The sequence below is a fragment of the Streptomyces sp. NPDC044984 genome, assembly GCF_040646935.1.
Taxonomy (GTDB): domain Bacteria; phylum Actinomycetota; class Actinomycetes; order Streptomycetales; family Streptomycetaceae; genus Streptomyces.
Window position 1 is genome coordinate 1 of record NZ_JBEZBE010000022.1, and the last position, 57,671, is coordinate 57,671.

Annotated in this window: 42 protein-coding genes and 1 pseudogene (1 of these 43 running past the window's edge); 15 read left to right on the forward strand and 28 right to left on the reverse strand. The window is 71.1% G+C overall.

What is annotated here, in order from left to right; all coding sequences use genetic code 11:
• Positions 1 to 417 (reverse strand): helix-turn-helix domain-containing protein (locus AB0A94_RS23540; protein ID WP_361747243.1); only part of this gene is annotated, 417 nt, incomplete at its 3' end.
• 129 nt (positions 418 to 546) lie between these two features.
• Here AB0A94_RS23540 and AB0A94_RS23545 point away from each other — a divergent pair.
• Positions 547 to 1,452, forward strand: a complete 906-nt coding sequence (locus AB0A94_RS23545; RefSeq protein WP_361747245.1) for an oxidoreductase — start codon at positions 547 to 549, stop codon at positions 1,450 to 1,452.
• Positions 1,453 to 1,625: 173 nt separating this feature from the next.
• Here the strand turns inward: AB0A94_RS23545 and AB0A94_RS23550 are convergent, their stop codons facing one another.
• Complete coding sequence (locus AB0A94_RS23550) at positions 1,626 to 2,519, reverse strand: MBL fold metallo-hydrolase (protein ID WP_361747414.1); 894 nt, start codon at positions 2,517 to 2,519, stop codon at positions 1,626 to 1,628.
• Between the two features lie 280 nt (positions 2,520 to 2,799).
• Here AB0A94_RS23550 and AB0A94_RS23555 point away from each other — a divergent pair, with 280 nt between their 5' ends.
• Positions 2,800 to 3,666, forward strand: a complete 867-nt coding sequence (locus AB0A94_RS23555; protein ID WP_361747247.1) for a helix-turn-helix transcriptional regulator — start codon at positions 2,800 to 2,802, stop codon at positions 3,664 to 3,666.
• 5 nt (positions 3,667 to 3,671) lie between these two features.
• Here AB0A94_RS23555 and AB0A94_RS23560 read toward each other — a convergent pair.
• Both AB0A94_RS23560 and AB0A94_RS23565 read right to left on the reverse strand, forming a co-directional pair.
• Positions 3,672 to 3,989 (reverse strand): annotated as a pseudogene (locus tag AB0A94_RS23560) (hypothetical protein); the annotation flags it as partial.
• 44 nt (positions 3,990 to 4,033) lie between these two features.
• Positions 4,034 to 5,242, reverse strand: a complete 1,209-nt coding sequence (locus AB0A94_RS23565; RefSeq protein ID WP_361747249.1) for a pyridoxal phosphate-dependent aminotransferase — start codon at positions 5,240 to 5,242, stop codon at positions 4,034 to 4,036.
• 83 nt (positions 5,243 to 5,325) lie between these two features.
• Between AB0A94_RS23565 and AB0A94_RS23570 the strand changes: the two genes are divergently transcribed.
• Complete coding sequence (locus AB0A94_RS23570) at positions 5,326 to 5,952, forward strand: helix-turn-helix domain-containing protein (RefSeq protein WP_361747251.1); 627 nt, start codon at positions 5,326 to 5,328, stop codon at positions 5,950 to 5,952.
• 46 nt (positions 5,953 to 5,998) lie between these two features.
• Here AB0A94_RS23570 and AB0A94_RS23575 read toward each other — a convergent pair whose 3' ends face one another.
• From AB0A94_RS23575 to AB0A94_RS23585, 3 genes are read right to left on the reverse strand one after another with little or no spacing between them, the layout of a single operon-like run.
• On the reverse strand, positions 5,999 to 6,799 hold the full coding sequence (locus tag AB0A94_RS23575) for a hypothetical protein (protein ID WP_361747252.1): 801 nt from the start codon (positions 6,797 to 6,799) through the stop codon (positions 5,999 to 6,001).
• Entirely contained in the window at positions 6,799 to 8,073 is a 1,275-nt protein-coding gene (locus tag AB0A94_RS23580; protein WP_361747254.1) for a VWA domain-containing protein, read from the reverse strand. The genes AB0A94_RS23575 and AB0A94_RS23580 overlap by 1 nt, the downstream gene beginning before the upstream one ends.
• A 45-nt stretch (positions 8,074 to 8,118) precedes the next feature.
• Positions 8,119 to 9,627, reverse strand: a complete 1,509-nt coding sequence (locus tag AB0A94_RS23585; protein ID WP_361747256.1) for an IucA/IucC family protein — start codon at positions 9,625 to 9,627, stop codon at positions 8,119 to 8,121.
• Between the two features lie 101 nt (positions 9,628 to 9,728).
• Here AB0A94_RS23585 and AB0A94_RS23590 point away from each other — a divergent pair, with 101 nt between their 5' ends.
• The gene (locus AB0A94_RS23590) at positions 9,729 to 11,222 is read left to right on the forward strand and encodes an IucA/IucC family protein (protein ID WP_361747258.1); all 1,494 of its coding nucleotides are present in this window, start codon (positions 9,729 to 9,731) and stop codon (positions 11,220 to 11,222) included.
• A gap of 1 nt (position 11,223) precedes the next feature.
• Here AB0A94_RS23590 and AB0A94_RS23595 read toward each other — a convergent pair whose 3' ends face one another.
• The gene (locus AB0A94_RS23595) at positions 11,224 to 13,335 is read right to left on the reverse strand and encodes an MMPL family transporter (protein ID WP_361747260.1); all 2,112 of its coding nucleotides are present in this window, start codon (positions 13,333 to 13,335) and stop codon (positions 11,224 to 11,226) included.
• A gap of 74 nt (positions 13,336 to 13,409) precedes the next feature.
• On the opposite strand from AB0A94_RS23595, the gene AB0A94_RS23600 reads away from it, so the two are divergent.
• Positions 13,410 to 13,925, forward strand: coding sequence for a MarR family transcriptional regulator (locus AB0A94_RS23600; protein WP_361747262.1), 516 nt, complete (start codon positions 13,410 to 13,412; stop codon positions 13,923 to 13,925).
• Between the two features lie 313 nt (positions 13,926 to 14,238).
• Here the strand turns inward: AB0A94_RS23600 and AB0A94_RS23605 are convergent, their stop codons facing one another.
• From AB0A94_RS23605 to AB0A94_RS23680, 16 genes are all read right to left on the reverse strand, one after another.
• On the reverse strand, positions 14,239 to 14,454 hold the full coding sequence (locus AB0A94_RS23605; protein ID WP_352384147.1) for an MbtH family protein: 216 nt from the start codon (positions 14,452 to 14,454) through the stop codon (positions 14,239 to 14,241).
• Positions 14,455 to 14,514: 60 nt separating this feature from the next.
• Entirely contained in the window at positions 14,515 to 15,234 is a 720-nt protein-coding gene (locus tag AB0A94_RS23610; RefSeq protein ID WP_361747264.1) for a DsbA family protein, read from the reverse strand.
• Positions 15,235 to 15,261: 27 nt separating this feature from the next.
• Positions 15,262 to 16,008: a 3-oxoacyl-[acyl-carrier-protein] reductase gene (gene fabG, locus AB0A94_RS23615; protein ID WP_361747266.1), complete on the reverse strand. Its 747-nt coding sequence runs from the start codon at positions 16,006 to 16,008 to the stop codon at positions 15,262 to 15,264.
• A 57-nt stretch (positions 16,009 to 16,065) separates the two neighbouring features.
• The gene (locus AB0A94_RS23620; RefSeq protein ID WP_361747267.1) at positions 16,066 to 16,560 is read right to left on the reverse strand and encodes a beta-hydroxyacyl-ACP dehydratase; all 495 of its coding nucleotides are present in this window, start codon (positions 16,558 to 16,560) and stop codon (positions 16,066 to 16,068) included.
• Complete coding sequence (locus tag AB0A94_RS23625) at positions 16,557 to 16,877, reverse strand: hypothetical protein (protein ID WP_361747269.1); 321 nt, start codon at positions 16,875 to 16,877, stop codon at positions 16,557 to 16,559. Before AB0A94_RS23625 ends, AB0A94_RS23620 begins: the two co-directional genes overlap by 4 nt.
• An 86-nt stretch (positions 16,878 to 16,963) precedes the next feature.
• On the reverse strand, positions 16,964 to 17,242 hold the full coding sequence (locus AB0A94_RS23630) for an acyl carrier protein (protein WP_361747271.1): 279 nt from the start codon (positions 17,240 to 17,242) through the stop codon (positions 16,964 to 16,966).
• 34 nt (positions 17,243 to 17,276) lie between these two features.
• Positions 17,277 to 18,386 carry a beta-ketoacyl synthase N-terminal-like domain-containing protein gene (locus AB0A94_RS23635; protein ID WP_361747273.1) on the reverse strand — a complete coding sequence of 370 codons (1,110 nt, stop codon included), beginning with the start codon at positions 18,384 to 18,386 and terminating at the stop codon, positions 17,277 to 17,279.
• Between the two features lie 17 nt (positions 18,387 to 18,403).
• On the reverse strand, positions 18,404 to 18,820 hold the full coding sequence (locus tag AB0A94_RS23640; RefSeq protein WP_361747275.1) for a hypothetical protein: 417 nt from the start codon (positions 18,818 to 18,820) through the stop codon (positions 18,404 to 18,406).
• 1 nt (position 18,821) lies between these two features.
• Positions 18,822 to 19,229: a hypothetical protein gene (locus AB0A94_RS23645; RefSeq protein WP_361747276.1), complete on the reverse strand. Its 408-nt coding sequence runs from the start codon at positions 19,227 to 19,229 to the stop codon at positions 18,822 to 18,824.
• Positions 19,229 to 19,582 carry a DsrE family protein gene (locus tag AB0A94_RS23650; protein ID WP_361747278.1) on the reverse strand — a complete coding sequence of 118 codons (354 nt, stop codon included), beginning with the start codon at positions 19,580 to 19,582 and terminating at the stop codon, positions 19,229 to 19,231. Before AB0A94_RS23650 ends, AB0A94_RS23645 begins: the two co-directional genes overlap by 1 nt.
• Before the next feature lie 4 nt (positions 19,583 to 19,586).
• Positions 19,587 to 20,606, reverse strand: coding sequence for a hypothetical protein (locus AB0A94_RS23655; protein ID WP_361747281.1), 1,020 nt, complete (start codon positions 20,604 to 20,606; stop codon positions 19,587 to 19,589).
• Positions 20,603 to 21,514, reverse strand: coding sequence for an alpha/beta hydrolase (locus AB0A94_RS23660; protein WP_361747283.1), 912 nt, complete (start codon positions 21,512 to 21,514; stop codon positions 20,603 to 20,605). Before AB0A94_RS23660 ends, AB0A94_RS23655 begins: the two co-directional genes overlap by 4 nt.
• Positions 21,514 to 22,455, reverse strand: coding sequence for a beta-ketoacyl synthase N-terminal-like domain-containing protein (locus AB0A94_RS23665; RefSeq protein ID WP_361747284.1), 942 nt, complete (start codon positions 22,453 to 22,455; stop codon positions 21,514 to 21,516). Before AB0A94_RS23665 ends, AB0A94_RS23660 begins: the two co-directional genes overlap by 1 nt.
• The gene (locus AB0A94_RS23670; RefSeq protein WP_361747286.1) at positions 22,452 to 23,591 is read right to left on the reverse strand and encodes a beta-ketoacyl synthase N-terminal-like domain-containing protein; all 1,140 of its coding nucleotides are present in this window, start codon (positions 23,589 to 23,591) and stop codon (positions 22,452 to 22,454) included. The genes AB0A94_RS23665 and AB0A94_RS23670 overlap by 4 nt, the downstream gene beginning before the upstream one ends.
• Positions 23,588 to 24,829, reverse strand: a complete 1,242-nt coding sequence (locus tag AB0A94_RS23675; RefSeq protein WP_361747288.1) for a beta-ketoacyl-[acyl-carrier-protein] synthase family protein — start codon at positions 24,827 to 24,829, stop codon at positions 23,588 to 23,590. Before AB0A94_RS23675 ends, AB0A94_RS23670 begins: the two co-directional genes overlap by 4 nt.
• Positions 24,830 to 24,884: 55 nt before the next feature.
• Positions 24,885 to 25,136 carry a phosphopantetheine-binding protein gene (locus tag AB0A94_RS23680; RefSeq protein WP_352384176.1) on the reverse strand — a complete coding sequence of 84 codons (252 nt, stop codon included), beginning with the start codon at positions 25,134 to 25,136 and terminating at the stop codon, positions 24,885 to 24,887.
• Positions 25,137 to 25,765: 629 nt separating this feature from the next.
• Here AB0A94_RS23680 and AB0A94_RS23685 point away from each other — a divergent pair.
• The 6 genes from AB0A94_RS23685 to AB0A94_RS23710 all read left to right on the forward strand — a co-directional run bounded on the left by AB0A94_RS23685 (position 25,766) and on the right by AB0A94_RS23710 (position 33,591).
• Complete coding sequence (locus AB0A94_RS23685; protein WP_361747291.1) at positions 25,766 to 26,197, forward strand: helix-turn-helix domain-containing protein; 432 nt, start codon at positions 25,766 to 25,768, stop codon at positions 26,195 to 26,197.
• 95 nt (positions 26,198 to 26,292) lie between these two features.
• Entirely contained in the window at positions 26,293 to 27,069 is a 777-nt protein-coding gene (locus AB0A94_RS23690; protein WP_361747292.1) for an alpha/beta fold hydrolase, read from the forward strand.
• A gap of 170 nt (positions 27,070 to 27,239) precedes the next feature.
• Positions 27,240 to 28,013: an ABC transporter ATP-binding protein gene (locus AB0A94_RS23695; RefSeq protein ID WP_361747295.1), complete on the forward strand. Its 774-nt coding sequence runs from the start codon at positions 27,240 to 27,242 to the stop codon at positions 28,011 to 28,013.
• A complete protein-coding gene (locus AB0A94_RS23700; RefSeq protein ID WP_361747297.1) occupies positions 28,010 to 30,556 on the forward strand; it encodes an ABC transporter permease in 2,547 nt (848 codons plus the stop codon). Before AB0A94_RS23695 ends, AB0A94_RS23700 begins: the two co-directional genes overlap by 4 nt.
• Before the next feature lie 358 nt (positions 30,557 to 30,914).
• Entirely contained in the window at positions 30,915 to 32,981 is a 2,067-nt protein-coding gene (locus tag AB0A94_RS23705) for an AarF/UbiB family protein (RefSeq protein ID WP_361747299.1), read from the forward strand.
• Between the two features lie 355 nt (positions 32,982 to 33,336).
• Complete coding sequence (locus AB0A94_RS23710) at positions 33,337 to 33,591, forward strand: LysR family transcriptional regulator (RefSeq protein WP_352384188.1); 255 nt, start codon at positions 33,337 to 33,339, stop codon at positions 33,589 to 33,591.
• 22 nt (positions 33,592 to 33,613) lie between these two features.
• Here the strand turns inward: AB0A94_RS23710 and AB0A94_RS23715 are convergent, their stop codons facing one another.
• From AB0A94_RS23715 to AB0A94_RS23730, 4 genes are all read right to left on the reverse strand, one after another.
• Positions 33,614 to 34,783 (reverse strand): prephenate dehydrogenase, encoded by a 1,170-nt coding sequence (locus AB0A94_RS23715; protein ID WP_361747301.1) that lies wholly within the window; start codon positions 34,781 to 34,783, stop codon positions 33,614 to 33,616.
• A gap of 6 nt (positions 34,784 to 34,789) precedes the next feature.
• Positions 34,790 to 37,270 (reverse strand): aminotransferase class I/II-fold pyridoxal phosphate-dependent enzyme, encoded by a 2,481-nt coding sequence (locus AB0A94_RS23720; protein WP_361747303.1) that lies wholly within the window; start codon positions 37,268 to 37,270, stop codon positions 34,790 to 34,792.
• Positions 37,267 to 38,298, reverse strand: a complete 1,032-nt coding sequence (hppD, locus tag AB0A94_RS23725) for a 4-hydroxyphenylpyruvate dioxygenase (protein WP_361747305.1) — start codon at positions 38,296 to 38,298, stop codon at positions 37,267 to 37,269. Before hppD ends, AB0A94_RS23720 begins: the two co-directional genes overlap by 4 nt.
• Positions 38,299 to 38,512: 214 nt before the next feature.
• A complete protein-coding gene (locus AB0A94_RS23730; RefSeq protein ID WP_361747307.1) occupies positions 38,513 to 39,229 on the reverse strand; it encodes an alpha/beta fold hydrolase in 717 nt (238 codons plus the stop codon).
• Between the two features lie 559 nt (positions 39,230 to 39,788).
• On the opposite strand from AB0A94_RS23730, the gene AB0A94_RS23735 reads away from it, so the two are divergent.
• From AB0A94_RS23735 to AB0A94_RS23750, 4 genes are all read left to right on the forward strand, one after another.
• The gene (locus AB0A94_RS23735) at positions 39,789 to 40,325 is read left to right on the forward strand and encodes a YbaK/EbsC family protein (protein ID WP_361747309.1); all 537 of its coding nucleotides are present in this window, start codon (positions 39,789 to 39,791) and stop codon (positions 40,323 to 40,325) included.
• Positions 40,326 to 40,980: 655 nt separating this feature from the next.
• Positions 40,981 to 41,973 (forward strand): ATP-binding cassette domain-containing protein, encoded by a 993-nt coding sequence (locus AB0A94_RS23740; protein ID WP_352384200.1) that lies wholly within the window; start codon positions 40,981 to 40,983, stop codon positions 41,971 to 41,973.
• Positions 41,970 to 42,788 (forward strand): ABC transporter permease, encoded by an 819-nt coding sequence (locus tag AB0A94_RS23745; protein ID WP_361747311.1) that lies wholly within the window; start codon positions 41,970 to 41,972, stop codon positions 42,786 to 42,788. Before AB0A94_RS23740 ends, AB0A94_RS23745 begins: the two co-directional genes overlap by 4 nt.
• Before the next feature lie 63 nt (positions 42,789 to 42,851).
• On the forward strand, positions 42,852 to 57,671 hold the 5' portion of the coding sequence (locus tag AB0A94_RS23750) for an amino acid adenylation domain-containing protein (RefSeq protein WP_361747314.1). 2,172 nt of this gene lie beyond the right edge of the window; only the first 14,820 of its 16,992 coding nucleotides appear in the window; its start codon is at positions 42,852 to 42,854; its stop codon lies beyond the right edge, outside the window.

Genomic DNA, 57,671 nt, shown 5'->3' on the forward strand with positions numbered 1-57,671 from the left:
CATCGGGTTCCAGGCGAGCAGGTCCAGGTGGCGGCCGAGCACGACCGCCGGGGTGTCCATGACCCGCAGCAGCCGCCGGGTGCTGTCCGGGACCCTCTCCGGACCGCGGTCCGGCCGGGCGGGCACCGGCCGGCGGGCGGCACGGGCCAGGCCGAACAGGTGCCTGCGTTCCGCTTCGTCGAGGCCGAGCGCGCCGGCCAGCGCGTCCAGGACGTCGTCGGACGGGCGTACCTCCCGGCCCTGCTCCATCCGCTGGTAGTAGTCGGTGCTCAGCCCGGCCAGCAGGGCCAGCTCCTCGCGCCGCAGCCCGGTGACCTTGCGCCGGCCGCCCGGCTCCAGACCGACGTCCCGCGGGCGCAGCCGGTCGCGCCGGGCGCGCAGGAAGTCACCGAGCTCACGGGCGTACGGATGGGTCATGCCGCAAGTGTGCCTTCCCGGTGAGCACCCAAGGTAGGTCCCGCAGACCTAGGGAAATGAGAACGACCGAATCGGCCCGTACCGCTCCTAGCGTCGTAGGTCCACCCACCGACACCCCAGGAGCAGCAGATGGCCGGATGGACCGCCGACCGCATCCCCGACCAGACCGGCAGGATCGCCGTCGTGACCGGCGCGAACTCGGGCCTCGGCCTGATCACGGCCACCGAGCTGGCCCGCCGGGGCGCCCACGTCGTGCTCGCGGTCCGCGACACCGCCGCCGGTGCGGAGGCCGCCCGCCGGATCGGCGGTGACACGGAGGTGCGCGAGCTGGACCTGGCCTCGCTCGACTCCGTCCGCGCGTTCGCCGCGAAGCTGGCCGCCGACCATCCGGCGGTCGACCTGCTGGTCAACAACGCCGGCCTGGTGCTGCTCGGCCCGCGCCGCACCACCGCCGACGGCTTCGAGCTGCACATCGGCACCAACATGCTGGGGCACTTCGCGCTGACCGGCCTGCTGCTCGACCGGCTGGAGGCGGCGAGGGAACCCCGGGTGGTCGGTCTCAGCTCGATCACCCACAAGAGCGCGCACCTCGACTTCGACGACCTGATGTCGGAGCGTGACTACCGGGCCGCTCCCGCCTACGGCCGGTCCAAGCTCGCCACCACGGTCTTCGGCGTCGAACTGGACCGGCGCCTGCGCGCCGCGGGATCACCGGTCATCAGCACACTGGCCCACCCCGGTCTCACCCGCACCAACCTGACTCCGCGCGCCTGGGAGCACCGTGGCCGGCTCGGACGGGTGATCGCGCGGGCCGGCCTGCTGGTCACGCAGCCGGTGGAGCAGGGCGCGCTGCCGCAACTGCGCGCCGCGACCGATCCCGGTGTGCGGGGCGGTCAGTTCTTCGGGCCGTCCGGGCTGGGGGAGACACGTGGCCGGGTCACCGAGGCCCGGCTCAGCCGGGAGGCGGCCGATCCGGCCGTGGGCAGGCGGCTCTGGGCGGCGGCCGAGGAACTGACGGGCGTCCGCTACCTGTGAGCCGTCGCCGGCCGGAAAGGACCGCGAGCCAGTGACCCGCTCCCGCATCCGGCCGGTGTCCCGTGGACGATTCCACCGCGTACGGATCCGACCGCCCGTAGGGCGTGCACCGGCCGAACAGTCCCCCGGATTCCGGGAGCCGGACCGGACACGGGATCCCTTCGAGCCGGGGGTCAGGTGCGGGAGAAGGGCGCCCAGCCGGAGATCTCGAAGCCGGCGCCCCTGCGCCTGATCTCGAAGGCCCCGTGGCCGGGCAGATGGGCGGGCAGCACGAGGGCGTTGTGGTCGGCCGCGTAGGCGTACATCCGTGCTCGGCTGGCGCGGGCGGCGTCCTCGTCCTCCTCGAAGCAGCTGTTGAGGTGGGGCTCGTGGACCTGGATGGCGCCGTGCATCAGGTCGCCGGCGAAGACCGCGCGGTCGCCTCCGGACTCGAGGTGGACGACCGATGAGCCCGGAGTGTGCCCGGGGGCCGGTTCGAGCCGGAGGTTGCCGTCGATGACGTAGGAGTCGTCCCAGGTCCTGACGAGCCCGGCGTCGATCACCGGGTCGACGCTGTCCTCGTAGACGTTCTGGTTCCCCCGGCCGAACACGGTGTTGTGCAGGTTCTCCGGATGCCAGTACTCGACGTCGGGCCGCGGCATGAGGTAGGTCGCGTTGGGGAAGGTGGGGACCCAGTCGCGTCCGTGGAGCCGGGTGTTCCAGCCGACGTGGTCGTCGTGCAGATGGGTGTTGACGACGAGGTCGACGTCCTCCGGCTCGATGCCGGCCGCGGCGAGGTTCTCCAGGTAGTTCGTGTTCAGGTACGACCAGATCGGCTGCAGCGGACGGTACTTGCCGTTGCCCGCGCCGGTGTCGATCAGGATGACCCTGCCTTCGCTGCGCAGCGCCCAGGACTGGGTGGCGACGCGCGTCAGGTCGGTGCGGGCGTCCCAGTGATCCGGGTCCAGCAGTGCGGCGTGGCGCTGCCATTCCTCCGGCTTGCTGCCGGGGAAGAACACGTCGGTCGTCATCGGTGAGGTGTCCGAGAACTCGATGACGCGGGTGATCTCGACGTCCCCCAGTCTCATCGTGGTGACCTGGGGTGCCGTGGAGGCGGCCGCCTCCGTGGGCGAGGGCGGCGCGGGTGGGGTGGCGGGCATGTGTCTCCCTCGTTCGGGCGTGACGCGCGGGGCCGGTTCGCGATGCGTCCGGCGGCGTCGTGGACGGCGGGTGGGACGGATGCGGAGGGCTTGCGCCGTGATCCGTGCGATCGACTCTGAGGGCCCCGGGACCGGGTGACCAGACCCGCTCCTGCCTACCCCTGACAGGTGCAGGCGACGGACACGGCCGCCGCGCATACTTGCCGCCATGGACCGCAGATCACCGCTCGGTGAGTTCCTGATGGCGCGGCGGGCACGACTGGGCCCGGACGACGTCGGCCTGCCCCGGTACGGGGACCGCCGCCGGGTGCCCGGGCTGCGCCGGGAGGAACTCGCGATGCTCGCGGGGGTCAGCGCCGGCTACTACACCCGGCTCGAACAGGGCCAGTCGCTCAACGCCTCGGCCGAGGTCCTCGACGCGATCGCGACCGCCCTGCGGCTGACCCCGGCCGAGCGGGAACACCTGCACGTCCTGTCGACGACGGCGAGTCACCGGAGCGGACCGGTGACGCCTCCCGAGGAGCACGCCTCCGCCGATCTGCGGACGCTGCTGGCCGCCATGGGCGACGTGCCCGCGCTCGTCGTGGGCCGCCGCAACGACGTGCTGGCCTGGAACACGGCCGGGCACGCCCTGCTCGCCGGTCACCTGGACCCCGCCTCGCCCGACGACCCGGAGACCCGGCCCAACCTGTCCCGGCTGGTCTTCCTGGACGCGCACACCCGCGCCCTCTACCGCGACTGGCCCGCCAAGGCCCGCGCGGTGGTCGGCAACCTGCGCATCCTGACGGCCCGCAATCCCGACGACGCGTGCCTCGCCACGCTGGTCGGCGAACTGGCGATCCACAGCTCCGAGTTCGCCTCGCTGTGGGCCGAACACACCGTCGATCCCTGCGGCCGCGACGTCTACGACCTGGCCCATCCGGTCGTCGGGGACCTGACCGTCACGCAGCAGACGTTCCACGTCCCGCAGGAACCGCACCAGTCCCTCGTCACCTTCACCGCGGAGCCCGCGTCCACCTCCTCCACGGCGCTGACGGTGCTGCAACAGGCTCGTGGCATCGGCAGGGGCGCCTGACCCGTGAACTCGGGCCGCTGATAGGGCGTCCACCAGCTGAGCAGCCCCCAGACGCCGAGCCCGAGGGCACCCGCCGCGATCAGGGCCGCGAGCCACGGGCGGCGCAGTGTGCGCAGGACGAGCAGCCAGGCGGCGAGCGGGACGAGCGCGCCGCCGGCGGCGATGAGGGGGAGATCGACGTAGAGGACGCTCAGGTCCCGGTGCATGCCCTCGAAGCCGCCGTGAATGCTGACCCGCGCCTTCGGCGCCCAGGCGAGCACCGCGACCACGGCGCCCAGAGCCGCCAGGAGGATGCCCGCACAGCCCTGTCGTTCTTCCTTCATGCCTCGATCCGACGCGGTCGTTCCTCCGGTGGTTCCCGGACGCCCTACTGCCGGTATCCGCTCAGGAACCGCCCGATCCGTCCGATCGCCGTCTCCAGGACGTCCGCGTGGGGGAGGGTGAGGACGCGGAAGTGGTCGGGGGAGGGCCAGTTGAAGCCGGTGCCCTGGACGACCTGGATCTTCTCCCGCAGGAGCAGGTCCAGGACGAACTTCTCGTCGTCGTGGATCTTGTGCACGGACGGATCGATGCGCGGGAACGCGTACAGCGCGCCCTTCGGCTTCACGCAGCTCACGCCGGGGATCTCGTTCAGCTTCTCCCAGGCCACGTCCCGCTGTTCGCGCAGCCGTCCGCCCGGCGCGGTGAGCTCGCGGATGGACTGCCGGCCGCCGAGCGCGGCCTGGATGGCGTACTGGGCGGGCGCGTTGGCGCACAGCCGCATGGAGGCCAGCATGGTCAGGCCCTCGAGGTAGTTCCTCGCGTGCTGCTTCGGGCCGGTGACCACCAGCCAGCCGGAGCGGAAGCCGGCCACGCGGTAGGTCTTGGACAGGCCGCAGAAGGTGAGGACGACCAGGTCGGGGGCGAGCGCGGCGGCCGAGTGGTGCACGGCGTCGTCGTAGAGGATCTGGTCGTAGATCTCGTCGGCGAGCACCATCAGGCCGTGGCGGCGGGCCAGGTCGAGGATGCCCTCGACGATCTCCTTCGGGTACACCGCCCCGGTCGGGTTGTTGGGGTTGATGATGACCACGGCCTTGGTGCGGTCCGTGATCTTCGCCGCCATGTCGTCCAGGTCCGGGTACCACTCGGCCTGTTCGTCGCACAGGTAGTGGACCGCCTTGCCGCCCGCGAGGGTCGTCACCGCGGTCCAGAGGGGGAAGTCCGGCGCCGGGATGAGGATCTCGTCGCCGTCCTCCAGCAGGGCCTGTACGGCCATCGACACCAGCTCGGAGACGCCGTTGCCGAGGAAGACGTCGTCCACGTCGACCTCCAGGCCCAGGGTCTGGTAGCGCTGGGCGACCGCGCGGCGGGCGGAGAGGACGCCGCGGGAGTCGGTGTAGCCGTGCGCCCGCGGCAGCATCCGGATCATGTCCTGGAGGATCTCCTCCGGCGCCTCGAAACCGAACAGGGCCGGGTTGCCGGTGTTCAGGCGCAGCACGCTGTGCCCCGCCTCCTCCAGCGCGTTGGCGTGCTCGATCACCGGACCGCGGATCTCGTAACAGACCTCACTGAGCTTGCTCGACTGCCGGAACTCCATGCGCCGCTTCCCCTCACGTGGTGTTGCTTGGTTTTACCAAGTAGGAGCTTGGAAAGTCCAACAACATGTCTAGACTGCGTCGCATGTCACCACGCCGAAGCTACGACCAGTACTGTTCCGCAGCCCGCGCGCTCGACGTCGTCGGCGACCGCTGGACCCTGCTGATCGTCCGGGAACTCCTCGCAGGACCGCGCCGCTACACCGACCTGCACGCGGACCTGCCCGGCGTCAGCACGGACGTACTGGCCTCCCGGCTCAAGGACATGGAGCGCGACGGCCTCACCACCCGGCGGCGACTGCCCCCGCCCGGCGCGGCGTACGTGTACGAACTCACCGGGCGGGGGAGCGCGTTGCTGCCCGTGCTCCAGTCCCTCGGCGCCTGGGGGGAGGCCGAACTGGGCGAGCGGCGGCCCACGGACGCGGTACGGGCCCACTGGTTCGCGCTGCCCCTGCTGCGCGCCCTGGAGGGCGCGGGCCTCGTCGAAGTCCGCCTGGAGGAAGGCAGGTTCCACCTGCACGTCGGCGCCGAGGACGGTCCCGTGTACGGCGACGGCCCCGCCCCCGGGGAGCCCGACGCCCTGCTCTCCCTGGACACCGCCACCTGCACGGCGATCAGCCGCGGCGAACTGACCCTGGCCGACGCGGTCCGTGCCGGGCGGGTCGGGGTCTCCGGCGAGAGCCCGCTCGCCAAGGCCCTGCGGGAGACGTGACACGAAAGGCGGAAGGCCCGCACGGGGCGGGCCTTCCGGGAGGACGTCACGCGGTCGGTGGCACCCCGGGCGGACGCCCGGACCCCCGCGTCAGCCGGTAGCCGGCGACACCCGCCAGGGCGGCCAGGACGCCGCCCGCCGCGGTCCACACCCAGCGGTCGGACCACCAGCCGGAGGTCCAGCCGTCCTCGGGCTCCAGATCGGCCAGCACCGCCGGGTCGTCGTTCTCCTCGTCCGACCCGTCGCGCGCCGCGACGCCCGGCACCAGCGGCTCGGCCAGCGCGCCGTCCACCGCCGCCGCGCCGCCCATGTCCTTGGACACGACGCGCAGTTCGGCGTCCACCGCCTGGCCCAGGTCGGCCGTCGCCACCCGCAGCGCCGTGAGCCGGACGTAGTACGTGCCCGGCAGCGGGTCGTTCGCCCACGGCTCCGACCAGGCGCGGACCGTGCGCAGCACGCACTCCAGCTCCACCGAGGGCGTGTCCGCCCCGGCGGTGCGGGTCTGCGCGCCGTACTGGCAGGCCTGCCGGCGGCGCAGACCGTCGTACACGTCGATCTGCCAGGTCTCGGCCGCGTGGCTCTCCGGCAGCTCCACCGTCGCGCGGACGGTGGGGCGCTGCCCGGCGTCCGCCGGGAACGACCAGTACAGGTAGTCGCCCGTGGAGGCGCGCGCGGTGGCCGTCTGCCCCTGCGCGACCTCCGCCGCCGTGCGGAACGAGGTGCCCGCGCGGGTGGGCGCCCCGTCGTCGCCGGACGCGCTCGGGGAGGGGGAGGAGTCGGCCGCGGCGGGGGCGGCGGCCAGCCCGAGCGTCAGCAGGGCGGCACCCAGTACACGTACGGCGCGCATCAGTTGGTCCTCCAGACGGCGACCCGCCAGCGTGACAGCCAGCCCCAGACGAGACCGGCGAGGAAGCCGGTGAGGATCAGCGCGCCGAGCAGCCACCAGCCCCGGCCCAGACCGAAGGAGGCCACGTCGTCCGCCCCGTCCGGGCCGTCCACGACGTCGACCGTCAGCTCCAGCGGAAGACCGGGCGTGGTCTTCACCCCGGAGTCCGCCGAGAAGGAGTGGGTCACCGCCAGGCACACGACCTCGGCCGCGGGCTTGCCGCTGTCGTCGTCGTCCCGCTCGGGCTTCGGGTAGCGCAGCCCGGTGGACAGCACGTCCGTACGGCCGTTGCCGGTCGCCTCGCCGCGCACGATCTCCCGGTCGTGCACGGTGACGGCCCGCAGCAGCACGCCGTGGTCCGGGCGCACGGCCCGGTCCGCCGCCACGCTCACCGAGGCGCGCAGCTCCTGCCCCGCCAGCAGCTCCACGCGGTACCAGCGCTGCTGCCCGAACTCCTCACGGTCGGTGTAGAGGCCGGACTCCAGCACCGGCGCCTCGGCGCACGAACCGGCGCCCTCGGTGGCCACCGGCGTCACCACCGGCTCGGCCGCGCGGTCCACCAGCTCGTTCACCCGGTCGGTGAGCTCGTCCTGGTGCTCGACCGAGGTGTACGTCCCGCCGGTCGCCTCGGCGATGCAGCTGAGCTGCCGGCTCATCTTGACGTTCGGCACCAGGCCCAGGGTGTCGATGGTCAGGCCGATGCCCTTGGCCGCGATCTCCCGGGCCACCTCGCACGGGTCGAGCGGGGCGCAGGTGTCCTCGCCGTCGCTGATCAGCACGATCCGCTTGGAGCCGTTGCCGCCCTCGAGGTCGTCGGCCGCCTTCAGCAGGGCGGGGCCGATCGGGGTCCAGCCCGTCGGGACGAGGGTGGCCACCGCCGTCTTGGCCTCCGTGCGGTCCAGCGGGCCGACCGGGTAGAGCCGCGCGGTGTCCTTGCAGCCCTCCTTGCGGTCGTCACCGGGGTAGTTCGCGCCCAGGGTGCGGATGCCGAGCTCGACCTCCTCCGGCGTCGCGTCCAGCACCTCGTTGAACGCCTGCTTCGCCGCCGCCATCCGGGACTGCCCGTCGATGTCCTTGGCCCGCATCGAGCCGCTCACATCGAGGACCAGGTTGACCTTGGGGGCGTCCTGGCCCGTGGGTTCACCGGCGGCCGCCCCGGCCGGGAAGGCGAGCCCGGCCGTCAGTGCGGCGAGCAGGGCACAGGCGCCTGCCACCGGCCGTTTTCTTCTGATCATCGGCGGATCCTATTGATCAGAGGTGTCGTGCTCCAAAACGGGGCGTCACCTGGACCCGTACCGCAGCGGATTGGGCAGTTCCGCCCATTGGTCCCCCGCCGTCCGCGGCGACAGCCGCATCAGCGTCAGCGCCTTCGCCGGCAGCGGCCCGTCGAGCAGCGCGGCCAGGTCCGGGGTGCGCGGCAGATGCGGTACGGCACTCTCCAGGGCCGCCCGCAGGGCCGGCCCCGACCCCGCCGTGCCCGCCAGCGCGCCGCCCACCAGCGAGCCGAACAGCTTGCGCCGCAGGGTGCGTTCGTCGTCCGTGACCATGCGCGCGGGCAACCGCCCGGGGAGCGGGATGCCGTGCCGGGCCAGGCGCGCGGGGCCGATCCGCAGATCGGCCAGGTCGCGGTAGACCAGCCGCACCGGATCCCCGTCCGGTGACAGCACCACCAGCAGGTTCTGGCCGTGCGCCTCCAGGGCGACCCCCAGTTCCAGCAGCCGCAGCCCGACCGTGAGCGCGAGCCGCGCGAACCGGCCCGACCAGGCGGGGGAACCGGGCAGTCCGGTGGTCGCCAGCGCCGCCACCGGGACGACGCGCTCCCCGGGCGCCGCGTACTCCTCGGGGGACTCGCGCAGCACCGCCGCCAGATCGGGCGACCCGGCCGCCACCGCGCCCAGCGTGCGGGTGATGCGCAGCAGCCCGTCCGTGTGCGCCGCCACCGCCTCCCCGAAGTCCGACAGCACCGCCGACGCGGCCACCGAACCGAGCGAGATGTCCCGCACCGAGGACGTCAGCCGGGCGCTCAGCGCCGTCTTGACGTGCGGACCCTCCGGCAGCGCGAGGGTGCGCAGCGCCATCAGCGGATGCGCCGGGAGCCGCTCCCCGCCCGTCCGCTTCAGCACGTGCGCGGCCTGCCACGGGTGCACCGGGACCACCAGCCGTCCCGGCTCCCGCAGCCACCGCGGCCAGCTCCCCGACACCACGCACCCGGCCTCCGGCACGGGCACCAGACCCAGCTCCACGACCGGCCCGTGCTCGGGCCCGTAGGCGAGCTGCTCGGCCACCGAGAAACCGGGCCGGGAACGGCAGTTGGGGTGGAACGGATGCCCGTCCACCACCCGCTGCTCCCACTCCCAGTCCCGCGCGGGCCACTCCTGCGGATGATCCTCCCGGCCCGCCCGGGACAGCGCCAACGACGCCACGCTCTGCCCGAGTTCGGCGGCGAACACCGCCGAGTGCGGTACGGCCAGCTCCGTCATCAGCCGCGCCGGATCGCCGTACGCCACCTCGTCCAGCCGTACGGCGGTGACGTACGCGCCGGTCGCGTACGGGTCCGCGTGCGGGCCGCGCAGCCGCCGGCCGTCCGCCAGCCGCAGGGTGAGCCCCTCGCGGCCCGCTTCCCGGCGGGTGATCCACGGCAGCGGCTCGTGCGCGAGGCCGCGCCACAGCCGGGTCAGCACAGCCGCGCGGGCGCCGGGCAGTTCGCCGGCGTACCGGGGCACGAGGCCGGGCCGTACGACGGCCAGCTCGTCGGCGACCTCGGTCTCGGCGGTGGGGGGACGGTGCACGGGCGGGCTCCTCGGTGACGCGCGGGACGGAACGCGGGGTGGACGATGACAGACATACTGATCGTCTCCGTCCGGACAGACCGTAAGGAACCAGGGAACGCGTGGACCTCATCACCCCGCCCGCGGACGACGACGCGGCCCGCCGCGCCGACGCGTACGCGGCGGTGCCGCTGCTGAACTGCCTGCTGCGCGAAGTGGCGCGGCCCGTACCGGGGCCGGAGGAGCACCCGGTGTACCGCCTGCCCGGCACGGACCGCCTGCTGCGGGTGCGCGGCACCCGGCGCCCCCGCGAACCCGAGGTCCACGCGGCGGGCGCCTGGCACCGCCTCGGCCACCCGGAGCTGGTGAAACTCGTCGCCGAGGAGCTGCGCCGGCACACCGGGCTGCCCAACCACGAACTGCCCGCCGAGATGCTCGACAGCCGGGAGGCGGTGGCCGCGCTGCTCACCGCCCGCGCCCGGGCCACGCCGCCCGACGACCCGTACCTGCGCTCCGAGCAGGCCCTCGTCACCGGCCACACCCACCACCCCGCCCCCAAGGCGCGGGGCGGCGGCCCCGCGGCGGCCTGGCTGCCGTACGCGCCCGAGGCGCACGCCCGCTTCCCGCTGACGCTGCTGGGGCTGCGCGAGGACACGGTGGTGGAGGAGGGCGACACCGCGGCCCTCGACGGCCTGGGCACCGCACCGCCCGGCTACCGCCTGCTGCCCGCGCACCCCTGGCAGCTGGACCTCGCGGCCCGGGACCTCGCCCCCGCCTTCGCCGACGGCCGCCTGATCCGGCTGGGCACGACCTCCTTCCCGGTGTGGCCCACGGCGGCGATCCGCACCGTGTACGCGCCCGGGCGCGACCTGTTCCTGAAGTTCAGCCTGGACGTGCGCATCACCAACGACATCCGCCGGCTGTGGCGCCACGACCTGCTGAAGCTCCGGGCGGCCGACACGGCCGTGCGCGACGCCTTCGCCGGGCTGGACGCGGTCTGGCAGAGCGACCGCGGGTACCGCACCGCGGACTTCGCGTACGAGCAGCTGGCCGTGGTCGTGCGCGACGGCCTGCGCGGCCACGTCCCGCCCGGCGCGACCCCGTACCTGGCCGCCGCCCTGGTGGAGGGCTTCGACGGCAACCCGCTGGCCGCCACCGCGCGGCCGGCGGCCTGGTGGGAGGCCTACCTGTCGCGGGTGGTCCCCCCGGCCCTGGCGGCCTTCCACGGACACGGCGTCGTCCTGGAGGCCCACCTGCAGAACACGCTCGTCGCCGTGGACCCCGACGGCATGCCGGTACGGGTCCTGTACCGGGACGCGGAGGGCGTGAAACTGCTGTCCGCGGTCTCCCGGGAGGCGGGCTGGGAACGCCTGGTCTACTGCCTGGTCGTCAACCACCTCATGGAGATCGCCGCCGCCCTCGCCGACCACCACCCCGGCCTCGACCCCTGGCCCGCCCTCCGCCGCGAACTGGCCCGGCACGACCTCCCCGAGATCCCGGCCCTCCTCACCGCCCCCACCCTCCCGGCCAAGACCAACCTCCTCCTGCGCTGGACCGGGGCGGACGGCGCGGACGCCCGCTACCGCCCGCTGCCCAGTCCACTGGCCGGCGGGTGAGTCAGCTCCGCTCCGCCTCCTTCGGCGCGCGTCCCGCGCCGTCGCGGGCCAGGGCCCCGGGCCACCACGTCCGGGGCCCGATGTCGATCACCAGCGCGGGGACCAGGAGCGAGCGGACCACGAGCGTGTCGAGCAGCACGCCGAACGCCACGATGAAGGCGATCTGCACCAGGAAGGCCAGCGGGATGACCATCAGCGCGGCGAACGTCGCGGCGAGCACCACACCGGCCGAGGTGATCACTCCGCCGGTCGTGGTCAGCCCGCGCAGCACGCCCCGCCGGGTGCCGTGCACGAGCGCCTCCTCCCGCACCCGGGACATCAGGAAGATGTTGTAGTCGACGCCGAGGGCCACCAGGAACACGAACCCGTACAGGGGGACGGAGGCGTCCGTGCCGCTGAACCCGAGGAGGTGCTCGAAGACGAGCGTCGAGACGCCGAGGGTCGCCAGGAAGTTGAGCGCCACGGTCGCGACCAGCAGCACGGGCACGAGCAGGGAGCGCAGCAGCAGGACGAGGATCAGCAGGATGACGGCCAGCACGACCGGGACGATCAGGGTGCGGTCGTGGGCGGCGGTCCGTTGGGTGTCGTACTGCTGGGCCGTGTAGCCGCCGACCAGCGCGTCGGCCCCGGAGACCGCGTGCACGTTCTCGCGCAGCCGCTCGACGGTCTCCTTCGCGGCGTCGCTGTCCGCCGCGTCCTCGAGGGTGGCGTCGATGCGGACGCGCCCGTCGACGACCAGCGGCTCACCGGCCCCCGGCCGTCCCGAGGCGGAGACGGCGCCGGCCGAGGCCACGCCCTCCGTCTTCTTCGCCGCGGCCGTCACCTCGGCGCCGCGGCCGGCGTCGGCGATGATGACGGCCGGGTTCCCGGACCCGCCGGGGAAGTGCTCGCCGAGCGTTTCCTGGGCGGAGACCGAGGGCGCGTCGTTCACGAAGATCTCGTCGAGCGGCACCCCCTTGGCGGACAGGGAGGGGGCGAAGGCCGCGAAGACGGCGAGGACCAGCGCGGTCAGCAGCCACACCCGGCGCGGCCGGCGGTCCACGGCCGTGGCGACCCGGCGCCACACGCCGTGCCCCTCCACGGACGCGTCCGACGCCTTCGGCCGGGCGGGCCAGTACGCGGTCCGGCCCAGCAGGGCCAGCACGGCCGGCAGGAAGGTGAGCGTGGAGAGCACCGCGCACACGATGCCGATGGCGCCGACCGGTCCGAGGGCGCGGTTGTTCGTGAGGTCACTGGCGAGCAGGGCCAGCAGACCGAGCGCCACGGTGGCGGCGCTCGCCGTGATGGCGCCGAAGGACCTGCGCACGGCCGCCACCGCGGCCGCGTACCGGTCACCGCGCTCGGCGAGCTCCTCGCGGAACCGGGCCGCGAGCAGCAGGGCGTAGTCGGTGGCCGCGCCGATCACGAGGATCGAGAGGATGCCCTGCACCTGGCCGTCGACCCGCACCACGTCCCGGTCCGCCAGCGCGTAGACGACGGCACAGGCGAGCCCCAGGGCGAAGACGGAGCCGAGGATGATCACGAACGGCAGCAGGACGCTCCGGTAGACCAGCAGCAGGATCAGCAGCACGGCGCCGAGCGCCACGCCCAGCAGCAGTCCGTCGATGCCCGCGAACGCGTCCGACAGGTCCGCCTGGCTCGCCGCCGGACCGGCGATCCGCGCCGTGGTCCCGGACACGCCGTCCGCCGCCCGGCGCACCTCGTCCAGCACCCCGGGCAGCTCGTCGCCCAGGTCGGGCTCGAGCTGTACGACGGCCTGCACGGCCTTCCGGTCCTCGGAGACCAGCGCCGGTGAGGGCCGGCCGACGACACCGGCGCTGCCGGCGAGGGCGCCGACCGCGTCCGAGGCGGCGGCCCGCTGGGCCTCGGTGACCCGGCCGCCGTCCGCCGTCCAGACCACGACGGCCGGCATGGTCTCGGACTGGTCGAACGCCTTCTGGGCATCGAGTACCCGAGTGGACTCGGCACTCTGCGGGAGGAAGGCCGCCTGGTCGTTGGTGGCCACCTCGCCCAGCTTGCCCGCGTACGGCCCGAGTGTCCCGCCCACCCCCAGCCAGACGATCAACAGGGCGAGGGGGACGAGCCACCGGGCCCGGTGCGGTGCGTTCTTCATGCGGATTCCCAGAGCCGAAGGAATAAGTCGATGATTGAGTATCTCAATCATCGAGTGATCTTATACTGGCTTGTATGAGCGGCTCCGGTACCCCCTCGCCACTTCTTCCGGCGGACGACCCGACGGGGTTGCAGTCCTTCGCCGTCCAGCTGCGCCGGATGAACAGCGAGTTCAACCGCATCGCCCAGGAGTTCGCGCACGCGCAGGGCCTGCACCCCACCGACATGCAGGCCCTGATCGCGATCCTGGACGCGGACGCGGATGCCGACTCCGACGCGCCGGGTGAGCCCATGACGCCCGGCCGCCTGCGCAAGCAGCTCAACCTCACGTCCGGAGCGGTGACCGCGTGCCTCGACCGGCTGGAGCGGGCGGGTCACATCCGGCGCGTCCGGGCGGCCGGCGACCGCCGCGTGGTGCACCTGGAGTACGCGGAGCGGGCCAGGGACCTGGCCAGGGAGTACTTCCGGCCACTGGCGCACAGCACCGACACGGCGCGCGGCCGCTTCACCCCCGACGAACTGACGGTGATCGTGCGGTTCCTCAGGGAGATGAACCGTGAACTCGTGCTCCTGCGGCAGCAGGAGAACTGAGGGAAGACCGCGGGTGGGGTCCGGGGCGTGCTGACCGAGGTCACCGCCGCCCGTCGCGTCGTGCCGCCGCGTCGGGGCGGCTCCGCGCCCGGGTCTTCGAGGCCGACGGCCTCGGCACGTACGTCGTCGGGTTCACAGACCCCCGCGGACCTCACCCGGAACCGGTCGGCGTCCTGACCGGCCCGGCCGCACCCGCCGGCTCCGACGCCCCCGATCCGACCGGTTGCACGCGTACACGAAGCTGCCCGGCGTCGCGTACACGACACCGGGCAGCAACGGACGCGCGGCCGACGGCCGACAGCGACTCAACGGTTCAGGAGGATCCCTCCATGGCGTCGATCAGGCTCTTGGGCCGCATGTCGGTCCAGTGGGAGTTGATGTAGTCGAGGCACGCCTGACGGGTGTCCTGGCCGTGGACGACGGTCCAGCCCGCCGGGACCTCGGCGAAGGCCGGCCACAGCGAGTGCTGCAGCTCGTCGTTGACGAGCACGTAGTACTGGGCGTTCTCGTCCTCGAACGGGTTACTCATGGTGTGGTTCCCTCCATTGCTGATCTGGTACCGGAACTAGTGCGAAAGGGTGGCGAAGGGTCAGCCGCAGCCGCCGGCGTGGCCCGCGTCACCGGCGGGAACGAGCAGGTCGGCCCGCACGGTCCCCGAGCCCGACTCCGACCGTGCCGCGCCGCCGGGCGCTCCAGCCGCGTTCCGGACGCGTGCGATGAATCCGGGCAGCCGGTCCAGCCCCCAGAACTTGTCGTGCCGGTGGATGAAGAACGGAACGCCGAAGACGCCGTCGCGCTCGACCGCCCGCAGGGCTTCCACGCCCCGCCGGCGGATCTCCGGGTCGTCGGCCGCGCTGGCCAGGGCTTCCGGATCCAGCCCCAGTTCCTTGCCGATCGCGGTCATGGTCGTCCGCAGGGAGACGTCCAGGCCCCGTTCCCAGCGGGCCCGGTGCAGGGCATCGATGAAATCCACGCCGCGGCCGGCGTCCTGTGCCACGAAGTAGGCCAGATGGGCGACGTCCCAGTCGAGATCGACATCGATCGGCCAGGTGATCGAGAGGCCGCGCTCGGTGGCCAGCCGCTTGACGTCCTGCAGGATGTAGAGGTGCTTCTCCTTCGACATGGGCACATACGGCAGCTGGATCCCGGCCTCGGCCAGCAGCCGCGAGCCCACCTCGCCCGGCTCCCAGTACGGACGCCATTCGATCGACTCCGCCACATCCGGAGCGTTCTGGGTCAGCTCGCGGAAGGCTAACCAGGAGTAAGGGCTGCGCAGAGAGAAGTACCACCGCGGTGGTTTGACGGCCAAGGGAACCTCCGGAATCGGTGCTGGTGCTCAGAGAGAGATGCCGCCGTCGATCTGCAGGACGGCGCCGGTGACGTAGGCCGCACGGTCCGAAACGAGATAGGAGACGAGGTCAGCGACCTCGTCGGCCCGCCCCAGCCGCCCGAGGGGAACGGACTCCAGTGCCTTCTCCTTCACCTGGCTGGTGAGCACCGACGTCATGTCGGTGTCGATGAAGCCGGGCGCGACCACGTTGGCCCGGATGCCGTAGGGCCCGACCTCCTTGGCCAGGGCGCGGGAGAAGCCGATGATGCCGGCCTTGGAGGCCGAGTAGTTGGACTGGGTGGCGTTTCCGTAGACCCCGGCCACCGAGGAGAGATTCACGAGGACACCGCGTTTGCGCTTCATCATGCTGAAGACGACCGAACGGCAGACGTTGTAGACGCCGTCGAGATTGACGTCCAGGACCTGGTGCCAGTCGTCGTCCTGCATGAGCAACAACGGGTTGTCCCGGGTGATCCCGGCGGCGGTCACCACGGCGTCGATCGGGCCGAGCGTGCCCTCGGTCTCCGCGACCAGCCCGCGCACCAGGTCGATGTCGCGGACGTCGACCTTGCGGTGCATCACCCGCACGCCGGTCTCCGCTACCTCCTTCTCGAGTTCCAGGGCGGCTGTCTCGTTCGACTGGTAGCAGAAGGCGACATCGAAACCGTCCCGCGCCAGACGCAGCACGGTGGCGCGGCCGATCCCCCGTGAGCCGCCGGTGACCAGTGCCACTCGGGGTTCGATCTCTGCCATGGGTTCTCCAAGCGTTGTAATGGGTCGGCACAGGCCGGTGGTTGTGGGTGCCGGCCGTCAGGAAGGGGCGGAACTCGGTTCGTCCGGACGCAGCTCCCCGGCCGGGCGGAAGGCCATCACCGCGCGCCCGACCGTCATGACGGCACGGCCGTTCACCGTGGATTCGCCCTCCACGATCACGGTGTCGCCCAGCACCCGTGAGAGGGACGCCCGGTGCTCCAGCACGTCTCCGGGCAGCACCTCGTGCAGGTACGCGACGTCGGAGACGCCGCCGAACAGCATGACCTTGCCCTCGAGCACGTCCGGGTCCGGCGCTTCCCAGGTGGCCAGCAGACCGGCCGCCTGGCACCAGGACTCCGTCAGCAGCACCCGCGGGTAGGCGTAGTCCCGCGGACCGGCTTCCGGGCCGAGATCCCGATACCAGGGCTCGTTGCAGGTGACCGCCTTGACAGCGGTGACCCGCTCACCCGGTACGATGTCGAGCACCCGGTCGACTAGCAGCATCGGGAAGCGGTGCGGAAGCACCTTGCGGATCTCGAACTGGCCGATCATGCCGCCTCCTCCGCGGTGAATCGCAGCCGCACCTTGGCGGCGGTGCCGCGCACGGTGGAGACCGTGGCCGCACACGTCCAGGCGTCGGGACCGCCGGTCCACACCAGGTCGGTCTCCACCTGGTCACCGGGGAAGACCGGGCTCAGGAACCGCGTCGTCTCCACCGCCGCCAGCTCCAGCCGCCGGACACCTGGCGGCGGGGCCGCCAGGCCGCTGAGGTGCACACACTCGATCACACAGACGCCGGGGAAGATCGTGAAGCCGGGATAGTGCCCCGGGAAGACCGGCTCGTCCGTGTCGACGGAGAGGGTCGTCATCGCCTCCGTCCTCCCCCCGGCGTCGGCGGACGGCGGGCGGACCACCTTGATCCGTGAGCTCACGGGGCTGCACGGACGTGCGGCCGTCATGCCGCCCCGAGCTTTCCGAGCAGTACGTCGTAGGCGTTGCCCAGGGAGGTGATCCGGCGCAGTTCGTGCTCCTCCAGCCGCAGCCGATACTTCTTCTCCAACACGACCACGACCTCCAGTGCCATCAGCGAGTCGACTTCGAGGTCCTCGGTGAAACTGGCGTCGTCCGACACCTCGTCGACACCAAGGTCGAGTACCTCTGCGACCGTGTGGCGCAGCTCTTCCCTGTCCAACGCCACGGGGGCGTGTGTGTTGCCGGTCTGGGGGCTCGTCATGACTGTGTCCGTCCGTAGCGTCGGGCATCTGTGGTCAGCTGAGGCGGAGCAGGGCGCAGCCGACCGCACCGTCGCGGTCGACGGAGGTCACCAGTGCGACCTGGCCCGCGGCTTCGGGGTGGTCCTCGGCGTGCGCCAGCACGGCGGCCACCTGGAACGCCGCCGCGGCTGCTCCGGTGTCCCCGATGAGAGAGTGCTGGGTGAGACGGACCGGAGCCGCTCCCGTGCCGACCTCGTCGACCGCGGCCCGCTCCTGTTCACCCGAGGGTCCGGGTGCCTCGCTGGTCGACAGTGCCCAGATCTCCTCAGGGCGCACCTGTGCGCGCCGCAGCGCCCGCTTCAGGCAGGAGACCAGCGCCGGACGGACCTCGCCGTCCAGGGCGATCCCCATCTCGACCGCGAGGATCTCGGCCAGCACCGGCTGCTCGGGGTCCAGTGGACTGTTCCGCTCGATGAGGAACAGCCCGCAGCCCTCACCGGGCGGCACGGCCTCCCCGTCGGTCTCCGGGTTGTGCGTGTGCATGTCCAGCCAGGACCGGGCGTGTGAGAACTCCTCCACCCCGCCGCACAGGACGGTCTGCGCGCGGCCGAAGTTGAGCAGCCGACGCGAGTAGTTGAGCGCGTAGAGCCCGGCGGCGTGACCACCCGCGATCGTCGTGTTGGGGCCTCTGAGCTGGTGCCAGATGGCGCTCTGGCCGGCGGCGCAGTTCATCACCGCGTTGGGGAAGCGCGCCGGATCGACGAAGAACGGCTTCTCCCCGGTGAACGAGTCACGGGTGAAGTCCATCTGGCTCTGCACACTGCCGATGGTCGTCCCCAGGACGAGCGCGGCGTTCTCGCCGGTGGCCACCCGCCGGTTGCGCGGGGAGTCGTCCAGCAGCCGACTCACGGTGGTGACCGCGAGGCCGGTGACCCGGTCCATGGACCGGGTGCCCTTCTTCCCGAGCGCCGCACGCACGTCGAAACCGGGTACCAGGGAGGCGCTCCGCCCGGCGGCCCGCCACTGGTCGGGGTCGAGAGGGGCAGTCGTCCGCCGACGCTCCCTGAGCCCTTCGGCGAAGGCCGCCCGGCCCATGCCGAAGGGCGACAACGCCGACCAGGCGGTGATGACCGGTCGGTTCACCACGGTTGCGGGCTCGCTCATGTCTGCTCCGTCACTTCTCACAGGAAACACACCATCCGATAGCTGGACCACCGGGCGGCTGCTTCGTCCGCTGGGACCGGCTGTACGCCGTCGAGGCAGCCGCCTTCGCCCGCCAGGCCGTACGTGATCAGGTCCGACTCGTCGGCGTACACCCGCATCCCGAGGTCCAGCAGGTTGCGCACGTCTGCGCGGGGGTCGGTGAGGGTGTCGATCACCCGCTTGCCGAGCCGCAGCGACGGCATCCGCACATCGCGCGCCGCGTACGTCACGGCCTGGCCGCGCAGCAGGATGTCCATTCCCCCCAACTGCCGGTTCAGTTCGGCCGCCAGGTACAGGGAGTCGACGAACTGCTTCTCCACCGCGCCCCGGTAGGCTCGCTCCACGATGGCCAGCACCTGGGCCTGCCTGGGCGCCGGATCCCGCCGGTCCGCCATCTCAGATCACCCCGACCGTCAGCGTCTTGCCGGCCGCCGCACTGTTCGACGCGAACGCCGAAGGGCCGCGCATTACGACCTGGGGCACATGGGCCTGCGTGCCGCGGTCCTCGCTGCAGAACTGGCAGCCGTACCAGTAGAGCTGGTCGGGGAAGGCGGCCAGCATCTCCTGCACGAGCACGGCGGTGGAGGGGTAGGAGGCGGACCAGTTACCGAAGTTGCGTGGTTTGACCTCACCGAGCGACTGCTGGGTGAGCTGCGTGGAATTGCCGCACGCCCACACCTGGACGCGACCGCCGCGTTCCAGCATCGCCTGGACCAGCCGCAGCACACTGGTTGTCTGGTCCGATTCGTGCGGCGCTCCCATGAGGATCACCAGCACGTCGGTCCACGGTACCTGACGCCTCATCAGTGCCACACCACCCTTACCGCAGGGTCGAGGACTGCTGCCGCCACCGCGTCCATGTCCGTGGTGAGCGCCGACGGCAGCAGTCCGGCATGGTGGAGTCCGCGCTGGGCGAGCGAGAAACCGTCGACCCACACGCGACCGCCCGCCTCCAGCAGGGTGTCCAGTTCGGGCGCCCGGCCGGGAAGGGCCAGGGTCACACCGTCCTGGATGAGGAACAGCACCACGGAGTGGCCCAGACGCGCCTGGGCCACCGCGTCGTGGCACAAGCCCGTGTCGGCCGGCGCGGCGGAGGCCTGGCTCTCGATCAGCAGGAACCGCACGTGCCCGGTCTCCTGCACGGACGCTGTTCCCATGAGGTCAGACCTCGCCGCGGAGCGCCTTGGAGACGCGCTCGTCGAACGTGACGAGATTCCAGTCGCGCCGGTTCTCGATCAGGGCGTATCCGTGTGTGACCTTGCCGGTCGCGGTCTGCACGAGCTTCCCGTCCCGCACCACGTAACAGTCCATGCGGGAGGTGTACGTGAAGTCCTTGAAGATGTTCTCGACCGTGTAAATGGTGTAGAGCTCCTCCTCCATCAGCGCCTCGTCGAGGATCTGGATGCGGGAGTGCGGGCAGGCCGGGATCCAGCGGCGCTCGTCCAGCAGTGTCTTCACCGAGATGCCGCGGTCGGCGAGGAACAGGTCCACGACCTCCTCCATCTGCCGGAGGTAGCTGGACATCTGCAGCCGCTCGGAGAAGTGGCAGTAGGGGTAGGGAATGCGCCACTTCCAGCCGAACGCGTTCTTGCCGGCGGTCAGCAGGTCGAGCACCGGATCGGGACCGGTGGTGCCCCGACCGGCCGCCAGGGAGGTGTTGTCCGCCGCGGGAACGATGCCGGACAGATCGGGTGCCTCCGGCAGTCGGGGGGCCGGCGTGCCCAGACGGTGGGTGACGAACCGCGCGATCGGGGTCGGTGGCTCGCCGGCCTCTTCGGCATAGTTGTCCGAGCGCAGCACGGCCTTGGCCTTCGCGGTGATCGCCTTGGTGTCCTTGCCGTCCCGGTCGGCGTGCAGGGTCACCGTGAAGGAGATGGAGTCGTCGCCGTCGGCGGCGCTCGGGACGACCTTCGCGACGACGACCTCGTCCATGAACAGCGCGGTCAGGATTCGGGTGTCGAGGTCGACGAGATCGACACCGAGGCCGTGCTCGGCGTGGAGCGTCCGGGCCGCGAGACCGGACTGGTCGAAGTGGTACAGGATGGCTTCCTCGACCAGGTAGTTGATGTGCTTGAAACCGATCCAGGTGCAGATGTTGGAGCCCTCGTAGCGCGTGCGCAGTGATGCGGTCGTCTCGCTGGTGAGGAGCGCTTTGACAGCGCTTTCGGTCACTGTGGTCATCGGTCATGCTCCTGTGGTGATCTGGGGCGGAGTCCGCCGGGCGGACGTGAGGCCGAGGTCGAACTGATGAACCGACCGACCAGGGCGGCGAAACGCCGCGCCTGCTCGATCATCAGAAAGTGCCCGCAGTCCTCCAGGAGACGGAAGTCCCCTTTGGGGAGGTCGTCCGCCAGCGTCCGGCCCTCCTCCGGAGGGGCGGCGAAGTCGTGCTCGCCCGCGACGACGAGGCAGGGGACGGTGAACAGTCCGGTCTGCAGGCGGGGAGTCCGCAGATACGTCTCGAAGAACCGCATCCACCCGTAGGCGCCGACCCGGTCCCGGACCCGTTCGCCCAGACTGCGCTGGGCGTCCTCCGAGAGCCGTCCCGCGGAGTGCACCCTGATCCCCTCGGTCATGATCCGGGTGAAGTTGTCCACCGAGAAGGCCACGCTCTGCCAGCTGAACTCCTCCGCCGAACGACGGTAGAAGGGCGATACCAGGACCAGACCGCGGACGCCGAACTCCGCGAACGGGTCGACGCCCTTCTCCAGCGAGCGGTTCAAGAACTCCAGCAGCACATTGGCGCCCATGGAGTGGGCCACCACCACACCGGCACCGCCCGGTACTGCGCGCAGCGCGTCGGCCGTGTACGGCACGACGTCACCCCGCGCACTGAGCTCGGAGACGCTGGCGCCGCGCCAGGGCAGCTCGGCCGTCCAGACTTCCGCACCGCTCGACCCCAGTCCGTGCTCGATGCAGGCGTCCCACAGACTGGCGCTGTTGGCCAGGCCGTGCAGCATGAGCACCCGGCCCTGCGACGGATCCCCCGCGATCCGTCGCCGTACCGTGACGGGAGCGTGGGCGCCGGTGCGCGCGGAGGTTGCCGAGGACCCTTCGCCGGGGACGAGCGAGGTGCCGGTGACAGACATCAGACCGTCACCGGTTCGCGCAGCGAGAGTCCGGCACTGGCGTCGTCGGAGTCGGCGCCCGCCGTGACGTAGACCGGGCCGGCGCCGCCCTGCGCGAACCAGCCGACGGCGGCGGCGCACTGAAGTACGCCCAGTGCCCCGGACGCCACGCCGAACAGCGCGGTGACGTCGTACCGCGGCACACCGTCGAGCAGTCCGTCCTTGAGTGCCGCCGCGTCCGGGACCTGCCACAGGGCCGGCCGGTCGTCGCTGGAGCCGTCGAGTTCTTCGAGACAGACCTCCAGTCCGCTCCTGCGGACACAGCCGCCCAGCGTCGCCAGGAGGGAGACGCCCCGCTCGGCGGCCGACGAGTCGTCCTCGATGACCAGTGCCGCCGCTCCGTCGATGGTGCGCGCGCCGCCCAGGAAGTCGCGCACCGCCTGGTTGTCCGGCTCGACCCCGAGCACCAGCACCTGCGACGCCCGGTTGCCTTCGAGCAGGGTCAGCGCCCAGCGGACGGCGTCCAGGCCGGAGGTGGCGCCGTTGCACAGCATCAGGTTGGGGCCGCGCAGACCGAAACGGATGGCCACGGAGGAGGCGACGACGTTGCTGGAGGCGTTGGGCAGGTCCATGGGGCTGCCCGCTGCCACCGTCTCCCGGGTGATGGTGTCCATCGCCCGGACGATCGTGTCGAGATTCCCGTAATTGGAGCTGGCGACCACGGCGACGGACCGAGCCGGCACGCGCAGTCCGTCCTCGTTCGTCAGCCCGGCGTCCCGCAGGGCCGCGTCGGCCGCGCAGTATGCGAGCTGAGTGGCCCGGTCCTTGTAGCGAAGACCCTTCTTGCCGATGAGGTCCCCCGGTTCCACGGGCGGGGAGTCCACCGGGCCCGGGGCCATCAGTTCGGCGGCCGAGGCCGCCCGGGGCAGCACGACGCCCACCCCGCTCACCACCGCGCTCATCCGGCCCTCTCCACGATGGCGACGGCATTGATGCCGCCGAAGCCGAATGCGTTCAGCTGCGCCACCGTCATCGGCTCGTGCGCGGCGTCACCGGTGACGAAACGGAAGTCGGCCGCCGCGTCCACGGGGTCGTGCAGTCCGACCGTCGGCGGTACCCGGCCCTCGGCCAGCGCCCGCAGGGTGACGACCAGACTGAGCAGTCCGGACGCGCCCGACGTGTGACCGGTCATGGACTTGATCGCTGTCATCAACGGTTTGTCGATGTCCTGGCCGAACACGTCGTTGAGAGCGAGGGCCTCGGCCTCGTCGTTGAGCAGCGTGCCCGTGCCGTGCACCATCACCAGGTCGATGTCCTCGGGCTTCACTCCGCCCCGCGCATGCGCCTCCCGCATGGCCTCGGCGATGCCGCCCGGGTCCGGGGCGGTGGTGTGGAAGGCGTCGCAGTTGATCGCGACGTCCCTCACCAGCCCGTGCGCCGGACGCCCGGTGTCCGCGTGCCGGCGCAGGACGACGGCGGCAGCTCCTTCGCCCATGAGCACGCCCGCCCGGTGGCGGTCGAACGGCTGCACCCTCTTGGGCGGGTCCGGCTGGACCCGCTCCAGCAGGCCGTACATGGTTTCGGTCAGCACGTCCACGCCGGCCACGATGACGGTGTCCGTGGTCCCCAGTGCCAAGAGGTCGGAGGCGAGGGCCAGTGCGTACAGTCCGGCCGAGCAGGCGTTGGAGAGCGTGTGCGTGTCGTCGGCGTTGAACGCCTCGCGCAGGGCGCTGCCGAAGTGCAGTTCGTCCGGCGTCAGTCCGATGCCGTCGCGCTGCCAGAGCTCCACGGAACGCAGTTCCCTCAGGCCGGTGCCGACCAGAACGGGAACGCCGCTGAGGTCGTCGGTGTCGAGCCCGGAGTCACGGGCTGCCTGGCCGACCGCGTCGAGCAGCAGCGTGGTCGCCCGCCGGGCGACGTCGGCACCCGGCTCCGGCCGGTTGTCCACCTCGTAGGCGTGGCGAGCGATGTGCCGGCTGAGGTCGAAGCCGCGCAGCTCGCTCACGCCGGAGATGCCCGAGCACAGGTTGGCGAAGAGTTCGTCGACGGTGCCGCCGACGCACGCCACGGCGCCCATTCCGGTTACCGGCCAGCTCATGCCGACGCTCCGTGATACCGGCCGAGCAGTACTACGGCGTTGTTTCCGCCGAACGCCAGCCCGTTGTTCTGCACGATCTCGAGGTCCGCCTCGACGGCCACGTTGGGCACGCAGTCCACGTCACACTCCGGGTCCGTCGTGACGTGGTTGATGGTCGGCGGTATGAACCCGTTGGTGATCGCCAGTGCGCAGCCGATGGCCGACAGAGCGCTGGCCGCCCCCATGGTGTGACCGATCATCGACTTCATCGAGATCGTCCTGGGCGGCCGTTGGCCGAACACCTCGCGAATGGCGCGCGCCTCGGTGACGTCGTTGGCCTTGGTACCGGTGCCGTGCGCGGAGATGAGATCCACCTGCTCCGGCTTCACACCGGCGTTCTCCAGGGCGAGGCGCATGGCCCGTCCCACACTGTCCTGGTTGGGCGCGACCTGGTGGTAGGCGTCGCAGTTCAGGCCGTAACCGAGCACCTCGGCGTAGATCCGGGCGCCGCGCTCAAGGGCGGAGTCCAGGCTCTCCAGCAGGAGCACGCCGGCACCCTCGCCGGTGAGGATCCCCTTGCGGTCCACATCGAAGGGCTGGCAGCGGTCGGGGGCGATGGTGCCCAGCCGGTAGAAGCCGGAGAAGGTCTTGCGGCACATGGCGTCCGCGCCGCCGCACAGCGCGAACTCGGCGTCGCCGGAGCGGACCGCGTCGTAGCCGTAGCCGATGGCGTAGTTACCGGCGGCGCAGGCGGTGGGAATGGTCACCGCCTCCACGTCCGTGAGCTGCAGCTCCTGGGCGACGGCAGCGGAAAGGCGACCGGCTGGAACACGACGGGCGACTTCGGCCGCCATGTGCTCGGGCCCCAGGGTGATCTCCGTCTCCACCAAGTGGTCGAGGTCACGGGACTCGCCGTCGGTGGTTCCGATGGAGATGACGCCGTGCCTCGAACGCAGCTCGTCCGCGCCCAGGCGGGCATCGTCGATCGCCATCCGGGCCGCGGCGACCGAGTACTGCGTCGCCCTGCCCACCTGCTCCACCGCGAGCCGGCGTATCCACCGCTCGGGATCGAAGTGGGTGACCTCGCAACCGTTCGCGTGCTCAAATCCCTCGACGTCGAACACGGTGATCGGCTTGGCACCGCTGCTGCCGCTGCGCAGACCCTGAAGGAACTCCTCAGCCCCCGTACCGATGCTGGAGACCACGCCGAGTCCGGTGACCACCACTCTCCGCGGGCTCTCGTACCCCGATCCTGCCATCCCGACCTCTCCGTCCGCTGTTCCGGCCGTGCCACGCTCGAACACAAGCGCCGCTTTACCAGCCGGCGGACTCTGCGACTACCTCGTACACACCCTTGAGGTGAATCATCCGGGGCAGCTCCGACTGATCGATCGTGACGCTGAATTCCTTCTCGAGGCCGGCGAGGATCTCAATGGAGCGGAGCGAGTCGGCGTCGTGCTCCTCCTTGAAGAGGCTGGTCTCGGTGACCTCGTTCTCATCGATCTCGAGAATGTCGCAGACGATCTCTTTGATCTTCTGCACTCGCTCGTCGTGAACTGAACTCATGGGGGAGTCACACCCTTTCAGTAAGGCGCACCGGATCATTGGCTGGAGCTTTTCTACGGCACCGCGCGGAGCCGGGCAACGGTGATTACATAAAGCTGCCATCCCCCGCTTTGGGGGCGGACACGGCCGGGCAGGGACGCCGCGGCGAAGGCGGACGGTCCCAAGGCGGTGACTCCGCCGAGCTGCGGTCCGGCACCCATTCATCCGTGGGCACCGTGGACGCGCAACCGCACGTACAGGAAGCTGCCACGTCGCGCACCGGCTGGTGGCGCGCGCCCGTGTGCCGGGTCGTCCGGCGGACCTCTGCCGGTCGCCGGATGACACGGGCGGGCCGGCAGGTCCTGAGCCCGGACGGCACACCGGGGAAGCGGCTGGCATCTTGCTGTAAGTGAAGTTGCCGATATTCTGTGCAGCCGGTTAGACCTGACTCAGTTCACCCATTTTTGCGGAGTATTCACGGCATGGGGTCGATTCCCGGCCGTGCCTCCCGTGTCCGGCTGTCTGAAAGGTGACCACGTGAGCCCGAAGTGCATCGGTCTCGTATTCCCCACGTGCGGAGCGCAACGGCAGAGGGCGGGGGAAACGGGCCGGGAGAACTGGGCTCGGGCGATGAAGCGGATCCCGCTGTCGTGAATACCTCGACTGCGGAACGCGGACTGAGTGGAATAGGTGTACTCGACAAAGCGTCATTGTTGCTCGATGCGGTCGGCGCAGGCCCGGCCTCGCTGGCCGAACCGGTCGCGTCCACCGGTCTCGAGCGCCCCGCGGTGCACCGACTCACGCGTGCCCTGGAGCGCCCTCGGCTGCTGGACCGCGATACGCACGGCCGTTGCGTGCTGGGGTCACGACTGGGCGACCCGGATGTCACGACGTGGCAGGGACGGTTGAACGCGCGAGCCGCGTCGGTTCTGGTGCGGACACGGGACCCGGCCGGCGGGTCCGGGCGCTGCGCGGTGCCAGGTCCAGTGCCGCCGTACTGGCAGCTGTGCGGCGGAGGGGCCGGGCGCAGGACATCGACGAGGCGGGCCCGGGAACGATCTCGCTGTCGGCCGCGTCGGTGATGCCGGGAACAACGTGACCGCTGTGCTCTCGCGGTCGGCACCGGGCGACGGAGGGGTGCGCACTCCGGTTCCCCGTCCGGAGTGCGCACCGACGGTTGCTGGAACGCACGAGTGAGGAAAAGTCCATGACCAAGTCCAGCAGCACCGACACCAAGTGGTTCCGGCGTCATCCTGCGCGCAGGGCGGCGCGCAGGAGGATCGTCTGTCTGCCGCACGCGGGCGGTGCCGCCAGCTTCTTTCATTCCTGGGGACAGGCGTTCGGCGACGAGGTCGAGGTGCTGGCGGCGTGCTACCCGGGGCGACAGGAACGCTTCGCGGAACCCTGCCTCGACAGCATGGCGCCGTTGGCCGACGCGGTCGCCGAGCAACTGATCCCTTTCCTCGACCTTCCGGTGGCGCTTTTCGGCCACAGCATGGGAGCCTCACTCGCCTACGAAGTCGCCCTCCGCCTGGGGGACGACCACGGTGACCACCTCACGGGACTCTTCGTCTCCGCCCGTGAGGCCCCACACCTCACGACCCCGCGCACGGTTCACCTCAGGACGGACGAAGGGCTGGTGGCCGAGGCGAAACGGCTCGGCGGCACCGACTCCGTCCTGTTGGACGATCCCGGTCTCCGGGAACTCGTACTCCCCGCGCTGCGCGCCGACTTCCAGATATCCGGCACTTACCGGGCGTCCGAGCCCGTTCCGGTGCGATGCCCCGTTTTCGGTTATGCGGGAGACCAGGATTCGGTCAGAGTGGCCGATATGCAGGAGTGGTCCCAAGTGAGCACCGGCGGTTTCGGCCTGCGGGAGTTTCCGGGCGGTCACTTCTACCTCATCGCCGAACGGGACAGGCTGATCAGGGACATCGCCGGACGGATCGGCTGAGTCCGGCGGAAAGTCCAGCGCGTCAGCGGCCGGGCTGATTTCATAAATTCTATATGGATTAGGGCTTTCCGTTCGGTGGGGTGAACACTCTGTGCCGTTTGGAGCCGCGGTTTTGAACGGTCGATTCCAGACGCGCCACTGAAATGTGAGAGCTAATCTATTCGAGGGGTGTGAGTCGTGTGACCGCGACTGCTTCGAAACCGCGGCAGGTTGCCGCCAGGGCGGTGGACGTCGCCAAGTACTACGGGACCGGCGAGGCCCGGGTGGCGGCTCTGCGCGGGGTGAACGTCGAGCTCGTCGCCGGTGAGTTTACGGCTGTCATGGGCCCTTCGGGCTCCGGCAAGTCGACTCTCATGCACTGCCTGGCAGGTCTGGACCATGTGTCGTCCGGAGAGGTGTACGTCGGTGACGCCCGGGTCGACGGCATGTCCGACAAGGAACTCACCCAGCTGCGGCGCACGCGTATCGGCTTCATCTTCCAGCAGTTCAACCTGCTCCCGACGCTGACGGCGGAGGAGAACATCCTCCTGCCACTGAAGATCGCCGGTGGTACGCCGTCGAAGGACTGGTTCGACCGGGTCATCGACACGGTGGGTCTGGCCGGGCGGCTCCATCACCGTCCCACCGAGCTCTCCGGCGGACAGCAGCAGAGGGTGGCCTGTGCCCGTGCGCTCATGCCCCAGCCGGAGGTCATCTTCGCCGACGAGCCGACCGGCAACCTGGATTCCACCTCGAGCGCCGAAGTCCTCGAGTTCCTCCGGCACTCGGCCCGTTCGCTCGGTCAGACCATTGTCATGGTCACGCACGATCCGGCTGCGGCGTCGTACTCCGACCGCGTCGTCTTCCTCGCCGACGGCCAGATCGTCGGCGAGATCACCGAGCCGACGGCGGACGCCGTTCTCGACATGATGCGCAAGATCGACGTGCAGACGCGGGTGGCATGATGCTGACAGCGACGCTCAAGAGCCTCCTCTCCCGCAAGCTACGGCTCCTGATGTCGGGCCTGGCCATCGTCCTGGGCGTGATGTTCGTGTCCGGGGCCATGGTCATGAAGGACACTCTCGGCCGTTCCTTCGATGCCCAGTTCACCGGCGCCTATGACGACTTCGATCTTTACGTCTCGCTGAAGCCCAAGGTCGAGGAGGAGACCGGTGGGCCGGCTTCGGTGGTTCCCGCTCTGGACGCCTCGGCCGTGAACCGGGTGGCCGGGATCCCCGGGGTGGAGAAGGCCCGGGGGATCGTCAAGGCCGAGGGGGCGCGCGCCCTCGGCAAGGACCACAAGCTGGTGCCGAGCACCGGCGGCCCTCGGTACGGCGAGGGCTGGCGTGGTGAGAGCACACTGCTCACGTTGCGTTCCGGCCGCGGGCCGCAGACCGCCGACGAGGTCGTCATCAACGCCACGCTGGCCGAGAAGGCCGGCTTCAAGGCCGGTGACCGGATCGACGTGCTGACGACCGAGCCGAAGAAGTCCTTCACCGTGGTCGGCGTCTTCGGCTACTCCGAAGGCCGCGATTCCATCGGCGGCGAACAGACGGTCGCGTTCACCGAGCCGGTCGCCCAACAGCTCATGACGGGGAAGGCGGGTGCTTTCTCCGGCGTCGGCGTCGACACGGCCCCCGGTGTGCCGGCGGCCTCCGTCGGGAGCGCGATGGCCAAGGAACTGGGCGGCGCCTATGAGGTCGCCACCGCCGAGGAATTCGCGAAGAAGCAGTCCGACAAGGCCGGCGCCGTGCTGGACCTGATCAGCCAACTGCTTCTCGGTTTCGCCGGCATCGCGGTGTTCGTCAGCGTCTTCCTGATCGTCAACACCTTCTCGATCATCATCGCCCAGCGCCTGCGGGAGCTGGCCCTGCTGCGGGCGCTGGGCGCCAGCCGACGGCAGATGATCCATTCGGTGCTGCTGGAGTCGTTCGCGGTCGGACTGGTCGCCTCCGTGCTCGGTCTGGCCGCCGGCATCGGGGTGGGCGCGCTCGGTTCCAGCCTCGCGGGCAGCTCGATCGAAGGACTTCAGGTGGCTCCCCTCGGCGTACCGGCGGACGCCGTGGTGACCTCTTTCGCCGTAGGCATCCTGGTCACCGTGCTGGCCGCGCTCTTCCCGGCCGTGCGGGCCTCGCGGGTGGCGCCCATCGCCGTGATCCGCACGGCCGCCGTCCCGGACCGCAAGGGCCGCAAGCAGACCTGGACCGGTGCCGTCCTCCTCGGCCTCGGCGTCGTCCTACTGGCCCTCGGCCTGGCCGGATCCGGTGGGATGGGTACCGTCCTGCCCGCGGTACTGCTGAGCTTCGTCGGCGTCGCGCTGCTGACGCCGCTGGTGAGCCGGCCCACGGTGTGGGCGATCGGTGTGCTGTTCTCCCGAGCGCTGCCGGGCCAGCTCGGCCGCCGCAACGCGGCCCGCAACCCTCGCCGTACGGCGATCACCGCCTCGGCCATCATGGTCGGCGTCGCGCTGGTCACCACGGTGAGCACCCTCGCCGCGTCGTTCGAGGACAGCGTCACCGACCAGATCAAACGGACGCTCAAGTCCGACCTGGTGGTCAAGGGGGACGGTCCCTCGGCGGCCGGCGCGCCCATCGCCCCGGACGCGCTCGCTCAGGCCGCCAGGGTGCCGGGGGTGGAGAAGACTGCCGTCGCCATGCTCGACTCGGGCTCGGTGGACGGAGAAGCCCAGAGCGTCGCCTCCTGGCAGGACTGGGCCACGGCACAGGATGTCCTCGGGCTGACCGGGAAGGAGGGATCGCTCCTTCCTCCGGCCGCCGGGAGCGCCGTCATGGACGAGAGCTCTGCGAAGGCCCACGATCTCAAGGTCGGCGACAAGGTCACCGTCCAGCTGCAGCGCGGAGATCCGCACACCTACCAGGTCGCTGGCATCTTCGAGAGCACCGCGCTCTCCAACGGCATCGTGGTGCCGTGGGCCGACGCGCGGGCCGGCTTCAGCAGCGAGCTGCCGTCCCAGGCCTTCTTCGAACTGGACAAAGACACCGATGCGTCCTCCGTGCTGCCGCAGATCGAGAAGCTGCTCCAGGACAGCCCCGAGGCTGAGGTCATGACCAAGTCCGAGGTGATCGACGAGTTCAGCGCGGCCTTCGCCCTGCAGGTCACCATCGTGCAGGCTCTGCTGGGCGTGGCCATGCTCATCGCGGTGCTCGGCATCATCAACACGCTCGCCCTGTCCATCCTCGAACGGACCGCGGAGATGGGCGCCCTGCGGGCCATCGGCCTGGGCCGTGGACAGACCGTACGCATGATCATGACCGAGTCGATGCTGATCTCCCTCTTCGGCGCCGTGCTGGGGCTGGTGGTCGGCAGTGTGCTGGGCCTGGCGGTCTCCCGTGCCCTGAAGGATCAGGGCGTCAGCCACCTGGCACTTCCCTGGTCACAGATGCTGGCTTACCTGATCGGTGCTGCGGTCGTCGGTGTGATCGCTTCGCTCGCCCCCGCACGACGTGGGGCACGCCTCAGCGTGCTCCGCGCCATCAGCCACAGCTGATCGAGCCGCCCGCACGGGCGGTGCACTGACCGAGGGGTGGAGGGACGGATCCCCCGCCGACTCTCCACCCCTCCTCCACGGCCACCGCCGGACCTGCGCCGCAGGGGCGAAGCACGTCCGGGCGCGGTCGCTTCCCGACCCGGCCCGGCTGCTCCACCGCAGGCCCGCGGCCGCGGAGAGGCACCGGGGCACGGCCCGAGCGGGACCGTCCGCCACCGGACGGCATGCGGTGGTCCCGCCCCCGGTCTGCACCAAGCCGACAGTCCCGGCCGTACGGGGCGCACCGCGTCTACCGTTGCCGACGGCGCCGACTTCCACCCGGCCGACGGGCTCCACCGCACACCGAGGGAACATCCGCATGACTCTGCTGGCAGCCTTCACCTTCGAAGACGTCTCCCGATGGATGCTGGTCGTGCTGGCGGCAGCAGCCTCCCTCGGAGTCACCGTTTTCGGGGTCTCCGCGATTTCCCGGCGGCTCCTCGGCATACGTGTCGGTCCGCTGCGCGCACTCTGTGCCGGCCTGGTCGGGCTCGGCGCGCTCATGGCGTTCAAACCGATGATGCGGAACGACGAAGGCAGTGATGCCCTGTTCAGCGTTCAGGTCGCGCTGTCCGTTCTCGCTGCGATGGTCACCCTGGTCGTCATCGAGGTCTTCCTCCCCTACGGGAGCTGGACGACGCTGATGCGGGTCTGGCGTGCCATGGAAGGGCGGCTCAACCGGACGCGCCGTTACTCGCAGATCAGCCGGGTCTTCATGCGTCACGGCCTCAGCGGACTGCTGCGCGGCCGCGGCAACTGGGACCGCGCTCTGCGGCCGGGCGCATACGGCGAGCGCACCGCTCGATCGCTGCGGCTCGCGCTGGAGGAGTGCGGTGGGGCCCTGATCAAACTGGGCCAGGTCCTCTCCACCCGACGCGACCTGCTTCCCTCGCACTTCATCACTGAACTCAGCGGTCTGCAGAGCCGTGTGCCGGCTGCGCCCTGGCCCGAGATCGAGGCGGTGCTCCACGCGGAGCTGGGCCGGCCCGTCGACGAGGTCTTCGAGTGGATCGAGCACGTTCCGCTCGCGGCGGCGTCCATCGCCCAGGTGCACCGCGCCCGTCTCCGCGGCGGCCCCGTCGTCATCGTGAAGGTCCAGCGCCCTGGAATAGGCGAAGCGGTGGAGCGGGACCTCGCCATCGTCCTCGCCGTCACCCGAGGCATGCAAGAACGGACCCGCTCCGCACGGACCCTGGGCCTCAAGGATCTCGGGAACGGCTTCTGCAGGTCGGTGCGCGAGGAGCTGGACTTCCGCATCGAGGCCCGCAACTCGACCACGATCGCCGAGGCCTGTGGAGCCCTGGACGAGGACGCCCCGGTCCGCATCCCGCGGGTGTACTACGAGTTCACCTCGGCCAGGGTCCTGGTCCAGGAATGGCTGCAAGGGGTGACGCTCGACCGGGCGGGAGCGATCGCCGACCGCGACGGTCTGGACCGCCAGGAGCTGGCCCGCACCGCCTTCGCGGCCATGCTCCATCAGATACTGCGGGTGGGCGTCTTCCACGCCGATCCGCACCCGGGCAACCTGTTGCTGCTCGAGGACGGGCGGATCGCGCTGCTCGACTTCGGGTCGGTCGGCCGTATCGAACCGTCGGTGCGCCTGGCCATCCAGGAGCTCATGGTGGCCGTCGACCGGGCGGACGCGGCCGGGCTGCACGACGCCCTCATCGCGATGTTGGGCACCCGCGCCACAGCGGGCGGAGACCTCATGCCCGACTCGCTGCTGCTGGAGCGGGAGCTGGGGCAGTTCATGGCACAGCACCTCGGCGCCGGGACCCGGCTGGACACCGAGACGTTCACCGCGCTGTTCCAGATCGTCACGCGTTTCGGGCTCTCCGTGCCGCCCGAGGTCGCCGCCGTCTTCCGGGCCCTGGCCACGGTGGAGGGCACGCTCTGCCAACTCTCTCCCGGCTTCGACATGCTGGAGGAGGGGAGGACGTTCGCCGCCGCGCTGCTCGACGACCAGCTGAGATTCCGCAAGGGGGGTGCATGGCGCCGGCAGGAGGAGAAGAGCGCGTTCGGCTCTCTGTGGGGCGGCGCGGCCCAGGAGATCCTCTCGATCGTGCCCATGCTGCGCCGGCTGCCCAGACGCGCCGACCGCATCAGCGCCTCGCTGGAGGACGGGCGGTTCGCGGTGCGCGTACGGATACTCGCCGACGAACGGGAACAGCGGTTCGTCTCCGGGCTGATCCACCAGATGACCGTCACTCTGCTGGCGGCCTGTACGGGGCTGATGGGCGTGCTGCTGCTGGTGTTCGGCACCAGCCGCGGTCCGCGCGTCACCGAGCAGATGGGACTGTTCCCGTTGCTCGGTTACCAGTGTCTCGCGGTGAGCGCGATCCTGATGCTGCGGGCGCTGTACACGGCGATGAGGCGGCCCGGCTGACGCCGCCGCACCTCGCTCGCACCGGGGCCCGCCACGGCTCGCAGACACCGCGGCAGGCCCCGGCGCGTCGTCACGGCCGGCCCGGTACGACACTGCGGTGGATCCGGTGCGGCGGCGTCGGCCGGGCGGCGGTCAGGGCCCGATGCCGACACCAACCTGGTCCGCGAATCGGTGCAAACCGCCCTCGGGGCCCGGACCGCCGCCGTGCCGAGGCGCTCGCCTTGCAGCTTCCTGCATCGCCCATTGCCCCTGTAGTTCAGATGGTCTGATATGGAGTAGAAATTATCGAGAGCCGGTGTATCGGTGCCGGTGCCCGCAGGTCCGTTCGAGACGCGCCGGTAAGACAGGGGGAAACATGCACGAGCGTGAGTTCCGCGCTTTCGTGTCCGTAGCTGAAATTGGACGCATGGACCAGGCCGCGAAGGAGTTGGGATATTCGCAGCCTGCGATCAGCTACCAGATCAAGTGTCTGGAGCAGATGTTGGGTACAAAGCTCTTCACCCGGGATTCGACGGGGGCGCGGCTCACTCGGGAAGGCCGCATGATTCTTCCGTCCGCCCGGGCGGTGCTCACCCTGATCGACAGCATGAAAGGCGTGTGTGCGGCCTGACCGGGAGAGCTTCGGATCGGGTTCACCGGGCCGGATCCGGATTTCTTATTCCCGTCATCGAACCGACCGCCCGGTCGGCGGACCGGATTCCGTGACCGGCATGAGGGTCCTCGTGCCGGCTCCAGCCGTTGGCGTCCAGCACTCGTCGTACACCCGCGACGGAAGCGGGATCCACGAGCAGTTCGACGAGGCCGCGGGGTTGATCGATGGAATGCTCGATGCGCACGTCCTCGACGTTGACTTCCGCCTCGCTCACGGCGGAGAACAGGGCGGCCAGCGCACCGGGCTGGTCCGGTATGGCCACCGGAATGGCGACGAACTCGTCCGGCCGCGCACGCTGTTTGTGCGGCACCCGGGCGTGTCCCCGGTTGCCACGCCGCAGAATCCGGTCGAGTTCGCCGGTGGCCCGGGCCCGCACTGCGGCATCGGCACTGCGCTGGGCACGCAGAACCGAGAGCAGTCGGTCCAGATCGGCGGCGAAGGCCTCGAGAACGCTGGTGACCGCCTCGGCGTTCGCCTCCAGGATGTCCCCCCAGAGCGCGGGCTCGCCCGCCGCGATACGGGTGACGTCCCGCAGTCCCTGCCCCGACACCCGGATGTGTTCGCTCTCCGCCTCCTCCAGACGGGCCGCCATCAAGGAGGAGATCAGGTGCGGGGCGTGCGAGGTCAGCGCGACGGCACGGTCGTGGCCGGCGGCGTCCATGAGGACGGGGACCCCGCCGCACAGCGACACCAGTTCCAGGCCCCGGTTGAGCGAGGCGCGATCGGTCCGGGGCGACGGCGTGAGGACCCACGGACGGCCCTCGAAGAGGTCGGCCCGGGCCGCCAGCGGTCCGGAGCGCTCACTGCCGGCAAGGGGGTGCCCTCCGATGTAACTGGACGGATCCCCGCCGGCCGAGGCGACCTCGTCGCTCGGCCGTGCCTTGACGCTGGCGACGTCGGTGTAGGTGTGGGCCAGGTCGTCGAGTTGACAGCGGGCGAGTACGGCTCCTATCCGGCCCGGCGGCACGGCCAGGACAGCGAGGTCGACCTGTTTGCCGGGGAGCTGCAGAGAACCTGCCCCCAGCGCTTCAGCCGTCCTTGCCGCGGTCGTGTCCGTGTCGTCCAGGTACACGGTCACGCCCCGCCGGCTCAGTGCCAGGGCGACGGACGTGCCGATCAGGCCCGTCCCGACGACTATCGCGGTTCTCATCGTGCGTCACATCCCGGCAACGGCGGTGGGAGCGCCACCGCGCGACGTCTCGGCCCGGAGGAAGGCGGCCAGCCGTGCGACGCCCTCCTCGATCTCCCCGTGACTCAGATAGCTGAAGGACAGCCGGATGGAGTGCTCACCGCCCCCGTCGGGATAGAAGTACGACATCGGGGTCCAGATGACGCCGTGTTCACCGGCGGATCGCAGCAGCGCGCCCTCGTCCGCAGCGAAGGACACCTGGACCGTGAGGAAGAAACCGCCGGTGGGAGTGTTCCAGCTGATACCCAGCTCCCGACGTCGGTCCTCGGGGAACTGCCGCTCCAGCTGTTCCAGGGTCACCCGGAGGGCCTCGCCGTAATGTTTGGCAGGGACGGCGTTGTGCTCGGTGAGACGCCCGCCGGAGGCCAGCAGGGCGCCGGCGACAGCCGCCTGGCTCAGTGCCGGGGTGTTCACGGTGACCATACTCTTGATCTTGGCGAGCTCGTCGGCGAGCAGGCTGTCCGCTCCCAGCGCGTCGGTCACCGGCTGGTCGGCGACCACGAACCCGACACGGGCGCCGGGGAAGACCGACTTGGAGTACGAACCGAGGTGCACCACTCGGCGGGCCCGGTCGAGCGATTTGAGCGTCGGCCGCTGGAGGCCCGGACTGACCAGTCGGTAGGGACTGTCCTCGATGATCAGCAGATCGTGCCGGGCGGCCGTTTCCAGCAGCTCACGCCGGGCCTGCGAGGACATGGAGACGCCTGAGGGGTTCGCATGGTCGGGCACCACGTAGAACGCCCTCGGCCTGCGCCCTGCTGCCTTCTCGGTGAGGACGGCGCTCTCGACGTCGGCGCAGTCGATCCCGTCGGTGCCCTCCCCGACCGGACGCACCGGGATGTCGAGCAGCCGTGCGGCGCCGGTGATCCCCACGTAGCAGGGACTGGCGACGAGCAGCACGTCGTCCGGCCCCGCGCACAGCGCGCGAAGGGTCAGGAGCATCCCCTCCTGGGCGCCGACCGTGACCACGATCGACTCGGGGGCCACGTCGATGGATTCATCGGCGCGGAGCGAGTCGGCGACGAGTTCACGGATCAGGCCCGCAGTCGGACCGTACTGGTACATGGCGGTGCGGATGCCGGCCGCCGAGGTGCCGCGCGCGGTCAGATGGCCGATGTAGCGACGGATGTGGCCGAAGACGTCCTCGACGTCGAAGAAGTCCTCGTACGGCCGTCCGGGAGCGAAGGACACGGCGTCGGGGAAGCGGCCTGTGATCTCGTTGAGGAAGTTCATGGTGTCCAGCACGGGGTCGGACACGCTGCCGTGCAGGTCTTCCCTGTACAGGACCGTCGGCCCGCCGGGAGTCGGCGGACGGGTGCGCGCGGCCGACGCGGTGCGTGTCGCCGATGACGGCGACACGGTGCTCGGCGGATGCAGCAGCGTCCTGTCCACCTCGGCCGTGCCGGCGGTTCCCGTCAACATCATGGCTTCCGCCAGTTCGTCGACGACCAGCTCCAGCACGTGCGCCGCACCGGGTTCCCCGTCCACGGCCAGGCCGTGCAGCACTGGCCGGCCCAGCAGGACGGCGTCGGCGCCGAGCGCCAGAGCCGCGAGCACGTCCCTGCCCCGGCGGACGCCGCCGTCCAGGAGCAGGGGACAACGGCCCTTGACGGCGTCGGCGGTCTCCGCCAGTACGTCCAGGGTGGCGGGAGAGCCGTCGAGTTGCCGTCCGCCGTGGTTGGAGACGAGGATTCCGTCCACGCCCGCGCGCACGGCGCGGGCGGCGTCCTCACCGGTCATGATCCCTTTGACCAGTACGGGGAGCGTGGAGACCGACCGCAGCCAGGCGATCACCGACCAGTCGAGCGATGCGTCGATGGCGGTGCGGCTGTGCCCCGACGGGGAGGAGTAGTCGGTCCCGTCCGCGGGGAGGTTGGCGGGCGACACGTGCGGCGGCAGCCGGAAGCCGCTGCGCAGGTCGCGCAGCCGCCGGCCGAGCCGCGGTGTGTCGACCGTCAGCACCAGCGCCTCGAAACCCGTCCGCTCCGCACGCTCGATGAGCCGGCGCGTGGTCGCGCGGTCGCGGAAGCAGTAGACCTGAAGCCACAGAGGAGCGTTCGCGGCCTGGGCGATGTCCTCGAATGTCCGGCCCGCGAAGGTGCTCACGACCAGCGGCACCCCGGCGGCTCCGGCGGCCTTCGCCGTGGCGGTTTCCCCGTCCGGGTGAACCAGGGTGTGGTACGCCATGGGCGCCACCGCAACCGGCGCCGCCCACCTCCGCCCGAGGACGGTGGTGGACAGGTCGCATCCGCCCGCGCCGGTCAGCACGCGGGTGCGCAGTCGGACCTCGTCGAAGGCCTGTACGTTGGCGGCGAGTGTCTGTTCCTGCCCGGCACCGCCCTCGATGAAGTCCCAGACGGCGGGATCGGTGCGGGCGCGCGCACGCGCGGCGTACTCGGAGAGGGAGAAGGGGCGTCGCTGGTCCGGCGGGAGACCGCGTCCGCTCATGAGGCGGATTCCCGGGCACGCTCCACGGCCTCGTACAGAGCACGGATGTTGGAGCTTCCGAAGCCCTTGGCTCCGTGCCGCTGGATGAGCTCGAAGAAGAGCGTGCGCCGTTCGTAGGGGGAGCGGGTGAACAACTGCAGCAAGTAGCCCCACTCGTCCCGGTCGGCGAGCACGTTCGTCTTGCGGAGTTCGGCGATCCCCTCGTCGAGGCCGGAGATCCGAGCCGCCAGGGCGTCGTAGTAGGTGCCGGGAGTCTGCAGGAACTCGATGCCGCGGGCCTCGAAGTCCAGGACGGCGGGGACGATCTCGTCGACGAGGAACGCCAGGTGCTGCACGCCCGCGCCGCCGTTGCGCGCCAGGAACTCGTCGATCTGGCCGGGCTTCTTCGTTGCGTCGGGCTCGATGATGGTGAAGGTGATCCCGGCGGAGAGGCTGCGCACCACGATGGAGTCCATGGCCTGCTCACCGACGGCGACGTATTCGCTGGAGTACTCCTCGAAGCCGAATCCGTCGATGTAGTACCGGACCGTGTCGTGCAGCGTCCCTGCTTCGAGGCAGACCGCGATGTGGTCGAGCTTGGCCAGTTCGTGCGCCGGACCGTCGTGCGCCGGGGACTTCGGCGTCAAGACCCAGTCCCACCCGGCGGGCAGTTCGAACGCCTGCCCGGCCGCACGCCGGACGAGGGTGTGGCGCGTTGCCCCGAACCCGGAGACGACGGGACACGCGGCCTGGTCCGGCGTCAGGTCGCGGGCGCCCGCGGCGAGGGCGCCCTCCCGGACCGCGGCGGGATCCTCGCAGGAGAAAGCGATGTCGGCGATGCCGTCGCCGTGTGCGGCCAGAAAGCCGGCGACGCCGGGTCCCGAAGTGATCACCAGCTGGATGTCGTTCTGTCGCAGCAGTGTCGAATCGAGGCCATCGGCACTGCACGTCGCCTTTTCGGCGAAACCGAACTTGGAAGAGAAGTAGTTCTTCGTCTTCTGCTGGTCGCTGGTGTAAATCTCGATGTACTCGACGTCATGTGCGGTCACGTTGTTCCCCATCCGACGTTTGGGTGGCCGGCCGTCGAAAAACCCTCTCGATGATTCAAGGGTGGGCCGGATCGACACTTCTGAACGTTCAGTGCGGCGTAAATTTAACGCGTCGCCGCACTTATCTGAACATGTATCTCGGGCCTGGCATTTTGCTGCCAGGCTTCATGAAAGGCGCAGCGTGTGCCGACGGGCCGGGCGGACCGGCCGGCGTTCACGCGGTGACCGGGGCCGCGGCGCCCTCGTGACGCGCCGGACGGAGCGAGCTCACATGACCGGGCAGCCGGGCCCAGACCGCGGGGGTGTAGAAGTGGCCGCCGGGCAGCCGTGTCGAGGTGAACCCGGCGGTACTGAGCTGCTGCCATCGTTCCGTGGCGGCGGGGCCGTCCAGGTAGTCCTCCTCGCCGTGGAGGAAATGCAGCGGTACACGCGCTCGTTCGCCCGCGCGGTACCGGTACGTGTCCATGACCTGCATGTCGGCGCGCAGTATCTCCACCGCGATCTGCATGATCTCGGGGTCGGCGCGCGCCCCGTCGGAGAGCTGGCCGTTCGCGCTCATCCAGTCGAGCAGGTATTCGTCGCTGTCCCGGACCGTGGGCGGCGAATCCCGGTCCTCCTTCCAGCGGGTGGGGGCGTCGGCGGCCGAGACGATCAGCGACTGCGGCGGGGCCAGGCCGGCGCGGTCCGCCCGTACCGCGAGGTCGAAGGCGACCCACGCTCCCATGCTGTGTCCGAGCAGGGTGTACGGCCGCCCCGCGATCCCGCGCAGTGCGCTCACGGCGTCCGCCAGCAATTCGTCCCAGTCCCGTGCGAACGGTGAGGTGAACCGCCCCTCACGTCCCGGATAGCAGTACAACACCAGTTCGACGTCGTCCGGCAGGCTGCGGGCCCAGGGCCGGAAGGACGCGGTGCCGCCTCCGCAGAAGCTCATGCAGAGCAGCGTCAGGGCAGCGTGGGGCCGCGGCAGCGGGCGAACCAGAGCCCTGGACATCTGAACTCCTCGCGTCATAGGGGGCAGCGTGGACAACGTACCGGGGAAAAGCGCACCACGCTTCGGATGGGCAAGAATTCTTCGATGCCTGCAAGGGTCGATCCGGCACGCTGGGAGATGTGTCGGAAGGGGAGGGCGTCGGGAAGCGGAAATACCGCACCCAATGGCCGGGGTGAGGGTGCGCGGTCGTCATTGTGCAGGGGGGAGGTACCTTCGGCAATGGTTTATTGAATTCTTTTCATCGAAGACTTCCAAACGTGGCCCCGCTCTGCCTCGCCGATGTTTGCAGGAGCTTTCCGGGCGGCCTATGGTCGCCTGGAACGAGGACGTGCATGAAGCCGGGGAGGCGCCCTGTCCGATTCTCTTCGAGGCGCCGACGGGCTTGAACGCCGGGCGTGCGAGAACCGGTCCGGGAAGGCTCGGTCCTCGAACCGAGACGGTGTGCCGACCGGGGCGCGGGCCGGCCGGCGCCCTTGTGAGGCCACTGGAGCACAGACACATGAGTACATACGACCGACTGATCGAGCTGCTCGACCGAGGGCAGGCACGTTTCCGACTCATCGACCATGCTCCCGAGGGGCGCACCGGTCCCGCCAGTGTCCTCCGGCGCCATGCCACGGCCCAGGCCGCCAAATGCCTGGTCGTACGGGTGGCTCTCGGGCGCCGGTCCAGGCGCTACGTGCTCGCCGTCGTCCCGGGGGACTGCAGAGTGGACCTGGACGGGCTGAACGACCTCTACTCCGGCAGGGAAACGTCCTTCGCCTCCCGTGAGGCGGCCGAACGGCTGACGGGCAGCGTCAGCGGTTCCATACCCCCCTTCGCGTTCCACGCCGACCTGGAGCTCGTGGTTGACCCGACCCTGTTGGTGCACGACGAGATCTTCTTCAACGCGGCCCGGCTGGACCGCTCGGTGGCACTGGCCACCTCGGACTATCTGACGCTGGCCGGCCCGCTGGTGCAGCGCATCGCCGAGCCGTCACCGGAGGTTCTCACGACGGCGGCCGCCTCCGACGCGCACGGCGACGACGCGGCATGAGTCCCGCACCCCGCGGCGCCAGGGCGGCCGCAGCCGGCGCGCTCGCCGGGAGTGCGTACGCGTCGATGCCGTGCCGGCCTCGGCGACGGGGCTGTTCGCGCGCATCCACGTCGTGCAGCCCCGGCGAGCGCACGTGACCGGGCATCGCGCCGGGCCGGGCGGCGGCCGGACCGCTGATCGGCGTCTCCGCCGGCACCTCCCGGGTCCGATGACATCACCCTCAGGCCGTCCCACCGGCAGGGACGGCGATCATGCCGGACCCCGGAGGCCGGTGGCTCTTGCGCAGGAGTCGAAGAGGAGGGTGAGGGCCGAACGGCGCCCACCGGTGCAGCCTTCGTACTCAGAATCGATTTTTTGATGCGGGCTGTCGGCCGGGGGAGCGTCCGGTGAGGATGAGCCGGTAGCCAGCCGGCGAGCCGAACGCCGGCAGCAGGATCCGCCGGCCTGGTCCGCAGGGGCAGCCAGTGCCGACGGGGCGCCTTTCCGTCCGATCCGCGGCCTCGGCCGAGCCAACCGCTCGGCGCGTGCCGGATCGGCCGCACCGCATCGAGGCGACTTCGACGGTGCCCCAGCGGCTTCCACCGGAGCGGAGCCGCCCGAACCGCCGTGGTCAGCCGGCTCGTGACCGGCAGACACTGATACCGAGAGGCCTGCTGTGGAGACCATCCGCGTCGAAGACCTTAGTAAGTCCTACGGGAAGAACCAGGCCCTGTCCGAGGTCGGTTTCGCGGCCCGGCCGGGCACTGTGCTCGGGCTGCTGGGCCCGAACGGTTCCGGCAAGACGACCACCGTGCGCATTCTCTCGACCCTCCTGCGCGCGGACTCGGGACGGGCCTGGATCGACGGGCACGACGTCGCGGAACAGCCTCATCTGGTACGGGCGGCGATCGGGCTCACCGGCCAGTACGCGGCGGTGGACGACGACCTCTCCGGTCGGCACAACCTGGAGCTGATCGGCCGTCTGCTGGGACTGCCCCGTGCGGCGGCGCGCGGGCGGGCGGACGAGCTGATCCAACGGTTCCAGCTGGAGGACGCGGCCTCCCGCATGGCCAAGACCTACTCCGGAGGCATGCGGCGCCGGCTGGACGTAGCGGCCAGCCTGGTCGGGCGCCCGAGCGTCCTCTTCCTCGACGAGCCGACCACCGGTCTCGATCCGCGCAGCCGCACCGAGGTCTGGACGCTGGTGCGCGAGCTGGTCGCGGACGGGGTGACGGTGCTGCTCACCACGCAGTACCTGGAAGAAGCCGACCACCTCGCGAACGACCTGGTGGTGCTCGACCAGGGGAAGGTGGTGGCCACCGGCACCCCCACCGAACTCAAGGCCCGCGTGGGCGGACTTGCACTGCAGGTCCGCATCGAGGACCCCTCCCGCTGCGCCCAGGCGGCCGCCTACGTCGCCGCCGCGACCGGAGCGGAGGCGACGGTGGACGAAGACACCGGCCTGATCGGCGCCCCGGCCGGAGACACCGCGGCGCTGCGGCAGCTCACCGAACAGCTCGAGGCCGCCGGCATCTCCTTCTTCGAACTGGGCCTGCGGCAGGCCACCCTCGACGAGGTGTTCCTCGAGCTGACCGGTCATCGCAGCAGACAGACAGCCGATGCCCCGGACGCCGTGACGGCCGGTGCCGCCGAAAGGAACGCCCGATGAGCAGCATCACCGAGAAGAGCGCCCCGGTCCGGTCGAAGGAGCTGACGGTCCGCGGCCACCTGCTGCGCCACACGCTGACCCTGGCCGGCCGGAACCTGACCAAGTTGCGCACCTCGCCGCAGATCGTCATCTTCAGCGCCCTGCAGCCCATCATCATGATGCTGATGTTCATGGTTCTGTTCGCCGGCGCGGTGGCGGGCAGCCAGGAGGAGTACCTGCAGTTCCTGCTGCCGGGAATGCTGGCGCAGAACGCGGCCTTCATGGTCACCACCGTGGGGCAGGCGATCAACAGCGACATCGACAAGGGCATCTTCGACCGGTTCCGGAGCCTGCCCATCGCACGGTCCGCGCCACTGGTCGCGCACATCCTCGGGGACCTGCCGCGGCAGGCCGCCGCCACCGTGGTCATTCTCGTTTTCGGTGTCTGCGTCGGATTCCGGCTGCACACCGACCCCCTCTCGGTCCTGCTGGCCGTCCTGATCGTGCTGCTGGTGTCCTTCTCCCTGTCCTGGATCGCGCTGACGATCGGCCTGATCGCGGACAAGCCCGAGTCGGTCAACATGCTGGTGATGATCGTGCTGTTCCCGATGGCCTTCGGCAGCAACACCATGGTCGCCACCGAGACGCTCCCGGGATGGCTTCAGGCCTGGGCCAAGATCAACCCGGTCACCCACCTGTCGGACGCCGTAAGGGGACTGCTGTCCGGGCCCACTTCGGGCGTCGGCTCCTCCATCGGCACGACCACGCTGGCCTGCGCCGTCGTCATGGCCGTGTTCGTGCCGCTGGCCGTCCGTTCGTACGCCCGCCGCATCTAGCGCCCGTCGTTTCGACGATCCGGACCACCCACCACTTTGTGCACCGCAGAAGGGGACGTTGACGTGCTTAGCGAGATCTCGGGGCGCACCGCGAGCCGGAGCGAAGGAGAAACCGGCCGCGCGGGGCAGGGCCTGCCACTGACCGCTGCGCAACTGGGCATCTGGCATGCTCAACAGCTCGACCCCGCCAGCACCGCCTACCGGGGCGGTGAGTATCTGGAGATCGCGGGTCCGGTGGACACCGCGCGGCTGGAGCGCGCCGTCCGCCGGACTCTGCTGGAGGCGGAGACACTACGCGTACGAGTGGTGGATGGCCCGGACGGGCCGCGACAGTTCATCGTGCCGGTCGGCGACTGGACGTTGCCGGTGGTGGACCTGCGGGATGAGCCCGACCCGCTCGCCGCGGCCGAGCAGGCCATGTGGAGCGAGCTGCGCAGGCTGGTCGATCCCGGTACGGAACCGCTCTTCGGCTGTGCGCTGTTCGCCGTGGCGGAGGACCGCTTCCTGTGGTTCCAGCACTACCACCATCTGGTGGGGGACGGCTTCACGGTCGCGGCGATCGCCCGGCGGGTCGCGGACCTCTACAACGCGGGCGGCACGGACGACGAGGTCGACGGCGCCTTCCTGCCGCTGGCCGAACTGGTCGAAGCGGACGCCGCTTACCGGGTGTCGGAGCGTTTCGCCGAGGACCGGGCCTACTGGGCGCGGCAACTCGAGGGCGCACCGGAACCGGCGTCCCTCAGCACGCGGGCACCCGCGCCGGCCCGCGAGCGGATCCGGAGCAGTGCGACGCTGGACGGCGCCGAGCTGAAGCTGCTCCGTGACGCGGCGCGTGCCGCCGAGGTGCCGTGGCAGACCGTCGTGCTCACCGCTGTCGCGGCCTACCTCCAGCGGATCGCCGGAACGGACGAGGTCACCCTCGGCATCCCGGTCTCGACCCGGCTCGGCCGGACCGCCCTGCACACGCCGGGCATGGTGTCCAACGTGCTGCCGTTGCGGCTGGCGCTGCGGCCCGGCATGTCCACCGGTGAGGCGCTGCGTCATGTGGCGGACCGTTTGCGCGCGCTCATGCGCCATCAGCGCTACCGCTACGAGGACCTGCGCCGTGACCACGGCTCCGGGATGCACAGCCCGCTGGTCGGTCCTCAGGTCAACGTCATGGCCTTCGGCGCTGCACTGACCTTCGACGGACACCCGGTGACCGTCCACAACCTGTCGATCGGTCCGACCGACGACTTCTCGGTCGTGGTGTTCGTCGGCGCCGACGGCACGGAACTGCGCATCGAGGTCGACGGCAACGCCGACCGGTACGAGGAAGCCGAGGTCATCGCGCACGAGGGAAGGCTGCGGCACCTCCTGGAGCGCTTCGGCCGTGCCGGTGAGCACCTTCCCCTCGGCCGGCTGGACGTCACCACACCCGCCGAGCGCGCCCGCTCGCTGACGACTGCCGGCACGGTCCGCAGGACCGCGTCGGACGTGACCTTGCCCGCGCTCTTCGCCCGGCGGGCCCAGGCCGCACCGGACGCCCCGGCACTGACCTACGGCGGTACGACGCTGACCTACGGCGAGCTGAACGCCCGTGCCAACCGCCTGGCGCACCACCTGATCAGCCGGGGAGCGGGGCCCGAGCGCTACGTGGCCTTGGCCATGCCGCGCTCCGCCGAGCTCGTCGTCGCGCTGCTCGCCGTGCTGAAGACCGGAGCCGCCTACGTGCCCGTGGACCCGGCGGCCCCGGCCGACCGACGGGAGTTCATGCTCGACGACGCCCGACCGGCCCTTCTCGTGACCGTCTCCGACGTGGACATCGCGGAGGGGCCCGACCCGGCCGTCCGACCGGTCCGGCTGGACGTCGACGCCCCCGGGATCCGCGCCGCCCTCGAGGACGAGCCGTCGACCGATCCGGTCGTCGAGGGACTGAAGCCGGACAGCCCGGCGTACGTGATCTACACCTCCGGTTCCACCGGGCGTCCCAAGGGCGTCGTCGTCAGCCACCGCAGTGTGGCGCGGCTGTTCTCCGCTGCGGCCGAGCGCTTCGACTTCGGCGACCGGGACGTGTGGACGATGTTCCACTCGTTCGCCTTCGACTTCTCCGTGTGGGAGATCTGGGGCCCACTCCTGCACGGTGGCCGGCTCGTGGTCGTGCCCTTCGACGTGTCGCGTTCCCCCGAGGACTTCCTGGAACTGCTGGCCGACGAGCACGTGACGGTCCTGAACCAGACGCCCTCGGCGTTCTACCAGCTCATACAGGCCGACCGGGAGCGTCCCGACCGTCCGCTCGACCTGCGGTACGTGATCTTCGGCGGGGAAGCGCTGGACCTCGGCAGACTGACCGCCTGGTACGACCGTCGCGGCGACGAGGCGCCGGTGCTGGTCAACATGTACGGGATCACCGAGACGACGGTCCACGTCACGCATCTCGCGCTCGACCGCGCCACGGCCGGCCGTGCCTCCGGCAGCCTCATCGGCGATCCGCTGGACGACCTGCAGCTCCTGGTGCTGGACCAGGCGCTCCAGCCCGTGGCCGACGGCGTCGTGGGGGAGATCTATGTGTCCGGCGCCGGGCTGGCACGCGGCTATCTCGGACGCCACGACCTGACCGCCGGCCGCTTCGTGGCCGCTCCGTTCGGTGAGGCCGGCGAGCGGATGTACCGCAGTGGCGACCTCGCCCGGCGGCTCCCCGACGGCTCGCTCGAGTACCTCGGCCGGGCCGACGACCAGGTGAAGATCCGTGGGTTCCGCATCGAACCGGGTGAGATCGCGGCCGTGCTCGGCGATCTTCCGGGAACGGCTCAGGCTGCGGTCGTCGCCCTGTCGGACGGGCCCGACCAGACCAGGCTGGTGGCCTACGTGGTCCCCGAGTCCGGCGAACAGCTGGATGTCGAGGCGCTGCGCGGCCAGGCCGCGCAGCTGCTGCCCGAGTACATGGTCCCGAGTGCGATCGTGTCCATGGAATCCCTGCCGCTGACGGTGAACGGCAAGATCGACCGGTCGGCCCTACCGGTGCCGGACATGACGGCGGCCGTGTCAGGGCGAGAGCCGCGCACAGCCGAGGAGGCACGGCTGTGCGCCCTCGTCGCCGAGCTGCTGAGGCTTCCGCGCGTCGGCGTCGACGACGACTTCTTCGCCCTGGGCGGCGACAGCATCGTGTCCATCCAGCTGGTCGGCGCCGCCCGGCGGGCGGGCCTGCGCTTCACCACCCGTGACGTCTTCCGGTGCCGCACGGTGGAGGCGCTGGCCGCCGTCGCCGAACAGGAGACCGAGCCGGCCGGAGACGATGAACCGGACACCGGTCTGCTCCCCGCCACCCCGGTGATCCACTGGCTGCGGGAACGGGGCGGCGCCATCGACGCCTATCACCAGGCGATGGCCTTCGCCACCCCGCCGGGAGCCGGGCTTGCGGATCTGACCGCGGCGTTGCAGGCGCTCCTGGACGGCCACGACGCCCTGCGCACCACCTTGCTGGACGACGGCGGTGCCTGGAGCATGTCCGTCGCCCCCCGAGGCGCGGTGTCGGCCTCCGACTGCCTGCGCCATGTCACGGTCGGCGACGATCTGTTCGCCGACGTCCCGGCGGCCACGCGCCGACTGATCGAGGACGAGTCGCAGGCCGCCGTGGGACGCCTGGCACCCCGCGACGGCGTGATGGTGCAGGCCGTGTGGTTCGACGCCGGACCGGATCGGCCCGGCCGCATGGTGCTCACCCTGCACCACCTGGTCGTCGACGGCGTTTCATGGCGCATCCTGCTGCCCGACCTGGCGGCGGCCTGGCAGACCGCCAAGGAGGGCGGTGACCTGCGGACCGCGCCGGTCGGCACCTCACTGCGACGCTGGGCCTCACTGTTGGCCGAACACGCCGTGTCCGGCAGCCGGCACGACGAACTGCCCTACTGGCGCGAAGTGCTCGACACCGAGGACCCCTTGGTCGGCTCTCGTGCACTGGACTCCGCCCTCGACCTGGCCGGTACCCGCAAGCGGCTGTCGATCACACTGCCCGCCGACCTCGCGACGGCAACGCTGGAGACGGTGCCCGCCGCCTTCCACGTCGGCGTGCGCGACGTGCTGCTGGCAGGCTTCGCGGCGGCTTTCACGGACTGGCGCCGCGCGGCGGGACGGGGATCGCACCGGGCCGTGCTGATGGACCTGGAGGGACACGGCCGCGAGGCGGTCGAGGACGGGCTGGACCTGACACGCACCGTCGGCTGGCTCACCACTGTCTTCCCGGCGCGCATCGACCTCGGCGCCGCGGACTTCGCCGAGATCGCCGCGGGCGGGCGGGCCGCCGGACACGCCCTGAGGCAGGTCAAGGAGCAGCTGCGGAGCATCCCCGACTCCGGAATCGGCTATGGCATCCTGCGCTACCTGCAGCCGCAGCAGTCCCTCGCAGGCCAGGACGGCCGCGGGCCGCAGATCCTGTTCAACTACCTCGGACGTTTCGGCAGCGCCGACGACGCGCAGCCGTGGACGCCGCTGCCCGGCCCGAACGGGTTCACGGGAGCCGAGGACCCGACGATGCCCGTCCGGCACGCGGTGCAGGTCGACGTGGTGGTGCACGAGCGGCCCACCGGGCCTGAGCTGACCGCGGTGCTCTCCTGGCCGGACGGCGTCCTGGAGGAGGGCGAGCTGCACGCGCTGGCCGATCGCTGGCGCGTGGCCCTGCAGGGGTTCGCCGCACACGCCGCCGACCCCGACAGCGGCGGCATCACGTCCGCCGACGTGCCGCTCGCCCCGGTGACCCAGCACCGGCTGGACGTGCTGACGGCCGAGGCCGGCCAGCTGGCCGACGTCCTGCCGCTCGCACCGCTACAGCACGGTCTGCTCTTCCACGCCGCGTACGACACGGACCGGCCCGACGCCTACACGGTGCAGTTCCGCTTCGATCTGGCGGGACGGGTCGACCCGGCGCGGCTGCGTGACGCCGTGACCGCGGTGCTGCACCGCCACCCCCAGCTGCGGGCGGGCTTCTGGAACGACGGGGCGGACGAGCCTTTGCAGTTCGTGCCCCGCGCGTTCGACGTGCCGTGGCAGGAGCTGGATCTGCGCGGCCTCGACGAGCGGGCGCGAGCCGACGAGCTCGACCGGGTCCTGGCCGCTCAGCCGCGCTTCGTGCCGGACCGTCCGCCACTCTTCCGATTCCTGCTGGCGCGGACGGAGACGGACCGCCGGACACTGGTCTTCACCCACCACCACCTCCTGCTGGACGGCTGGTCCGTCCCGCTGCTGCTGAGCGGGATCCTCACCGAGTACTCGGCGAGCGGGAAGACGGCCGATGCCGCCGTCACGGCGCCGACCGTCCCGTACCACCGGTACTTCGAGTGGCTGCGGAAGCAGGATCGGGGGGCGGCCGAGGACGCCTGGCGCACCGCGCTGGCCGCCCTGCCCGGCCCGACCCGTCTCGCCCGGCGGGACGCGCCACCGGCCGGGGGCGCCGTGGCCGAGATCGAGGTGGATCTCGGCGCCGCGCTCACCGCCGCGCTGGGACGCGCGGGCCGCAGGTACGGCGTCACGCTCGGCACCCTCGTGCAGGGTGCCTGGTCGATCTTGCTGGGCAGCCTCGTCGGATCGCAGGACGTGGTCTTCGGAGGGACTGTCGCCGGTCGTCCCCCGGAGGTCGACGGCGTGGAATCGATGATCGGTCTGTTCATCAACACCTTGCCGGTCAGAGCGGCTTTCACCACCGGGGAACCCGTCCACGAGCTGCTCGTGCGACTGCAGCACGAGCAGGCCGAACTGACCGCGCACCAGCACCTGCCCCTGGCCGACGTGCAGCGCCTCGGCGGTGTCGGAGACCTCTTCGACACCCTGCTGGTCATCGAGAACTACCCGTTCCCGCCCGGCTCGCTCCAGACCGTTGACGGCGGCTTGCGCGTGGCGGGTATCAGCGGCCGCGACGACACCCACTACCCGCTGAGCATCGCTGTGATGACGGGCGACTCGCTGCGACTGCGTGTGGGACACCGCACCGACGTCATCCCCGCCGAGCAGGCGCGAGCCGTGGCCGCGGGACTGTCCCACGTCCTGAAGCAGTTCGCCGACGACCTGCAGCAGCCGGTCGGGCGCGTGGACCTGCTGGACACCGCGGCCCTCTCCACCGTCCTGGGCTGGGGGCACGGCGAGGCCGAGCCGGTCGTCGGGGGAACGGTCGTCCAGCTGCTCGAACAGCACGCCGAGCGGACGCCCGACCGGACGGCGGTCGTCGGTGCCGACGGAGCACTGACCTTCGGACAGCTCAACGCCCGCGCCAACCGGCTCGCCCGTGTTCTGGCCGGCCGCGGTGTCGGTCCGGATCGGGTGGTCGGCCTGCTGCTGCCGCGCGGTGCGGACACGATCGTCGCGATGTTCGCCGTGCTGAAGGCGGGCGGCGCGTACGTGCCCATCGAGCCCGCGCTGCCGGCCGAGCGGATCCGCTTCGTCCTCGAGGACACCCGCCCGGTCGCCGTGGTGACCACCCGGGCCCTGGCCGGCTCCCTCCCCACGGCCGACGCGGGAGTCCCGCCCCTGCCGCTGGACGCCCCGGAGACCGCCGCCGCACTGGACGGGCTGCCCTCCCACAACCTCACCACCGACGAACTGAACGGCACGGTGCGCCCGGAGAACCTGGCCTACCTCATCCACACCTCCGGCTCCACCGGCGTCCCCAAGGGCGTCGGAGTCGAGCACCGCAACCTGATGCACCTCTTCACCGCCCACCAGCACGGCCTCTTCGAGCCGGAGGTGGCCGCCGCCAGCGGACGGAGGTTCCGGGCAGCGATGACCGCGTCGCTGTCGTTCGACACGTCCTTCGACGGCGTCCTGTGGATGCTCGCCGGACACGAACTCCACGTCATCGACGACGACGTACGACGCGACCCGTCGGCGCTCGTCTCCTACGTCGCCGAACACGGCGTCGACTTCCTCGACGTCACCCCGTCCTACTGCGCCCAGCTCGTGGAGGCGGGTCTCCTCGACGACACCGGCACGGCACCCCGGACGCTGATGCTGGGCGGTGAGGCGCTCGGCCCCGACCTGTGGGCCCGGCTGCGTGCGGCAGACACGACGTCCAGCCACAACTTCTACGGTCCCACCGAATGCACGATCGACACCCTGTCGTATCCGCTGCGCGACGGGGAGCAGCCGGTGGTCGGCCGCCCCCTGCGCAACGTGCGGGCCTACGTGCTCGACGCGGCGCTGCGACCGGTCCCCCCGGGCGCGCCGGGAGAGCTGTACGTCGCGGGCGCCCAGGTGGCGCGGGGCTACATCGGCCGGCCCGCGCTGACGGCGGACCGCTTCGTCGCCGACCCCTTCGCCCCCGGCGAGCGGATGTACCGCACAGGCGACGTGGTGCGCTGGTCCGCAGACGGCCAGATCGAGTACCTCGGACGCGCCGACGAACAGGTGAAGATCCGCGGCCACCGCATCGAGCTCGGCGAGATCGAGCAGGTGCTGTCCGCGCACCCCGCGGTGTCCCGGTCGGCGGTGGTGGCCCGTACGGACGGGACGACCCGGCTGGTGGCCTACGCGGTCACGGTCGGCGGAACCGGCGAACCGGCGGAACTCCGTGCCCACCTCGCTCGCTCCCTGCCGGAGTACATGGTCCCGGCAGCGGTGGTCCTGATCGACGACCTGCCGCTGACGGTGAACGGCAAGCTCGACGTGTCCGCCCTGCCGGCCCCCGACTTCGCCGCCACGACGACCTCCCGGCCCGCGAGCACCCCCGCGGAGCACACCCTGTGCGCGCTGTTCCAGGACGTCCTGGGGCTGCCCGAGGTCGGCGTCGACGACGACTTCTTCGCACTGGGCGGCGACAGCATCGTCTCCATCCAGCTGGTGAGCCGTGCCCGCCGCTCCGGACTGGCGATCAGCCCCCGTGACGTCTTCACCCGCCGCACCGTCGCCGAACTGGCGGCGTGGGCGACGCCCGTCACGGACGAGGTCCGCGCTCCCGGGCCGGCCGCGACCGGCGAGGTTCCGCTGACGCCGATCATGCACGCGCAGTGGGAGACCGGCGGACCGATCGCCGGGTTCCACCAGGCCTTTGTGCTGTCGCTGCCGGTCGGCGTCACCGAGGACCGCCTGCGCGCAGTGCTGCAGGCCGTGGTCGATCACCACGACGCCCTCCGGCTGCGGCTGGACCCGGACGACGACTCCTGGCGGCTGGTCGTGCGCGAACCGGGACAGGTACGCGTCGACGCATGGCTCTCCCGCATCGCGGTCATCGCGGAACAGGACGGCGACGAGGCGTACCGGGCGGCCCTCGACGCCGCCGTCGAGCGCGCTGTGCCGCAGGCGCAGGCGAGACTGGACCCGGCTGCGGGCGGCGTGCTCGACGCCGTGTGGTTCGACGTCGGCCCGGCCCGGCCCGGCCGGCTGCTGCTGAGCATCAACCACCTGTCCGTCGACGGCGTGTCCTGGCGCATCCTGCTGGAGGACCTGCGGATCGCCTGGGAGGACCACGTCGCCGGCCGTGCGGCCCAGCTCCCGCCGGTGGAGACGTCGCTGCGTGCCTGGGGAACGCGCCTGAGTGAACTGGCGCGGACCCCGGACCGGGAGCAGGAGCTGCCGTACTGGACGGGTCTGCTGCGCCCGGGCGACCTGTCGGCCGCCGGCCGCGCACTGGACCCCGCCCGGGACGTCGCCTCCACGGCCCGCACGCTCACCGTGACGGTTCCCACCGAGCAGACCGTGCCGCTTCTCACCACGCTGCCCGCGGCTTTCTCCACCGGTGTCACGGAAGTGTTGCTGGCCGGCTTCGCCATAGCCGTCGCCGACTGGCGGCGCCGCCGGGGCCAGCACGCCGACGGACCGCTGGTGGACGTGGAGAGCCACGGCCGGCACGACGACGGCGTCGACCTGTCCCGGACGATCGGCTGGTTCACGGAACAGCACCCGGTCCGGCTCGACCCCGGTCCGCTGGACTGGGGCGACGTCGCCGCCGGCGGCCCGTCGGTCGGCCAGACGGTGAAGCGGATCAAGGAACAGGTCAAGGCCGTCCCCGGCAACGGGGAGGGTTACGGTTTCCTGCGGTACCTCAACCCGCGCACCGCCGGGGAACTGGCGGACCTGCCGTCCGCCGAGTGGGGCTTCAACTATCTGGGCCGGTTCGCCGCCGGGCAGCCGGATCAGGACTGGACGCCCGTCGGCACGGCCGGCCCGCTGGGCGGAGCCGATCCGGAGATGCCGCTGGAGCACGCCGTGGACCTGACGCTGGCCACCCATGACCTGCCGGACGGCCCGGCCCTCGTCGCGACCTGGACCTACGCCGGAGAACTGCTCGGCGAGGACGATGTCGAGCAGCTCTCGCAGGCGTGGCTGCGGGCGGTGGACGCGCTCTCCGCGTACGCCGCCCGACCCGGCGCCGGCGGCCGGACCCCGTCCGACTTCCCGCTCGTGTCGCTGTCCCTGCGGGAGGTGGAGCTGCTGGAGGCGGCTCAGCCCGGCCTCGTCGACGTGCTGCCGCTCGCCCCGCTCCAGCAGGGCCTGATGTTCCAGAGCCTGCTGAGCGAGGGACAGGCCGACCTCTACACCTCGTTGCTCACCCTGGACGTGCGTGGCGCACTGGACGTGGCGCGTCTGCGCAGCGCCTGGGACGAGCTGATCCGTAAGCACCCCATCCTGCGCACGGAATTCCGTCAGGAGGGGCTGCGCGACACCGTCGCCGTTGTCGTGGACTCGGTGCGGCTGCCGTGGACGGAGACCGACCTCGGCGACCTGGAGGCGGACGAACGCGAGACCCGACTGCAGCGCATCGTCGAACGGGAACGCGGTCACAGGTTCGACCTCGGCAAGGCCCCGCTGCTGCGCTTCACCGTTGTACGTCTGGGCGACGACCACCACCGGTTGCTCTTCACCAACCACCACATGCTGGTGGACGGCTGGTCGATGCCGATGCTCTTCGCCGAACTCTTCGAGGTGTACGGGGGCGGCACCAGGACCCGGACGACCCCGTCCGCCTACCGTGACTACCTGCAGTGGCTCGGCAGCCAGGACCGGGACAGGGCGGAACGGGCCTGGAGCCGTGAGCTGGCCGGCCTCGACGAGGCCACCCTGCTGGCGCCGCCGGACCGCTCGGGGGAAGTCGTCGTCCCGTCACGACTGACGACCGAGCTGTCCGAGGAGACCACGGCCGCGCTGTCGGCCGTCGCGCGTCGGCACGGCATCACTCCGAGCACCGTGGTGCAGTCCGCGCTCGCGGTGCTGATCTCCCGGCTCACCGGCAGAACGGACGTAGTGTTCGGCACGACCGTCTCCGGCCGCCCGGCACAACTCCCGGGTGTCGAGGACGCGATCGGCATGTTCATCAACACGCTGCCGGTCCGTGCGACGGTCCGGCCGGACCAGACCCTCCTGGAGACGGCGAAGCTCCTGCAGGAGCGCCAGACGGCACTGCTCGACCACCACCACCTCGGGCTGGCCGACATCCAGCGTGCCGCGGGCCACCGCGACATGTTCGACACCGTCATGTCCTTCCAGAACTTCCCCCTCCAGCAGGCGCTGCCCGACCTGAGCGGGATCGGTCTCGAAGTGACCTCCGCCGAGAGCACCGACGCCAGCCACTATCCGTTCGTCTTCCACGCGTTCCCCGGAAACCGGATGGAACTGCGCATCACCTACCAACCCGACTTGCTCGACACCGCGGGCGCCCGGGCGATGCTGGACCGCCTGGCACGGGTGGTGTCCGTCTTCGCCGAGGACCCCGGGCGCCGGGTGGGCAGACTCGGCCTGCTCGACGAGAACGAGACCGCCGAGCTGGTCCGCAGCGGCTCCGGATCCACCGACCCCGTCGCGGACGGCCCTCTCGCCGAACTGTTCGAACGCGTGGTCGCCCGTGCGCCGCAGGCGCCCGCCGTGCGCTGGGAGGACCAGGAACTCAGCTACGACGAGGTGAACCGGCGCGCCAACCGGCTCGCCCGGCTGCTCGTGGACCGAGGTGTGGGACCCGAGCGCTTCGTCGCCGTGGCCCTGCCCCGCTCCGTCGAGTGGATCGTGGCGGTGCTCGCGGTGGCGAAGGCGGGCGGCGCCTATCTGCCCGTCGACACGGAGTACCCGCAGGACCGGATCGAGTTCATGCTCACGGACGCTCGGCCGGTGCTCGTCATCACCTCCGAGGAGGCGCAGTACGCCCTGCCCGTCGTCGACGGCGTCGCGCGGTTGTGCGTCGACGACCCCGAGGTCGTCACCGCGCTGGCCGAGACACCCGAAGGCGACCTCGGGGCGGCCGAGCGCACGGGCGTCCCGGTCGTCGCCAACGCGGCGTACATGATCTACACCTCCGGTTCGACGGGCCGGCCCAAGGGCGTCGTCGTCACGCACGCCGCGCTGGCCGGGCTGGCGGCGCTGCACGCCGACCGGTTCGGCGCGGGCCCCGCCAGCCGCGTTCTGCAGTTCGCCTCGCCGAGCTTCGACGCCTCCGTCTGGGAGATCTGCATGGCGCTCCTGACCGGCGCCACGCTGGTCCTGGCACCCAAGCACCGTCTCCTGCCGGGGCCGGCGCTGGCCGAGCTGATCGCCGAGCACGAGGTCACCCACGCCACGATCCCGCCGACCCCGCTCGGCGCGGTGGGGGACGAGGAACTGCCGACTCTGGACACGCTGGTGGTGGCCGGGGAGGCCACCGCCGCCGACCTGGTCGAACGGTGGGCCCCGGGCCGCACCATGATCAACGCCTACGGACCCACCGAGACCACGGTCTGCGCGACGGTCACCGGTCCGCTCACCGCCGGTCGCCCCACCATCGGCACCCCCATTCCGCACGCCCGGGCCCTGGTGCTGGACTCCACGCTGTCCCTCGCACCCATCGGTGTCACGGGCGAGCTCTACCTCGCGGGCCTGCCACTGGCCCGCGGATACTGGAACCGGGCGGGCCTGACCGCCGACCGGTTCGTCGCCGATCCGTTCGGCCCGCCCGGCGCCAGGATGTACCGCACCGGCGACCTGGCCCGTCGGCGCGCCGACGGCGAGCTGGACTTCCTCGGCCGGACCGACCACCAGGTCAAGCTGCGGGGGTTCCGGATCGAACCCGCGGAGATCGAGGCCGTCCTGACCCATGCGGAAGGTGTCGCGGAAGCCGTGGTCGCGGTCCGGGAGGATCAGCCGGGCGACGCGCGCCTGGTCGCCTACCTCCTGGCGGAGGAGGGACCCGCCCTCGACGTCGACCTGGAAGCGGTCGGCGCCACGGTCGCCTCCGCCCTGCCCGAGTACATGGCGCCGCAGGCCTACGTGGTCCTCACGGCATGGCCGCTGACGCCCAACGGCAAGCTGGACCGCGCCGCCCTCCCGGCGCCGCAGGCCCCGACCGTCACCGGACGCCCCGCCAGGACCGTTCACGAACAGGTGCTCAGCACCCTCTTCAGCGACGTGCTGAACGTGCCCGGTGTCGGAGCCGACGACGACTTCTTCGAGCTGGGCGGACACTCCCTGCTGGCCAGTCGGCTGGCCAGCCGCATCCGGACGACCTTCGGGGCGGAGCTGCCGGTACGGGTGCTGTTCGACAATCCGACGGTCGCCGGTGTGGCCGAATGGTTCGACCAAGCGGCGCCCGGACGCCCCGCCCTGCGTCCCGTCGAGCGTCCCGACCGGCTGCCGCTGTCGCACGCGCAGCGGCGGCTGTGGTTCATCGACCGGTACGAGGGCAGCAGCGCGACGTACAACATGCCCGTCGCGATGCGACTGACCGGCCCACTGGACGCCGGGGCGCTGCGCTCGGCGATCGCCGATGTCGTCGCCCGGCACGAAGCACTGCGAACGGTCTTCCCCGACGACGGGGGAGTCCCCTGGCAGCGGATCCTGGCCCCCGAGGAGGTCCGGATCGACCTGCCCGTCACCGCGGTGTCCGCGGACCGGGTGGAAGCGGCGCTGACCGAGGGGGCGCGTCGACTGTTCGACCTCGAGGTCGATCCGCCGCTCCGTGTCGAACTGCTGCGTCTGGAACCCGAGTCGCACGTGCTGCTCATCGTGCTCCACCACATCGCCGGCGACGGCTGGTCGATGGGGCCGCTGTGCCGGGACATCAGCACCGCCTACGCGGCACGGCTGCACGGACAGGAACCGGACTGGGAGCCGCTGCCGGTCCAGTATGGCGACTACACCCTGTGGCAGCACGAGCTGCTGGACGAGCAGGCCGGCCCGGAAGGCGTCTTCGCCCGCCAGCTCGACTTCTGGACGCAGGCGCTGGACGGCATGACGGACCACCTGGCCCTGCCGACCGACCGGGTCCGTCCGCCGGTGCCCAGCTACCGGGGCGACGACGTCGTCTTCCGCGTCGACGAACAGACACACCGCGGGCTGACCGAACTCGCCCGTAGCTGCGGTGTCACCGTGTTCATGGTTCTGCAGGCCGGCCTCGCGACGCTGCTGACCAGGCTCGGCGCGGGCACGGACATCCCGCTCGGCAGCCCGATCGCGGGCCGCACAGACGAGGCGGTCGAGGATCTGGTCGGCTTCTTCGTCAACACCCTGGTGCTGCGCAACGACACGTCGGGCAACCCCACCTTCCGGGAGCTGCTGGACCGCGTACGCCGGACGGACCTGGCCGCGTACTCGAACCAGGACATGCCGTTCGAGCGGCTGGTGGACGCCATCAAGCCGGAGCGCGACCCCTCCAGGCATCCGCTCTTCCAGGTCGCGTTCGGCCTGCAGAACGACGCCACGCCCGCACTCGCACTGCCCGAGGTGCGCAGTGAGGAGGCGTTCGTCGGGATGAAGGTGGCCCGCTTCGACATGATGTTCGGCTTCACCGAGACGCATGACGAAGCCGGTCTCCCGGCCGGCATGAACGGCTCCGTGGAGTTCGCCGGCGACCTGTACGACCGGGAAACGGTCGAGGGTTTCGTGCAGCGGCTGACCCGGTTGCTGACCAGTGCCGTTCAGGACCCGGACCAGACACTCGACACTCTGGAGATCATGGGCGAGGACGAGCGCCGCCGCCTGCTGGTCGACTGGAACGACACCGAACGCCCCGCCCCCACGGGCACGCTGGTCAGCCGCATCGAGGAGCAGGCGGCCCGCACTCCGCGGGCCCCCGCCCTGCTCGGCAGCGAGGAGAGGCTGGACCACGCGACGCTCAACCGGCGGGCCAACCGCCTCGCCCGGTTGCTCGTCGAGCGCGGCGTCGGACCGGAAAAGCTCGTGGCAATCGCGCTGCGGCCTTCGGTCGAACAGGTTGTCGCCGTGCTCGCGGTGCTGAAGGCGGGCGCCGGCTATCTGCCGCTGGACCCGCGCCATCCCGTGGAGCGGGTCGGGTTCATGCTCGACGACGCGAACCCCTGCCTCGTGCTCTGCTCGACGGCGGGCGCCGTACAGCTGCCGCCGGACGACGACCGGCCGCGGCTGTGGCTGGACACGCAGGAGACGGCGGCAGAACTCGCACAGGGGCCCGATCACGACCTCACCGACGACGAGCGGACGGGGCGGGTGCACCAGGCCAACGTCGCGTACGTCATCTACACGTCGGGGTCGACGGGACGGCCCAAGGGCGTGGTGATCAACCACGCCACGGTCCTCCAGTACCTCGACTGGGCACGGGACGCGTACCCGGCGCTCGACGGCGGTGCGGCGCTGCTGCACTCGCCGATCTCCTTCGACCTCACGGTCACCGCGCTGTTCGGACCGCTGCTCTCCGGCGGCTGCCTGCACGTGGCTCCCCTGGAGGAGGACCGGCAGACCGTCGAGGCACTGGAAGCGACGCCGCTGGAGTTCCTCAAGGTCACCCCGACCCATCTGCGGCTGCTCGACGCGCTGCCGCCGGCGTTCTCCCCGGCCGGGGACCTGGTCATCGGGGGCGAGGCGCTCACCGACTCCGCACTGGCGGACTGGCGGGCCCGCAACCCGCAGGCCACGGTGCACAACGAGTACGGCCCGACCGAGACGACGGTCGGCTGCAGCGTCTACCGGATCGCCCCGGGTGACGAG

Coding starts and splice junctions, on each gene's coding strand:
- AB0A94_RS23630 (WP_361747271.1), bottom strand. CDS start 17,242: ATGACGAGCCCCCAGACCGGCAACACACACGCCCCCGTGGCGTTGGAC.
- AB0A94_RS23570 (WP_361747251.1), top strand. CDS start 5,326: ATGTCACCACGCCGAAGCTACGACCAGTACTGTTCCGCAGCCCGCGCG.
- AB0A94_RS23600 (WP_361747262.1), top strand. CDS start 13,410: ATGAGCGGCTCCGGTACCCCCTCGCCACTTCTTCCGGCGGACGACCCG.
- AB0A94_RS23605 (WP_352384147.1), bottom strand. CDS start 14,454: ATGAGTAACCCGTTCGAGGACGAGAACGCCCAGTACTACGTGCTCGTC.
- fabG (WP_361747266.1), bottom strand. CDS start 16,008: ATGGCAGAGATCGAACCCCGAGTGGCACTGGTCACCGGCGGCTCACGG.
- AB0A94_RS23595 (WP_361747260.1), bottom strand. CDS start 13,335: ATGAAGAACGCACCGCACCGGGCCCGGTGGCTCGTCCCCCTCGCCCTG.
- AB0A94_RS23650 (WP_361747278.1), bottom strand. CDS start 19,582: ATGGGAACAGCGTCCGTGCAGGAGACCGGGCACGTGCGGTTCCTGCTG.
- AB0A94_RS23620 (WP_361747267.1), bottom strand. CDS start 16,560: ATGATCGGCCAGTTCGAGATCCGCAAGGTGCTTCCGCACCGCTTCCCG.
- AB0A94_RS23730 (WP_361747307.1), bottom strand. CDS start 39,229: ATGAGCTTCTGCGGAGGCGGCACCGCGTCCTTCCGGCCCTGGGCCCGC.
- AB0A94_RS23745 (WP_361747311.1), top strand. CDS start 41,970: ATGAGCAGCATCACCGAGAAGAGCGCCCCGGTCCGGTCGAAGGAGCTG.
- AB0A94_RS23705 (WP_361747299.1), top strand. CDS start 30,915: ATGACTCTGCTGGCAGCCTTCACCTTCGAAGACGTCTCCCGATGGATG.
- AB0A94_RS23670 (WP_361747286.1), bottom strand. CDS start 23,591: ATGAGCTGGCCGGTAACCGGAATGGGCGCCGTGGCGTGCGTCGGCGGC.
- AB0A94_RS23625 (WP_361747269.1), bottom strand. CDS start 16,877: ATGACGACCCTCTCCGTCGACACGGACGAGCCGGTCTTCCCGGGGCAC.
- AB0A94_RS23720 (WP_361747303.1), bottom strand. CDS start 37,270: ATGAGCGGACGCGGTCTCCCGCCGGACCAGCGACGCCCCTTCTCCCTC.
- AB0A94_RS23645 (WP_361747276.1), bottom strand. CDS start 19,229: ATGAGGCGTCAGGTACCGTGGACCGACGTGCTGGTGATCCTCATGGGA.
- AB0A94_RS23700 (WP_361747297.1), top strand. CDS start 28,010: ATGATGCTGACAGCGACGCTCAAGAGCCTCCTCTCCCGCAAGCTACGG.
- AB0A94_RS23680 (WP_352384176.1), bottom strand. CDS start 25,136: ATGAGTTCAGTTCACGACGAGCGAGTGCAGAAGATCAAAGAGATCGTC.
- AB0A94_RS23675 (WP_361747288.1), bottom strand. CDS start 24,829: ATGGCAGGATCGGGGTACGAGAGCCCGCGGAGAGTGGTGGTCACCGGA.
- AB0A94_RS23580 (WP_361747254.1), bottom strand. CDS start 8,073: ATGATCAGAAGAAAACGGCCGGTGGCAGGCGCCTGTGCCCTGCTCGCC.
- AB0A94_RS23545 (WP_361747245.1), top strand. CDS start 547: ATGGCCGGATGGACCGCCGACCGCATCCCCGACCAGACCGGCAGGATC.
- AB0A94_RS23640 (WP_361747275.1), bottom strand. CDS start 18,820: ATGGCGGACCGGCGGGATCCGGCGCCCAGGCAGGCCCAGGTGCTGGCC.
- AB0A94_RS23550 (WP_361747414.1), bottom strand. CDS start 2,519: ATGAGACTGGGGGACGTCGAGATCACCCGCGTCATCGAGTTCTCGGAC.
- AB0A94_RS23660 (WP_361747283.1), bottom strand. CDS start 21,514: ATGTCTGTCACCGGCACCTCGCTCGTCCCCGGCGAAGGGTCCTCGGCA.
- AB0A94_RS23655 (WP_361747281.1), bottom strand. CDS start 20,606: ATGACCACAGTGACCGAAAGCGCTGTCAAAGCGCTCCTCACCAGCGAG.
- AB0A94_RS23710 (WP_352384188.1), top strand. CDS start 33,337: ATGCACGAGCGTGAGTTCCGCGCTTTCGTGTCCGTAGCTGAAATTGGA.
- AB0A94_RS23575 (WP_361747252.1), bottom strand. CDS start 6,799: ATGCGCGCCGTACGTGTACTGGGTGCCGCCCTGCTGACGCTCGGGCTG.
- AB0A94_RS23715 (WP_361747301.1), bottom strand. CDS start 34,783: ATGAGAACCGCGATAGTCGTCGGGACGGGCCTGATCGGCACGTCCGTC.
- AB0A94_RS23565 (WP_361747249.1), bottom strand. CDS start 5,242: ATGGAGTTCCGGCAGTCGAGCAAGCTCAGTGAGGTCTGTTACGAGATC.
- AB0A94_RS23735 (WP_361747309.1), top strand. CDS start 39,789: ATGAGTACATACGACCGACTGATCGAGCTGCTCGACCGAGGGCAGGCA.
- AB0A94_RS23665 (WP_361747284.1), bottom strand. CDS start 22,455: ATGAGCGCGGTGGTGAGCGGGGTGGGCGTCGTGCTGCCCCGGGCGGCC.
- AB0A94_RS23635 (WP_361747273.1), bottom strand. CDS start 18,386: ATGAGCGAGCCCGCAACCGTGGTGAACCGACCGGTCATCACCGCCTGG.
- AB0A94_RS23555 (WP_361747247.1), top strand. CDS start 2,800: ATGGACCGCAGATCACCGCTCGGTGAGTTCCTGATGGCGCGGCGGGCA.